The sequence below is a fragment of the Streptococcus mitis SK564 genome (assembly GCF_000148525.1).
GTDB lineage: Bacteria > Bacillota > Bacilli > Lactobacillales > Streptococcaceae > Streptococcus > Streptococcus mitis_H.
In genome coordinates this window covers 114,416-172,086 of sequence record NZ_AEDU01000006.1, presented here as the reverse complement: position 1 = coordinate 172,086, position 57,671 = coordinate 114,416, and the positions used below count along the sequence as shown (strand labels likewise).

At 37.9% G+C, this 57,671-nt stretch carries 61 protein-coding genes and 2 pseudogenes (2 of these 63 running past the window's edge); 12 read left to right on the top strand and 51 right to left on the bottom strand.

Annotated elements, in window-relative coordinates:
* A protein-coding gene (gene parE, locus SMSK564_RS04520; protein WP_000037264.1) for a DNA topoisomerase IV subunit B crosses the window boundary here: on the bottom strand, positions 1-1,449 show its 5' portion. The gene continues 495 nt to the left of window position 1, outside the view; the window shows 1,449 of its 1,944 coding nt (coding positions 1-1,449); it begins with the start codon at positions 1,447-1,449; the stop codon falls past the left edge of the window.
* Between the two features lie 135 nt (positions 1,450-1,584).
* Here parE and plsY point away from each other — a divergent pair, with 135 nt between their 5' ends.
* Positions 1,585-2,226, top strand: coding sequence for a glycerol-3-phosphate 1-O-acyltransferase PlsY (gene plsY / locus SMSK564_RS04515; protein ID WP_000628797.1), 642 nt, complete (start codon positions 1,585-1,587; stop codon positions 2,224-2,226).
* Positions 2,227-2,264: 38 nt separating this feature from the next.
* On the opposite strand, the gene SMSK564_RS04510 is transcribed toward plsY, so the two are convergent.
* The 9 genes from SMSK564_RS04510 to SMSK564_RS04470 all read right to left on the bottom strand — a co-directional run bounded on the left by SMSK564_RS04510 (position 2,265) and on the right by SMSK564_RS04470 (position 10,627).
* Positions 2,265-3,221 carry an ABC transporter permease gene (locus tag SMSK564_RS04510; protein ID WP_000029119.1) on the bottom strand — a complete coding sequence of 319 codons (957 nt, stop codon included), beginning with the start codon at positions 3,219-3,221 and terminating at the stop codon, positions 2,265-2,267.
* Positions 3,222-3,223: 2 nt separating this feature from the next.
* A complete protein-coding gene (locus SMSK564_RS04505; RefSeq protein ID WP_000038679.1) occupies positions 3,224-4,282 on the bottom strand; it encodes an ABC transporter permease in 1,059 nt (352 codons plus the stop codon).
* Positions 4,275-5,810, bottom strand: coding sequence for an ABC transporter ATP-binding protein (locus tag SMSK564_RS04500; RefSeq protein WP_000929820.1), 1,536 nt, complete (start codon positions 5,808-5,810; stop codon positions 4,275-4,277). Before SMSK564_RS04500 ends, SMSK564_RS04505 begins: the two co-directional genes overlap by 8 nt.
* Before the next feature lie 142 nt (positions 5,811-5,952).
* Complete coding sequence (locus SMSK564_RS04495; RefSeq protein WP_001036138.1) at positions 5,953-7,005, bottom strand: BMP family lipoprotein; 1,053 nt, start codon at positions 7,003-7,005, stop codon at positions 5,953-5,955.
* Positions 7,006-7,094: 89 nt separating this feature from the next.
* The gene (locus tag SMSK564_RS04490; RefSeq protein ID WP_000246094.1) at positions 7,095-7,484 is read right to left on the bottom strand and encodes a cytidine deaminase; all 390 of its coding nucleotides are present in this window, start codon (positions 7,482-7,484) and stop codon (positions 7,095-7,097) included.
* Positions 7,471-8,133 carry a deoxyribose-phosphate aldolase gene (gene deoC, locus SMSK564_RS04485; RefSeq protein ID WP_000773712.1) on the bottom strand — a complete coding sequence of 221 codons (663 nt, stop codon included), beginning with the start codon at positions 8,131-8,133 and terminating at the stop codon, positions 7,471-7,473. Before deoC ends, SMSK564_RS04490 begins: the two co-directional genes overlap by 14 nt.
* Positions 8,134-8,152: 19 nt before the next feature.
* Complete coding sequence (locus SMSK564_RS04480) at positions 8,153-9,430, bottom strand: pyrimidine-nucleoside phosphorylase (RefSeq protein WP_001202942.1); 1,278 nt, start codon at positions 9,428-9,430, stop codon at positions 8,153-8,155.
* On the bottom strand, positions 9,427-10,017 hold the full coding sequence (locus SMSK564_RS04475; protein ID WP_080554088.1) for a class I SAM-dependent methyltransferase: 591 nt from the start codon (positions 10,015-10,017) through the stop codon (positions 9,427-9,429). The genes SMSK564_RS04480 and SMSK564_RS04475 overlap by 4 nt, the downstream gene beginning before the upstream one ends.
* 205 nt (positions 10,018-10,222) lie before the next feature.
* Positions 10,223-10,627: a hypothetical protein gene (locus SMSK564_RS04470; protein WP_000698106.1), complete on the bottom strand. Its 405-nt coding sequence runs from the start codon at positions 10,625-10,627 to the stop codon at positions 10,223-10,225.
* Positions 10,628-10,817: 190 nt separating this feature from the next.
* Between SMSK564_RS04470 and coaA the strand changes: the two genes are divergently transcribed.
* From coaA to SMSK564_RS04455, 3 genes are all read left to right on the top strand, one after another.
* Complete coding sequence (coaA, locus tag SMSK564_RS04465) at positions 10,818-11,738, top strand: type I pantothenate kinase (RefSeq protein WP_000180510.1); 921 nt, start codon at positions 10,818-10,820, stop codon at positions 11,736-11,738.
* Positions 11,739-11,805: 67 nt separating this feature from the next.
* Positions 11,806-12,042: a 30S ribosomal protein S20 gene (rpsT, locus tag SMSK564_RS04460; protein ID WP_001274000.1), complete on the top strand. Its 237-nt coding sequence runs from the start codon at positions 11,806-11,808 to the stop codon at positions 12,040-12,042.
* A 52-nt stretch (positions 12,043-12,094) separates the two neighbouring features.
* Positions 12,095-12,619, top strand: coding sequence for a DNA topology modulation protein (locus SMSK564_RS04455; protein WP_000684195.1), 525 nt, complete (start codon positions 12,095-12,097; stop codon positions 12,617-12,619).
* Between the two features lie 25 nt (positions 12,620-12,644).
* On the opposite strand, the gene deoD is transcribed toward SMSK564_RS04455, so the two are convergent.
* From deoD to rpiA, 6 genes and pseudogenes are all read right to left on the bottom strand, one after another.
* Positions 12,645-13,355 carry a purine-nucleoside phosphorylase gene (deoD, locus tag SMSK564_RS04450; protein ID WP_000022091.1) on the bottom strand — a complete coding sequence of 237 codons (711 nt, stop codon included), beginning with the start codon at positions 13,353-13,355 and terminating at the stop codon, positions 12,645-12,647.
* 658 nt (positions 13,356-14,013) lie between these two features.
* Positions 14,014-16,761, bottom strand: a complete 2,748-nt coding sequence (locus tag SMSK564_RS13920) for a galactose-binding domain-containing protein (RefSeq protein WP_000690148.1) — start codon at positions 16,759-16,761, stop codon at positions 14,014-14,016.
* Positions 16,762-17,068: 307 nt separating this feature from the next.
* Complete coding sequence (locus SMSK564_RS04440; RefSeq protein WP_000143367.1) at positions 17,069-17,878, bottom strand: purine-nucleoside phosphorylase; 810 nt, start codon at positions 17,876-17,878, stop codon at positions 17,069-17,071.
* Positions 17,875-18,436 (bottom strand): annotated as a pseudogene (locus SMSK564_RS04435) (DUF1697 domain-containing protein). The gene SMSK564_RS04440 and the pseudogene SMSK564_RS04435 overlap by 4 nt, the downstream one beginning before the upstream one ends.
* Position 18,437: 1 nt before the next feature.
* A complete protein-coding gene (locus SMSK564_RS04430) occupies positions 18,438-19,649 on the bottom strand; it encodes a phosphopentomutase (protein WP_000033091.1) in 1,212 nt (403 codons plus the stop codon).
* Between the two features lie 23 nt (positions 19,650-19,672).
* On the bottom strand, positions 19,673-20,356 hold the full coding sequence (gene rpiA / locus SMSK564_RS04425) for a ribose-5-phosphate isomerase RpiA (RefSeq protein ID WP_000429263.1): 684 nt from the start codon (positions 20,354-20,356) through the stop codon (positions 19,673-19,675).
* 225 nt (positions 20,357-20,581) lie between these two features.
* On the opposite strand from rpiA, the gene SMSK564_RS04420 reads away from it, so the two are divergent.
* Entirely contained in the window at positions 20,582-20,767 is a 186-nt protein-coding gene (locus SMSK564_RS04420) for a hypothetical protein (RefSeq protein ID WP_001068559.1), read from the top strand.
* A 112-nt stretch (positions 20,768-20,879) separates the two neighbouring features.
* Here SMSK564_RS04420 and trxB read toward each other — a convergent pair whose 3' ends face one another.
* The 7 genes from trxB to SMSK564_RS04385 form a co-directional block, all read right to left on the bottom strand.
* Positions 20,880-21,791, bottom strand: coding sequence for a thioredoxin-disulfide reductase (gene trxB / locus SMSK564_RS04415; RefSeq protein ID WP_000272288.1), 912 nt, complete (start codon positions 21,789-21,791; stop codon positions 20,880-20,882).
* Positions 21,792-21,856: 65 nt separating this feature from the next.
* Positions 21,857-22,081 (bottom strand): DUF4059 family protein, encoded by a 225-nt coding sequence (locus tag SMSK564_RS04410; protein ID WP_000926599.1) that lies wholly within the window; start codon positions 22,079-22,081, stop codon positions 21,857-21,859.
* Positions 22,082-22,158: 77 nt separating this feature from the next.
* The gene (locus SMSK564_RS04405) at positions 22,159-22,902 is read right to left on the bottom strand and encodes an amino acid ABC transporter ATP-binding protein (RefSeq protein ID WP_000590965.1); all 744 of its coding nucleotides are present in this window, start codon (positions 22,900-22,902) and stop codon (positions 22,159-22,161) included.
* Positions 22,902-23,702, bottom strand: coding sequence for an amino acid ABC transporter permease (locus SMSK564_RS04400; RefSeq protein WP_001103447.1), 801 nt, complete (start codon positions 23,700-23,702; stop codon positions 22,902-22,904). Before SMSK564_RS04400 ends, SMSK564_RS04405 begins: the two co-directional genes overlap by 1 nt.
* A gap of 157 nt (positions 23,703-23,859) precedes the next feature.
* Entirely contained in the window at positions 23,860-24,216 is a 357-nt protein-coding gene (locus SMSK564_RS04395; RefSeq protein ID WP_000889092.1) for an arsenate reductase family protein, read from the bottom strand.
* A gap of 12 nt (positions 24,217-24,228) precedes the next feature.
* Positions 24,229-24,738, bottom strand: coding sequence for a methylated-DNA--[protein]-cysteine S-methyltransferase (locus SMSK564_RS04390; RefSeq protein WP_001170337.1), 510 nt, complete (start codon positions 24,736-24,738; stop codon positions 24,229-24,231).
* Positions 24,738-25,232, bottom strand: coding sequence for a GNAT family N-acetyltransferase (locus tag SMSK564_RS04385; RefSeq protein WP_000405835.1), 495 nt, complete (start codon positions 25,230-25,232; stop codon positions 24,738-24,740). Before SMSK564_RS04385 ends, SMSK564_RS04390 begins: the two co-directional genes overlap by 1 nt.
* Before the next feature lie 134 nt (positions 25,233-25,366).
* Between SMSK564_RS04385 and SMSK564_RS04380 the strand changes: the two genes are divergently transcribed.
* Positions 25,367-25,813, top strand: coding sequence for a DUF1836 domain-containing protein (locus SMSK564_RS04380; protein WP_000858718.1), 447 nt, complete (start codon positions 25,367-25,369; stop codon positions 25,811-25,813).
* Positions 25,810-26,457 (top strand): PAQR family membrane homeostasis protein TrhA, encoded by a 648-nt coding sequence (gene trhA / locus SMSK564_RS04375; RefSeq protein WP_001097981.1) that lies wholly within the window; start codon positions 25,810-25,812, stop codon positions 26,455-26,457. Before SMSK564_RS04380 ends, trhA begins: the two co-directional genes overlap by 4 nt.
* Positions 26,458-27,025: 568 nt before the next feature.
* Here the strand turns inward: trhA and SMSK564_RS04370 are convergent.
* From SMSK564_RS04370 to SMSK564_RS04335, 8 genes are all read right to left on the bottom strand, one after another.
* Positions 27,026-27,952 (bottom strand): aldo/keto reductase, encoded by a 927-nt coding sequence (locus SMSK564_RS04370; RefSeq protein WP_001269456.1) that lies wholly within the window; start codon positions 27,950-27,952, stop codon positions 27,026-27,028.
* 74 nt (positions 27,953-28,026) lie between these two features.
* Positions 28,027-28,842, bottom strand: a complete 816-nt coding sequence (locus tag SMSK564_RS04365) for a hypothetical protein (RefSeq protein WP_000738388.1) — start codon at positions 28,840-28,842, stop codon at positions 28,027-28,029.
* Positions 28,843-28,845: 3 nt separating this feature from the next.
* Positions 28,846-29,166: a PadR family transcriptional regulator gene (locus SMSK564_RS04360; RefSeq protein ID WP_000665422.1), complete on the bottom strand. Its 321-nt coding sequence runs from the start codon at positions 29,164-29,166 to the stop codon at positions 28,846-28,848.
* An 89-nt stretch (positions 29,167-29,255) separates the two neighbouring features.
* Positions 29,256-29,537 (bottom strand): hypothetical protein, encoded by a 282-nt coding sequence (locus SMSK564_RS13570; RefSeq protein WP_004236138.1) that lies wholly within the window; start codon positions 29,535-29,537, stop codon positions 29,256-29,258.
* 49 nt (positions 29,538-29,586) lie between these two features.
* Positions 29,587-31,584, bottom strand: a complete 1,998-nt coding sequence (gene metG / locus SMSK564_RS04350; RefSeq protein WP_001291395.1) for a methionine--tRNA ligase — start codon at positions 31,582-31,584, stop codon at positions 29,587-29,589.
* 123 nt (positions 31,585-31,707) lie between these two features.
* Positions 31,708-32,967, bottom strand: a complete 1,260-nt coding sequence (locus tag SMSK564_RS04345; protein ID WP_001180433.1) for an ABC transporter permease — start codon at positions 32,965-32,967, stop codon at positions 31,708-31,710.
* A 1-nt stretch (position 32,968) separates the two neighbouring features.
* Positions 32,969-33,670, bottom strand: coding sequence for an ABC transporter ATP-binding protein (locus SMSK564_RS04340; protein ID WP_000811470.1), 702 nt, complete (start codon positions 33,668-33,670; stop codon positions 32,969-32,971).
* The gene (locus SMSK564_RS04335; RefSeq protein WP_025170888.1) at positions 33,654-34,862 is read right to left on the bottom strand and encodes an efflux RND transporter periplasmic adaptor subunit; all 1,209 of its coding nucleotides are present in this window, start codon (positions 34,860-34,862) and stop codon (positions 33,654-33,656) included. Before SMSK564_RS04335 ends, SMSK564_RS04340 begins: the two co-directional genes overlap by 17 nt.
* A 288-nt stretch (positions 34,863-35,150) precedes the next feature.
* On the opposite strand from SMSK564_RS04335, the gene gor reads away from it, so the two are divergent.
* On the top strand, positions 35,151-36,497 hold the full coding sequence (gene gor / locus SMSK564_RS04330; protein WP_001209582.1) for a glutathione-disulfide reductase: 1,347 nt from the start codon (positions 35,151-35,153) through the stop codon (positions 36,495-36,497).
* A gap of 165 nt (positions 36,498-36,662) precedes the next feature.
* Here gor and SMSK564_RS04325 read toward each other — a convergent pair whose 3' ends face one another.
* From SMSK564_RS04325 to SMSK564_RS04310, 4 genes are all read right to left on the bottom strand, one after another.
* Entirely contained in the window at positions 36,663-37,163 is a 501-nt protein-coding gene (locus tag SMSK564_RS04325) for a hypothetical protein (RefSeq protein ID WP_000721121.1), read from the bottom strand.
* On the bottom strand, positions 37,160-37,783 hold the full coding sequence (locus SMSK564_RS04320) for an ATP-binding cassette domain-containing protein (protein WP_000151032.1): 624 nt from the start codon (positions 37,781-37,783) through the stop codon (positions 37,160-37,162). Before SMSK564_RS04320 ends, SMSK564_RS04325 begins: the two co-directional genes overlap by 4 nt.
* On the bottom strand, positions 37,780-39,762 hold the full coding sequence (locus SMSK564_RS04315; protein ID WP_000768907.1) for an ABC transporter permease: 1,983 nt from the start codon (positions 39,760-39,762) through the stop codon (positions 37,780-37,782). The genes SMSK564_RS04320 and SMSK564_RS04315 overlap by 4 nt, the downstream gene beginning before the upstream one ends.
* 65 nt (positions 39,763-39,827) lie before the next feature.
* The gene (locus SMSK564_RS04310) at positions 39,828-40,166 is read right to left on the bottom strand and encodes a hypothetical protein (RefSeq protein ID WP_000746106.1); all 339 of its coding nucleotides are present in this window, start codon (positions 40,164-40,166) and stop codon (positions 39,828-39,830) included.
* 432 nt (positions 40,167-40,598) lie between these two features.
* Between SMSK564_RS04310 and SMSK564_RS04305 the strand changes: the two genes are divergently transcribed.
* Entirely contained in the window at positions 40,599-41,135 is a 537-nt protein-coding gene (locus SMSK564_RS04305; protein ID WP_000709048.1) for a biotin transporter BioY, read from the top strand.
* A 53-nt stretch (positions 41,136-41,188) separates the two neighbouring features.
* On the opposite strand, the gene SMSK564_RS04300 is transcribed toward SMSK564_RS04305, so the two are convergent.
* A complete protein-coding gene (locus SMSK564_RS04300; RefSeq protein WP_000807422.1) occupies positions 41,189-41,404 on the bottom strand; it encodes a YdbC family protein in 216 nt (71 codons plus the stop codon).
* A gap of 98 nt (positions 41,405-41,502) precedes the next feature.
* Here SMSK564_RS04300 and SMSK564_RS04295 point away from each other — a divergent pair, with 98 nt between their 5' ends.
* The gene (locus SMSK564_RS04295) at positions 41,503-41,823 is read left to right on the top strand and encodes a hypothetical protein (protein ID WP_001216105.1); all 321 of its coding nucleotides are present in this window, start codon (positions 41,503-41,505) and stop codon (positions 41,821-41,823) included.
* Between the two features lie 30 nt (positions 41,824-41,853).
* Here SMSK564_RS04295 and SMSK564_RS04290 read toward each other — a convergent pair whose 3' ends face one another.
* From SMSK564_RS04290 to SMSK564_RS04270, 5 genes are all read right to left on the bottom strand, one after another.
* Positions 41,854-42,192 (bottom strand): ATP cone domain-containing protein, encoded by a 339-nt coding sequence (locus SMSK564_RS04290; protein WP_001196039.1) that lies wholly within the window; start codon positions 42,190-42,192, stop codon positions 41,854-41,856.
* A gap of 11 nt (positions 42,193-42,203) precedes the next feature.
* Positions 42,204-42,923 carry a tRNA (guanosine(37)-N1)-methyltransferase TrmD gene (trmD, locus tag SMSK564_RS04285; RefSeq protein ID WP_000686916.1) on the bottom strand — a complete coding sequence of 240 codons (720 nt, stop codon included), beginning with the start codon at positions 42,921-42,923 and terminating at the stop codon, positions 42,204-42,206.
* Positions 42,913-43,431 (bottom strand): ribosome maturation factor RimM, encoded by a 519-nt coding sequence (gene rimM, locus SMSK564_RS04280; protein ID WP_001105893.1) that lies wholly within the window; start codon positions 43,429-43,431, stop codon positions 42,913-42,915. The genes trmD and rimM overlap by 11 nt, the downstream gene beginning before the upstream one ends.
* A gap of 76 nt (positions 43,432-43,507) precedes the next feature.
* A complete protein-coding gene (locus SMSK564_RS04275) occupies positions 43,508-44,365 on the bottom strand; it encodes an alpha/beta fold hydrolase (RefSeq protein WP_000812222.1) in 858 nt (285 codons plus the stop codon).
* A 149-nt stretch (positions 44,366-44,514) separates the two neighbouring features.
* Complete coding sequence (locus SMSK564_RS04270) at positions 44,515-45,399, bottom strand: DMT family transporter (protein ID WP_029690289.1); 885 nt, start codon at positions 45,397-45,399, stop codon at positions 44,515-44,517.
* 86 nt (positions 45,400-45,485) lie between these two features.
* On the opposite strand from SMSK564_RS04270, the gene SMSK564_RS04265 reads away from it, so the two are divergent.
* Positions 45,486-46,775, top strand: coding sequence for an IS4 family transposase (locus tag SMSK564_RS04265; RefSeq protein WP_000595216.1), 1,290 nt, complete (start codon positions 45,486-45,488; stop codon positions 46,773-46,775).
* Positions 46,776-47,278: 503 nt separating this feature from the next.
* Here SMSK564_RS04265 and SMSK564_RS04260 read toward each other — a convergent pair.
* From SMSK564_RS04260 to rpsP, 3 genes are read right to left on the bottom strand one after another with little or no spacing between them, the layout of a single operon-like run.
* Complete coding sequence (locus tag SMSK564_RS04260) at positions 47,279-47,608, bottom strand: MazG nucleotide pyrophosphohydrolase domain-containing protein (RefSeq protein WP_004236133.1); 330 nt, start codon at positions 47,606-47,608, stop codon at positions 47,279-47,281.
* 44 nt (positions 47,609-47,652) lie between these two features.
* Positions 47,653-47,892 carry an RNA-binding protein KphA gene (kphA, locus tag SMSK564_RS04255; RefSeq protein ID WP_000379617.1) on the bottom strand — a complete coding sequence of 80 codons (240 nt, stop codon included), beginning with the start codon at positions 47,890-47,892 and terminating at the stop codon, positions 47,653-47,655.
* Between the two features lie 19 nt (positions 47,893-47,911).
* Positions 47,912-48,184: a 30S ribosomal protein S16 gene (rpsP, locus tag SMSK564_RS04250; RefSeq protein ID WP_000268760.1), complete on the bottom strand. Its 273-nt coding sequence runs from the start codon at positions 48,182-48,184 to the stop codon at positions 47,912-47,914.
* A 175-nt stretch (positions 48,185-48,359) separates the two neighbouring features.
* On the opposite strand from rpsP, the pseudogene SMSK564_RS04245 reads away from it, so the two are divergent.
* Positions 48,360-48,567: pseudogene (locus tag SMSK564_RS04245) on the top strand (hypothetical protein).
* Positions 48,568-48,910: 343 nt separating this feature from the next.
* Here SMSK564_RS04245 and SMSK564_RS04240 read toward each other — a convergent pair.
* From SMSK564_RS04240 to SMSK564_RS04210, 7 genes are all read right to left on the bottom strand, one after another.
* A complete protein-coding gene (locus tag SMSK564_RS04240; protein ID WP_303659979.1) occupies positions 48,911-50,692 on the bottom strand; it encodes an AAA family ATPase in 1,782 nt (593 codons plus the stop codon).
* Positions 50,668-51,282, bottom strand: coding sequence for an AAA family ATPase (locus tag SMSK564_RS04235; protein WP_004236131.1), 615 nt, complete (start codon positions 51,280-51,282; stop codon positions 50,668-50,670). The genes SMSK564_RS04240 and SMSK564_RS04235 overlap by 25 nt, the downstream gene beginning before the upstream one ends.
* 203 nt (positions 51,283-51,485) lie before the next feature.
* On the bottom strand, positions 51,486-52,544 hold the full coding sequence (mcrC, locus tag SMSK564_RS04230; protein ID WP_000612302.1) for a 5-methylcytosine-specific restriction endonuclease system specificity protein McrC: 1,059 nt from the start codon (positions 52,542-52,544) through the stop codon (positions 51,486-51,488).
* A complete protein-coding gene (locus SMSK564_RS04225) occupies positions 52,541-54,697 on the bottom strand; it encodes an AAA family ATPase (protein ID WP_001025587.1) in 2,157 nt (718 codons plus the stop codon). Before SMSK564_RS04225 ends, mcrC begins: the two co-directional genes overlap by 4 nt.
* Before the next feature lie 247 nt (positions 54,698-54,944).
* Positions 54,945-55,223, bottom strand: a complete 279-nt coding sequence (locus SMSK564_RS04220) for an Ltp family lipoprotein (RefSeq protein WP_000733987.1) — start codon at positions 55,221-55,223, stop codon at positions 54,945-54,947.
* 306 nt (positions 55,224-55,529) lie between these two features.
* Positions 55,530-56,495, bottom strand: coding sequence for an HNH endonuclease (locus tag SMSK564_RS04215; protein WP_000591049.1), 966 nt, complete (start codon positions 56,493-56,495; stop codon positions 55,530-55,532).
* Positions 56,470-57,671 carry the 3' portion of an AAA family ATPase gene (locus tag SMSK564_RS04210; RefSeq protein ID WP_001269568.1) on the bottom strand. 448 nt of this gene lie beyond the right edge of the window, so only the last 1,202 of its 1,650 coding nucleotides appear in the window; the start codon falls outside the window, past its right edge; it ends in the stop codon at positions 56,470-56,472. Before SMSK564_RS04210 ends, SMSK564_RS04215 begins: the two co-directional genes overlap by 26 nt.

Below are 57,671 nucleotides of genomic sequence, written 5' to 3'. Positions count from 1 at the left end.
GATGGTATAAATCATGGTGTTAATTTCTTCATTTTTGAGGATATCCGCCATCTTGGCCTTAGCTGTATTGATAACCTTACCACGAAGAGGTAGAATAGCCTGGAACTTGCGGTCACGGCCTTGTTTGGCAGAACCACCGGCAGAATCTCCCTCGACTAGATAGAGTTCATTCTTAGCTGGATTCTTAGACTGGGCTGGGGTTAATTTCCCAGACAACAAGCCCTTGTCTTTTTTATTTTTCTTCCCATTTCGGCTCTCATCACGCGCCTTACGTGCCGCTTCACGAGCGTCACGGGCCTTGATAGCCTTGCGGATGAGGTTAGAAGCCAATTCCCCATTTTCCATAAGGAAGAAGGTCAACTTATCCGCCACAATGCCATCCACAACTGGGCGAGCTAATGGACTTCCTAGTTTGTCCTTGGTCTGTCCTTCAAACTGGAGGTGTTCTTCAGGAACCAAGATAGAAAGAACGGCCGCTAGTCCCTCACGATAGTCTGAACCTTCAAGGTTTTTATCTTTTTCCTTGAGAAGCCCCGTCTTACGCGCATAGTCATTCATGACCTTAGTGATAGCAGACTTGAGTCCTGTCTCATGCGTTCCGCCGTCCTTGGTACGAACGTTATTGACAAAGGACAAAATATTATCTGAAAATCCATCATTGTACTGGAGGGCAACTTCTACTTGGAAACCATTATCTTCCCCCTCAAAGTAGAGAACTGGCGTCAAGGTCTCCTTGTCTTCGTTCAGATAAGAAACAAAGTCTTGTACCCCATTTTCATAGTGAAACTCAACAGACTCATCTGTGCGTTTATCCGTTAGAGACAAGGTCACATTTTTTAAAAGAAAGGCTGACTCATTAAGGCGCTCTGAGATGGTATTATACTTGAAATCTGTCGTAGAAAAGATAGTCGCATCAGGCATAAAAGTAACCTTGGTACCTGTCTTAGACTTGGGTGCTGTACCAATTTTCTTCAAGGTCGTAACAGGTTTTCCACCATTTTCAAAACGTTGCTTGTAGATTGCCCCATCACGGGTGATTTCAACCTCCAGCCAACTTGAAAGAGCGTTAACAACGGAAGAACCAACCCCGTGGAGACCACCAGATGTCTTGTAGCCCCCTTGACCGAATTTCCCTCCGGCGTGAAGAATGGTGAAGATAACCTCAACCGTTGGAATCCCCATAGCGTGCATTCCAGTCGGCATCCCACGACCATGGTCCTGGACAGTCAAACTCCCGTCTTTATTGATGGTAACATCAATACGGTCACCAAATCCAGACAAGGCTTCATCGACTGCATTGTCGACGATTTCCCAGACGAGGTGATGGAGACCTGCCCCATCAGTCGATCCGATATACATCCCCGGACGTTTACGGACGGCATCCAACCCTTCTAGTACCTGAATGGCATCATCATTATAATTGTTAATATTGATTTCCTTTTTTGACACAAGGAACCTCCTATTCGTTCATCTTTACTATTCTACAGGTTTTCCAAGGATTTTGCAAAATTTTTCTTTCTCCGGTGTGACAATTTCAGAAGAGATTCTCTGCCTTTCTTCTCCATTTCATGATATAATAGGAGTATGATTACAATAGTTTTATTAATCCTAGCCTATTTGCTGGGTTCGATTCCGTCTGGTCTCTGGATTGGACAAGTATTCTTTCAAATCAATCTACGCGAGCACGGTTCTGGTAACACTGGAACGACCAATACCTTCCGCATTTTAGGTAAGAAAGCTGGTATGGCGACCTTTGTCATTGACTTTTTCAAAGGAACACTAGCAACGCTTCTGCCTATTATCTTTCATCTGCAAGGCGTCTCGCCTCTTATCTTTGGACTTTTGGCTGTTATTGGCCATACCTTCCCTATCTTTGCAGGATTTAAGGGTGGTAAGGCTGTCGCAACCAGTGCTGGAGTGATTTTCGGATTTGCGCCTGTCTTCTGTCTCTACCTTGCTGTTGTCTTCTTTGGAACCCTCTATCTAGGCAGTATGATTTCACTTTCCAGTGTCACAGCATCTATCGCAGCTGTCATCGGAGTTCTACTCTTTCCACTTTTGGGTTTTATTCTGAGTAACTATGACCCTCTCTTCATCGCCATTATCCTAGCTCTTGCTAGTTTGATTATCATTCGTCATAAGGATAATATCACACGTATCAAAAATAAAACTGAAAATCTTGTCCCTTGGGGATTAAACTTAACCCATCAAAATCCTAAAAAATAAAACGCCAGTTTAAACAGAACTGACGTTTTTTTGTATGCTTATTTAGATTTGATATAGTTGATACCATCTGCTTTTGGTGCGACTGCTTTTCCAAAGAAGGCAGCCAAGACAAGAATGGTCAAAACATAAGGTGCGATTTGAAGGTAAACCGCAGGCACTCCTTGTAGGAAAGGCAATTGAGAACCGATAACTGCCAAACTTTGTGAAAGCCCAAAGAAAAGACTAGATAGCATGGCTCCGATTGGATTCCATTTCCCGAAAATCATTGCAGCAAGGGCAATAAATCCAGGTCCAACAATAGTTGTCACTGAGAAGTTAACTGAGATGGATTGAGCATAAATCGCTCCACCAATTCCACCTAGGAAACCTGAAATGATAACTCCTAAATATCTCATCTTGTAGACGTTGATTCCCAAGGTATCCGCTGCTTGTGGGTGTTCACCTACAGAACGGAGACGAAGACCAAAGCGGGTCTTGAAGAGGATAAACCAAGCAAGGAATGAGAAGGCAATCGCGATATAACCTAGCAGACTGGTTGATTTGAAGAAAATATCACCAATCACTGGGATATTTGCCAAGACTGGGAAGTCAAAGCGTCCAAAAGTCTGGCTTAAGTTATCTGTTTGTCCTTTATTATAAAGAACTTTCACCAAGAAAACAGCCAAGGCAGGGGCCATCAAGTTCAATACCGTACCGCTGACAACATGGTCTGCACGGAAATGAACTGTTGCCGCTGCGTGGATGATAGAAAAGATTCCCCCTACCAATCCTGCTACAAGCAAAGATAGCCATGGAGTTGCTGCTCCAAATTGTTCTGCAAATTCAAGGTTAAAGACGACTCCAGAAAAGGCACCCATAACCATAATTCCTTCAAGACCGACGTTTACCACACCACCACGTTCAGAGAAAACACCACCGATACTTGTAAAGATGAGGGGTGCTGAGTAGATCAGCATAGAAGACACCAAGAGGGTGAGCAAGGTTGTAATAGACATCTTTACTTACCTCCTTTAACTTGTTTTTTCGGTTTGACAAAGCGTTCGATAAGGTAATGAACACTGACAAAGAAGATAATAGACGCTGTTACAATGCTGACAAGCTCAGACGGTACCTGCGCCGCATTCATACCAGGGGCTCCAACTTGGAGAACGCCAAATAGGAATGCTGCAAAGAGAATACCAATTGGTGAGTTGGCCGCAAGCAGACTAACCGCCATTCCGTTAAATCCGACGGCTAATGATGCCCCTTGAACATAGACATTCTGGAAGGTTCCAAGTCCTTCAACAGCTCCACCAAGACCTGCCAAGGCACCTGAAATAATCATTGAGAGGATAATTGTTCGTTTGGCAGAAATACCAGCGTATTCTGAAGCATGAGGATTAAGACCAACAGCACGGATTTCAAAACCAAGGGTTGTTTTCTTGAGCATGAACCAAATGACTGCAACGGCAATGATGGCAAAGAAAATACCAATATTCATCCGCGAATTACCAGTCAACTCAGACAACCAAGGTGTCTGGTAGGTTGCATTAGCCCCAACACGAATAGTCGAATCTGTACTTTGCATGAAGTCTTTAGGAAAGGCATGGATAAAGGCATTCCCTACATACAAGACGATGTAGTTCATCATAATGGTTACGATAACCTCTGACGTCCCTAGATAGGCCCTCAGAATACCTGGAATCGCTCCGACAATCCCACCAGCAATCAAGGCAATCACGATGGTTGCTAGAATCATCAAGGGACGTGGCATCTCTGGATGCGACAAGGCAAACCAACCACTGAGAATCCAACCTGCCAAAGCCTGACCAGGAAGCCCGACGTTAAAGAAACCTGCACGACTGGCAACGGCAAAACCAAGACCAATCAAGACCAAAGGTCCCATAGCACGGAAGATTTCTCCAATTCCACGCAGACTGCCAAAGGCTGTATAGAACAATTCTTCGTAGCCCCAAATAGCATCATAGCCGAAAATCCACATGACAATGGCTCCGAGTAAAATTCCTAGGAAGACAGAAATCAAGGGAACCGAAATTTGTTGTAATTTTTTAGACATCACTCTTCTCCTTTCCCAAGTTTCCACCAGCCATCAAGACACCAAGTTCTTGTTTATTGGTTGTTTCTGGTGATACAATACCTTGAATCTTACCATCGTGGATAACGGCAATACGGTCTGAGACGTTTAAAATCTCATCTAATTCAAAGCTGACAACAAGGACAGCCTTGCCATTATCACGCTCTTCAATCAAGCGTTTGTGGATATATTCAATGGCACCGACATCCAACCCACGAGTTGGCTGGCTGACGATAAGGAGATCAGGATCACGATCAATTTCACGAGCAATAATTGCTTTTTGTTGATTTCCTCCTGAGAGTGCAGCTGCAGGAACAAATTCGCTGGCAGCACGAACATCAAACTCTTCCATTAGCTTTTTAGCATAAGAAGTAATATTTGAATAGTTCAAAATTCCATTTTTACTATGTGGTTCTTTGTAGTAGGTTTGAAGGGCAATATTTTCAGAAATCATCATTTCCAAAATCAAGCCATCACGGTGACGGTCTTCTGGAACGTGCCCCACGCTTAGTTCTGTAATTTGTCTTGGGTGTAAGCCTACAATTGAATTTCCTTTTAGCTCAATGCTACCAGATTCAACCTTGCGAAGACCTGTGATTGCTTGAATCAGTTCAGACTGACCATTTCCATCAATCCCTGCAATACCAACAATCTCTCCAGCACGAACATCCAAGGACAGATTCTTAACAGCTGGGACACCGCGGTTTTCATTGACCACCAAATCTTTGATTGACAAGACCACTTCTTTCGGTTGAGAGGCTTGCTTCTCTGTCTTAAAGGAAACAGAACGTCCCACCATCATTTCAGCCAAATCGGCATTGGTTGCTCCTGCAATTTCTACAGTTTCAATTGATTTCCCACGACGGATAACTGTAACGCGGTCAGAAACTGCGCGAATCTCGTCTAACTTGTGGGTGATCAAGATAATTGATTTTCCTTCTTTGACAAGATTTTTCATAATAGCCATCAACTCATCAATTTCTGATGGAGTCAAAACAGCCGTTGGTTCGTCAAAGATAAGGATATCAGCCCCCCGATAAAGGGTTTTTAAAATTTCTACACGTTGTTGGGCTCCAACTGAGATATCTGCTACCTTGGCAGAAGGGTCAACAGCTAAGCCATAACGTTCAGAAAGAGCCTTGATTTCTTTGCTAGCTCCAGCGATATCTAGCACACCATTTTTAGTCAATTCACTACCTAAAATGATGTTTTCAGCCACTGTGAAGGCTTCTACCAACATAAAGTGCTGGTGAACCATTCCGATTCCCAAGCTAGCTGCTTTAGATGGTGAGTCAAGGTTGACAACTTGATCGTTGACCACAATTTCACCACTGGTTGGTTCAAGAAGCCCTGCTAACATGTTCATGAGCGTGGACTTTCCAGCCCCATTTTCTCCTAAAAGTGCATGAATTTCACCTTTTCGTAGGTGCAGGTTGATTTTGTCGTTGGCAACAAATTCACCAAACACCTTGGTAATATCACGCATCTCAATGACATTTTCGTGTGCCATGTGCTCTTCCTTTCAGAGTCTTATTTTATTTCAATAAAACTTGCTAGTTTCTCTAGTAGCAAGCTTTACTGAGACAAAATGGCTTTGTCTCAACTCTTAAAAAGCGGCCGAGGGCCGCTTCCTAAGAAATGACTTCCATCCATTATTTTGCAGGAACTTTTACGCTTCCATCAAGGATTTTAGCTTTAGCATCTTCAACGGCTTTTTTACCTTCTTCAGAAAGGTTAGTTGTTACCAAGTCAACCCCTTTATCTTTCAATGAGTAAACGATCACTTGACCGCCAGGGAATTCACCTTTTTCTGCCTTGTTAGAAATATCTTTTACAGTTGTACCAACTTGTTTCAAAGTAGATACAAGAACAAAGTTTGATTCTTTACCATCTTTAGAAGTGTATTTACCTTCTGCTTCTTGGTCACGGTCAACACCGATAACCCAAACTTTTTCATTTTCAGGACGGCTTTCGTTGAGTGATTTTGCTTCTGCAAAGACACCTGCACCTGTACCACCAGCTACTTGGTAAACAACGTCTGCACCAGCTGCGTATTGTGCTGCTGCAATTGTTTTACCTTTGGCATTATCACCAAATGAACCAGCATAGTCAACTTGTACTTTGATAGATGAATCTACTGAGGCAACACCTGCCTTGAAACCAGCTTCAAAACGAGAGATAACTTCTGACTCAATGCCACCTACAAAACCAACTTGTTTTGTCTTAGTTGTTTTAGCTGCTGCAACACCTGCAAGGTAAGCAGATTCATTATCAGCAAATGTTACGCTCGCAACATTCTTTTGTTCTTTAATCACATCATCAATCAAGACATAGTTCAAATCAGTGTGCTCTGCTGCTGCATCTTTAACTGCATTGTGAAGGGCAAAACCAACACCGAAGATTAGGTTGTAGCTTCCAGCCGCTTGTTGCAAGTTGTTAGCATAGTCAGCTTCACTTGTTGATTGGAAGTAAGTGAAACCTTTATCTTTTGAAAGATTATGTTCTTTACCCCAGTCTTGCAAACCTTCCCAAGCTGATTGGTTGAATGATTTATCATCAACACCACCAGTATCAGTGACGATTGCTGCTTTTGTCTTCACATCAGAAGATGAAGCTGCGTTACGAGAAGAGCGGTTACCACATGCAGCAAGTCCAACTGCTGCCACTGCAACTAGACCAAGGCCTAGCCATTGTTTCTTGTTCATTACTGAACCTCCTAAATAAGATGTGCAACGATGTTGCAAGTATGGATTGGTTGGCCACAAGGACCGTGCCACTCAGAGAGCGACTCAGACTAGTTTAAGTCTGTAAAAGAGTATGGAAGTAATTCCCCGACCGTCATCTCGACCGTCGATTTATCTTTTGCGACTAAGGTCACTTTTAGATCTTGTTCAAAAAATTCGACCATTACTTGGCGACAAGCACCACATGGTGAAATCGGTTTTTCAGTTTGACCATAGACAATCAATTCGGAAAAATCTCTTTGGCCTTCGGAAACTGCTTTAAAAATCGCTGTACGCTCTCCACAGTTGGTCAAAGAATAGCTAGCATTTTCGATATTCACTCCCGTGTAAACACTTCCGTCTTTGGCTACTAAAACTGCTCCGATAGGAAAGTGAGAATAGGGGACATAGGCATGTTTGCTGGTTTCAATTGCCAGTTCAATCAACTCAGTAGTCGCCATCAGCCAATTCTCCTTTTAAAATGGCTACCCCAGCTGATGTTCCAATACGGGTCGCCCCTGCTTCCACAAATGCAAGAGCATCTGCATAAGAACGAGCTCCACCAGCGGCCTTGACCCCCATTTCAGGACCAACTGTTTCACGCATTAATCTAACATCTGCTATCGTAGCACCACCAGTTGAAAAGCCAGTTGAAGTTTTTACGAAGTCAGCCCCCGCTTTTTGGGCCAATTGGCAAGCCAAAACTTTTTCTTGGTCAGTCAGAAGGCATGCTTCAATAATGACTTTCACTAACTTGTCACCACTTGCTTCTACAACCGCACGGATGTCCGATTCAACCAAATCAAGATTACCTGTTTTGAGAGCCCCAACATTGATCACCATATCAATCTCGTCTGCACCATTTTGAATAGCTTCTTTGGTTTCAAAAGCTTTCACAGCTGAAGTTGTTGCTCCCAAGGGGAAACCTACTACTGTGCAGACCTTGACATCTGTGCCTTCAAGCCCTTTTTTGGCATGTTCAACCCAGGTCGGATTAACGCAAACACTGGCAAAATCATACTCCCTAGCCTCAGACAACAAACAATCAATTTGATTTTCTGTTGCATCTTGTTTTAAAAGCGTATGATCGATATATTTATTTAATTTCATATACGGATTCTCCTGTCGTTTATGAGATAATTTCTATAATTTCTCGTAAACTTTGCACCCTATCATTTATTTTAACATATTTTTGAAAATCTGTAACTAGCTGAGGAGAATTTTTTCCATTTGTGTATACTTTTGCAACAATTTCTCCCTTTTGAACGGAATCTCCAACTTTCTTTTCAAAAACAATTCCAGTTTCATAGTCCAAATCATCAGTCTTGACTGCACGACCAGCACCCAGTCTCATGGCATAGAGCCCAAAGTCCATAGCTGGGAGAGCTGAAATGACACCTGTTTCCTGAGCAGGGATTTCCACCACATGGGACACATTGACTGGGCGATAGAGATCTTCCAAGTCTCCACCTTGAGCTTGCACCATCTTCTCAAACTTAGCAAGCGCTTGTCCATTTTCAAGATGTTGGCGAACTTCTTCAACTGTCTTGTTTACATTTGCCAGACCAAGCATAATTTGAGCCAATTCACAGATAAAGTGGGTAATATCCTGACGACCTTGTCCTTGTAAAATCTCCAGTGCTTCAAGGATTTCCAGACGATTTCCAATCGCTCGTCCCAAGGGCTGGCTCATATCCGTAATCACTGCTACCGTCTTCCGACCAACAGCCTTACCAAGATCTACCATGGTTTGAGCCAGTTCTCGCGCCTCATCAACCGTCTTCATGAAAGCACCCTCTCCGACAGTCACGTCTAGCAAAATAGCATCCGCTCCTGCCGCGATTTTCTTGCTCATCACCGAACTCGCAATCAAAGGAATCGTGTCGACAGTTGCGGTCACATCACGGAGAGCGTAGAGAAGCTTATCTGCTTTAACCAGCTGATCTGATTGCCCAATGACAGACACTCCAATGTCCTGCACCTGACGAATGAAATCTTCTTGACTGCGCTCGACTTGATAGCCCTTAATGGACTCCAATTTATCAATTGTTCCACCAGTATGACCGAGACCACGACCACTCATTTTGGCTACAGGCACACCAAAGCTAGCAACAAGAGGAGCTAAAATCAAGGTCACCTTATCACCGACACCACCCGTAGAATGCTTGTCAACCTTAACCCCATCAATAGCTGATAAATCAAACTCTTGCCCAGTCTTAACCATTTTCATGGTCAAATCAGATATTTCTCGAGTCGTCATTCCTTTAAAATAAACAGCCATAGCAAAGGCAGACATCTGATAATCAGGAACAGTTCCTGATACATAGCCTTCTATCAGCCATTCAATTTCACTCGAAGTCAGTTCTTGACCGTCTCGTTTTTTTTGGATTAAATCAACTGCTCTCATTCTTTCACACTTCTAAGGATATAGTATCCCTTATCTTTTTTGACGACTTCACAATTGCCAAACACCTCTTCCATCTTGGACTTGGCACTTGGAGCCCCTTGTTTTTTTTGGATAACGATAGTCAAATCCCCACCAGTTTCCAAGAAATCTTTGCTTTTCTCAATGATTTCATGAACAACTTGCTTGCCCGCACGAATAGGGGGGTTGGAAATGACATGGTCAAATTTTCCTTCAACTTGTTCATAGATATTGGACTGGAAAATCGTCGCTTCTACTTTATTTCGTTCAGCATTTTGTTGCGCCAAATCCAAGGCACGATTATTGATATCGACCATGGTCGCCTGAACTCCAAAAGCCTTAGCCAAGGACAAGCCCAAAGGCCCATAACCACAGCCCACATCAAGGACAGTTTCTCCTTGGTTGACCTCTAGACATTTGAGCAAAAGTTGACTGCCAAAGTCAACCATTTTCTTGCTAAAAACACCCGCATCCGTCAAAAAGGTCATTTTTTCTCCCAACAAGTCCACTCTCAACTCATGAATGTCGTGAGCAGCGTCAGGATTTTCTGCATAATACATTTTACTCATGACACTATTTTACCATAATTTGACTCAAATTGTAAATCGTTTACAAATTGATAATAAAACGAAAAAGACTGAAGAAAGCTAGTGAGTAAAACATTTTCTTCAATCTCTTTCAACACTTATAAATAATAAGCCATTTAGAACTAGAAATATCATAATCAGGATAAAACAACAAATTTATCATCTATAATTAGGCTCATTTTTATGACTATTGCTTAACCTTAAAATACTTTATTATCAACAAAATTCCCAACAAGATGTTTAGATAAAAGCCCAACTGATAAGTTTGTGTCAGGATTTCCAAACTGGTCCAAAGTCGTATCAAATCTTCCAGTGACATGCTGAAGAAATAACCCTCTGTAGCAATCCACAAAATCAAAAATAGATAACTACCAGCAGCAAGCCATTTCGTCCACCGTTTTTTTAGTAAGAAAGCAATCAAGAGCGAACAGATAAAGATAGCTGTTACAATAGCATGTTCCATCAAAAAAGTAAAACCGTAATAGATTTCCACAAAGCGTCTACCATTATCTGCATTCGCCCCTTTTATAAAAGGTAGTGCAAAACTTAAAATAAAACAAAGTTCCAATGTGTAACGTTTTAAGATTTTCATAGTACACCTCCTATAAGTGGTGAACTAAAAAGCCCCCTTTATTAGCTTACAAATCAGTAGAAACTATCTCCTACTTCATCAATAAATTGGTCAACCTCTATTATACGATATTGGCTTACTATCATCAAGAAACCGCTTTATTTTTTTAACTTTTTATGGTATGATAGACAAAATATCTAGGGGAAAACAAATGACCAACGAATTTTTACATTTTGAAAAAATCAGTCGCCAGACTTGGCAATCTTTACATCGAAAGACAACACCTCCGTTAACAGAAGAGGAATTAGAATCCATCAAAAGCTTTAATGACCAGATTAGCTTGCAAGATGTTACCGATGTCTATCTTCCCCTAGCCCATCTCATCCAGATTTACAAGCGTACCAAGGATGATTTGGCCTTTTCAAAAGGAATTTTCCTTCAACGTGAAAGCAAATCCCAGCCTTTTATCATTGGGGTTTCTGGGAGTGTTGCCGTTGGAAAATCCACAACCAGTCGCCTACTGCAAATCCTACTTTCCCGTACGCTTACAGATGCTAGGGTTGAGTTGGTAACGACTGACGGCTTTCTCTACCCCAACCAGACCTTGATTGAACAAGGGATTTTAAATCGCAAGGGATTTCCTGAAAGCTATGATATGGAAGCTCTTCTCAACTTCTTGGACCGTATCAAAAATGGACAAGATGTGGATATTCCTGTCTATTCTCATGAAGTCTACGACATCGTTCCTGGAGCAAAACAACGAGTAAAAGCAGCTGACTTTGTGATTGTCGAGGGGATTAATGTCTTTCAAAATCCACAAAACGAACGTCTCTATATCACTGACTTCTTTGACTTTTCCATCTATGTTGATGCTGCAGTCGATGACATCGAGAGTTGGTATCTGGACCGTTTCTTGAAAATGCTGAGCCTAGCCCAAAATGACCCTAATAGCTACTATTATCGTTTTACACAAATGCCGATTGGGGAAGTGGAGTCCTTTGCCCATCAGGTCTGGACCAGTATCAATCTCACAAATCTACAAAATTATATTGAACCAACCAGAAATCGTGCGGAAGTGATTCTACATAAAAGTAAGAACCATGAAATCGATGAAATTTACTTAAAAAAGTAATTTTCCCTTGTCAAAACGTAAGTTTTCAGATATAATGGTATAGTTAGTAAATATGGAGGTAAGAACATTGGCAAACATTAAATCAGCTATCAAACGCGCTGAATTGAACGTTAAACAAAACGAAAAGAACTCAGCTCAAAAATCAGCTATGCGTACTGCTATCAAAGCTTTCGAAGCAAACCCATCTGAAGAACTTTTCCGTGCTGCTAGCTCAGCTATCGATAAAGCAGAAACTAAAGGTTTGATTCACAAAAACAAAGCAAGCCGCGATAAAGCTCGTCTTTCAGCTAAACTTGCTAAATAAGAAACAGTCCATAGAGGCTGTTTTTTTGTCTCCAAATAGGAAAGGGTAGAAAATGAAAATCGCAATTATCGGATATTCTGGTGCTGGTAAGTCAACGCTAGCAGAAAAGTTGTCTCACTACTACTCCATTCCAAAACTGCACATGGATACACTCCAATTTCAGCCTGGTTGGCAAGACAGTGATCGCGAATGGATGTTAACCGAGATGAAAAACTTTCTCACCAAGCATGAAGCTTGGGTCATCGATGGAAATTATTCTTGGTGTTTCTATAAGGAAAGAATGCAGGAGGCTGACCAAATCATCTTTCTCAATTTTTCGCCATTGACCTGTCTCTTTCGAGCCTTTAAGCGGTATCTCACATACCGAGGCAAGGTCAGAGAAAGTATGGCAGCTGGTTGTCAAGAACAATTTAATTGGGAGTTTATCAGATGGATTCTCTGGGAGGGGCGGGCTAAAACTCAAAAAGAAAATTACCAAAAACTTTGCCAAGAATACTCACATAAAATCACTATTCTTCGAAATCAGAGAGAGTTAGATAAATTTCTGGATAAGAAAAGGAAGTCCTCCAATTCATAAAGAAGGGCTTCCTTTTTGGCTATAATTATTCTGCAATCAAGGTTTCTAATCCAACCTTCATCATATCGGTGAAGGTATTTTGGCGTTCTTCTGCAGTCGTGTCTTCATCTGGATTGACCAAACTATCAGAAATAGTCATGATAGCAAGCGCGTCAACATGGTGTTGGGCAGCAAGATAGTAAAGAGCTGCTGCTTCCATTTCCACAGCCTTGACTCCCCATTTACCAAGCTCAATGTTCTTTTCAAAGTAGTTTGAATAAAAGACATCAGAAGACAAAACATTCCCAACGTGAGTTGTCATACCAAGTTCTTTGGCGATATGGTAGGCCTTGTCCAGCAAATCAAAGCTAGCGATTTGTGGGAAATCGTACTGTGGCCAGTCATTGCGGATGATGTTAGAGTTGGTTGCAGCCGCCTGCGCCAAAACCAATTCACGAACGTGGACATCTTCATTCAATGAACCTGCTGTTCCCACACGGATCAATTTTTTCACACCGTAGTCAACAATCAACTCACGCGCATAAATCGAAATTGAGGGCATTCCCATCCCAGTTCCCATAACAGATACACGGTGACCCTTGTAAGTACCAGTATAACCAAACATGTTACGCACTTCGTTAAAACAAACAGCATCTTCAAGGAAATTCTCCGCAATAAACTTAGCACGAAGAGGATCTCCAGGAAGAAGAATTTTATCAGCAATTTCACCCTGCTGAGCAGCAATATGGATAGACATAATTTATGATACAAAGAGCGAGAAGAAAACGACTGAAAATTAGGAATCTGACGAGAAATCCTGATTTCTCAGTCAGATTATCTATTTTCCAAGTTTTCCGCTCGTGTTCAAATCAAAACACACGCTCTACCTTTCTTTTTTGTATATTTAGGATAACGATAGAGAACAAAGTAAAAATAGGAAACTGACGACGCATCGCAGATGCTAGACAGTTTATCTTTTTTACACAGTTCTCCGCCCGTATTCAGTTCAATGAATACAGTTAACCCATCCTTTCTTTCTTAGTTTTGATAATATTGAGAAGATTAGATCGGATTCAATTCAAACCCGAAGTCCCCTTCTCTTCTAAGTTTTTAGAAAAGTTTTCCGCTCGTGTTCAAATTAGAACACGCGCTCTACCTTTCTGTTTATACTCTTCGAAAATCTCTTCAAACCACGTCAACGTCGCCTTGCCGTATATATGTTACTGACTTCGTCAGTTCTATCTACAACCTAAAAGCAGTGCTTTTAGCAACCTGCGGCTAGCTTCCTAGTTTGCTTTTTGATTTTCATTGAGTATTAATTTTGTTCTTTCACAGAGAGCTACCTGAGTTCCATGCAAACCCAGGTAGTTCTTCTCTTATAGACTAAACCATCTAACTGTCATTGTATCATCAGATTACAAGACATCGTCATCAGAAATCTTAGAATTTAATGTTGTTCCCCAATGGGTAATTTTACGGTGGGGTTGAGCTAAAATTGGTCTGTTTTCATAAATTGTTTGCCATCTATTCCATAGTAGACCTGTCTTTTTCTCAATCTTAATTCGCAGATTTCTCATATTTTCTTTGATTGGGAGGTTGAGGACAAAACCTGCAGTCTGGTTGCGACCGTTTCCTTCCCAAGAACGACTACGAACAACTTGGTTTCCATCTTTGTCTACTGTAACTTCTTCCCAAGTTATAGAGTAGCGAGCAATGTAAGCTCCACTATGTTGAATTGTCAATGTTTTATCTTTCACAGGCGTCTGACTGATTGGTTGAACTGGCTTAGAAACTTGTGTCGCTGTCTCACCATTCGTAGCGATAAAGCGGAAAACTTCTACTTCTGCAAGACTGAGGGCTTGATTGTTCTTACGTAGTTGCACACGAACACGGCGTCCTAATTTCCCATTTAATTGAACATCCAAGCTCGTTCCGTCAAGTTTAGAAACATACTGTCTAGCAACTTCTTTCCCTTTTTCATCATATAAAATCACATCAAAGTCTGACAGACGTTTAGAAAGCTCGCCATCCCCACGGTTATGAAGGCGAACAAGTCCTATCTGTTCTGTACGACCTAAATCAACTTCCCACCAAGGCTGGTTTTCAAATTTTGTATGGGTAATTGATTGCTGGCTATAACTACTATTGGTATTGCCATCCAAGGCACGACTAGCATCTCCTCCAAAATCAGTAGAACTTTGCTTAGCTTGTTTTTTCCAAGCGATATTCTCAGCACGATATACTTGGACTTCTGCAAGACTGAGGGCATTATAGCCTTCTAGCTCAATCCGAACATAGCGCGCTTTTTTATGGTTAATCGCAATTTGTGCCGACACATCTTTAAGAGATGTTATGCGTTTTCTCTCAATTTCTTTACCAAAACTATCTAAAAGAATGACATCAAAGTTTGCCAATCTATCCTGGGCAGTGTCTGTGCGGTTGTAAATATTGATTTGGCGAATGGTTTCTTCTTTAGCCAAATCTACTTGCCACCAAGGCTTGGATTGGAAGTTGGTATGAGTGACAGAATTGTGACCATAGTTACCATCAACTTTGCCATCCACAGCTCTTCTAGCATCTCCTCCGAAAGCTGTCGAACTTTGAGTAACCTGTTTTCCTAAGGCAATATTTTCCATTGGTTCAGCGCTTGGTTGACTAGAAGATTGAGGCAGAACCTGTTTCTTAAAGAATCGCACTTTATCCAATTTCGGATCACGATAACCATGTTTATCCAAGGTAGCTCGTTTACCAATATTAAAGTTAGGAATATCATTCATTCGACTTTCAAAATAGCCACGAGAACGGTGTTTAAAGCGTGAATTACCTGTAAATGTAACAATATCACGATCATTATGAATCAAGGGAGTCACAACATTGTCATTATCAACCACATAATGCTTAATTTTCCCACTAACAGCTAATTTACGGCTTTCCAAACCAACATCCCAGAAACCATTCTTAGCATTCCAAACAGTTCTGGAAGTAATCACTTTAGGAGCACTGAAAGTCGTCACTTTCCGCAATACATGGTTATAAAAATCAGGATATTTTTGGTAAGCTTCCACCGCTGCAATCTGAGCTAGGTAGCCTCCAAGAGAATGACCTGTCATATACAACTTGGTAATACTTGTATCCTTGGCTAATTCCCCAACAACCTTACGGATATCATCCGCTTGAGCTGGTTTATTTCCACCAAATAAAACCAAATCTGCACTTAAATCCTTGGCGTCATTAACTCGCGTTCCACGAATAGCCAACATATGCACCGTTCCATCTTTGAGATAAGGAAGGTCGCTCTTGGTCTCAAATAAGAAAGCATCCAGACCACTATCTGTATGGTAGGCTTTTTTCATTTTCCAGAAAGGAGCCAATTCATTGTGCATGAGTTTGTATTCTTGACGGTCAAGGTAGAGACTCGGGAAAGGATTCTTATGATCTAAAATTTTCTCAATATAATCATCGTCTCGATAGGCTAACTCCATAAAGAGAAGAGAATCACGGTCTGTGACATACCATTCTTTCTTATTGTCATCTTCTCCATCTGCCAAACCATCCCCATCACTGTCTGCTAGCAAGGGATGACTGTTATATCCTAGATAATCCTTACCATCTTTGTTGTACACATAAAGTTCATCTTTGTTTTTGATGCCATCTTGGTCATCATCCCCTTCCAAATCAAGAACTTTTTCACCATAGAGAGATTCATCAATCAAATCATTTTCTAAATGCAATTCCCCTTTGGAAATCTTCACCAAATCTTCTGCTGTTAAAGAACGAGTATTTGTTGGTTTTTCTGTCACAACTTCTTCTTTAGTTTCTTCTACAGGAGCATGAATAGGTGAGTCTTGAGCTGGCTCTGTTATCTCTACTTTTGACTCTTCCCTTTTGTTTTCAAGAACTTCACTTGCTTCTGGAAGCGTTTGAGGAGCTAGTTTTGGCTCCTCTCTAAGAGGAGTTTCTAGTTTTGGAGCAACATTTTCCGGCTCTCTCAATTCCTCCTTAGAATCTAGCACTCTTGTTGCCACTTCAGATGTTACATCTTGCTTTACTTCATTGGCTGAAATTCCAGCTGGAGCTAGAAATGCGAAGCCGACTGCAACAGATACAACTCCGATACTTAATTTTTTTATGCCAAAGCGCATAATTCGTTGACCAATTTTCATTATTCTTTATCTTTCTTTTCGTTTATTTGTAAGCAGACTCAAACTAAATCTCCTTGTCCCCTATCTAGGACAAGACTGAGAAATTCAGAAAGTAAACTCATTCTTATCTTTCCTTATCATCCTAGTCTGCTTGGCTAGGAAGCTAATTCCAGCATCCTAGATTCTTGTCTTTCACAATGCTAACTATCAGACTCTTTCAGGTACAAGAGTAGGAAGAAATCCATAGTCTACCTATGTTTCTTCTTTGTTCCAAATAGTCAGTCAATCATGAAAAGGTAGAGATATTCCCCTTTTTAAATCTTTTTTCTTACAATTCTGCAAGAATCGCTTTAAGCAAGCCTTTGAAATCACCTTTGACACGTTCGGTTACTTCTACAACTTCTTCGTGGTTAAGTTCTTCTTGGAAACCAGCCGCAAAGTTAGTAATACATGAAATTCCCAGAACTTTCAAGCCAGAGTGGGCTGCCACGATCACTTCAGGAACAGTAGACATACCAACCGCATCTGCTCCAAGCGTCTTATAAGCACGGATTTCTGCTGGTGTTTCATAAGTTGGACCAGTAACACCGATATAGACACCTTCATCAAGCTTGATATTAAGTTTTTTAGCCACTTCATGGGCAGTAGCACGGTATTCTGGTGTGTAGGCCTTAGACATATCTGGGAAACGAGGACCAAAGTCATCCAAGTTTTCACCCATCAATGGGTTCTGCCCCGTCATATTGATATGGTCTGAGATAGCCATCAAGGTACCAGGACCAAATCCAATACCGCCAGCTGCATTGGTTACAATGACACCTTCACATCCGAGAATTTTCATGACACGAACTGGGAATGTCACCACTTCCAGAGGATTTCCTTCGTAGAAATGGAAACGCCCTTGAAGAGCCAAGACCTTGCGACCTGCAAGTTCCCCATATACTAATTTACCAGCGTGACCAACTACTGTAGAGCGGCCCCAGTTTGGAATCTCAGCATAGTCTACTACAACTGGATTTTCGATTTCTTCTGCCAGTTCTCCCAGTCCTGATCCAAGGATTAAACCGAACTCAGGCGCTTGGATTCCCTTGCCCTCCAGAAAAGCTGCTGTCTCATTGATTTTATCTAAAAATGTCATTGTGTGTCCCCTTTATTATTTTTTAGCATTTGACCGATTTTGTCAAAGGTTTTTGCATTGCGAATGGTAATGTGGCGGTAGAAAGGCATCTTGAGCAAGTACTTGTGATAGGCAGTTGCATAGTAGGATTCCTCAGAGAATTTCCCCCAGAAAATCCCAAGTCTTCCAAAATGAACGACTTCATCTTTCAATTCCAAACTTTCAACTTTCTCAATGACTTGAGTTACATCCAAACCCTCTGTGTAAAAGAGAACGTCTTTTCGTGCCAAATCTTTGGTCCACCAATCTGGCAGATTCTTCAGCTCTGCTTCATAGTCTTCCTGACTTAGCAAGGAAAAGCTCTGAATAAATGGATAATGGACTGCAAAGAAAGCCTCTAACTTTTCAACCAATTGGGCCTTGGGATCTGTCGAAGTCAAGAAAATATTGCCACTGTTTGATGTAGGTTTCAACTTTTTCCAGTCCCAACTCTGTCAATTCTTGACGAAGTTGCGCCATGACGACCTTATTCTTCCCACCGACATTAATGCCCCTAACCAGTAAAGCGTAGCGCGTCATCTTACACCAATTTATCTAAGAAACTTTCCCCAATCATAGCAGTTTCCACACCAAAGTTATCTGCAACAGTCGCTGAGATATCTGCGAAATGACCTACTGGAATGACACCATTTCCTTTAAAGGCAGGGCTGTAAGCCAACAATGGAATATATTCACGAGTGTGGTCTGTTCCTGCGTAAGTTGGGTCATTTCCATGGTCCGCAGTAATCAAGAGAAGGTCATTCTCTCTCATAGCTGCGATAATTTCAGGTAAGCGTTCATCAAACTCATGCAAGCAATCACGGTAACCGTGAGCATTACGACGGTGGCCGTAAAGGGCATCAAAGTCAACCAAGTTTGTGAAAGAGAATCCTTTTTCAAACTCAGCAAGTCCCATAGTCTTCAATAGTGTATCAATTCCGTGGCTGTTTGACTTATTGTGTCCCATGTCATGGTTGATACCAGCACCGTTAAAGATATCGTTGATTTTACCAACAGCGTAAGTATCGATACCTGCTTCGTTCAATTTATCCAAAACAGTTGGTGCAAATGGAGAAACGGCCAAGTCACGACGATTTGCCGTACGAGTGAAGTTACCTGGTTCACCAACATATGGACGGGCAATGATACGACCTAGAAGAGCAGGGCGCTCAAGGGTAATCGAACGAGCATATTCACAAATACGGTACAATTCGTCCAAAGGAATAATATCTTCGTGGGCAGCAATTTGCAAAACAGGGTCAGCTGAAGTATAGATAATCAACTCTCCAGTTTCCATCTGACGTGGTCCAAAATCATCGATAACAGCTGTACCTGAGTAAGGTTTGTTGGCTTCACGAATGACCTTACGCCCTGAGAATTCTTCAATTTTTGTCAAGATTTCTTCTGGGAATCCATTCCAGAAAGTATCGAAAGGCTCAGTAATGTTAAGGCCCATGATTTCCCAGTGCCCAGTCATAGTATCCTTACCAAGAGATACTTCTTCCAATTTTGTTGCATATCCTGTTGGATTGCTTTCAGCTGGAACAGTCTTAAGAGGAGTTTCTCGAGGAATATTTCCAAGACCAATTTTAGCCATGTTTGGGACATTCAAACCAACTGCTTTTGAAATGTGTCCTAATGTGTCAGAAGCTCCATCTGGAACTCCTGCATTGACAAAGTTATTGGCATCTGGTGCAGCACCGATTCCCACAGAATCAAGTACAACCAAGTGAATACGATTAAATTTTGACATAGTGTATCTCCTTATTATTTTGATTATTTTGCTTTTGTTGAAGTTAAAATCTGAACTCCATCTCGTCCAGCAACGATGACCTTATCCACCATTTGGTTGAATAAGCCGTGTTCCACGACGCCAACCACATGGTCCAATTCTTGTCCGAAAATAATTGGATCTTCAATGACATCCAAGGCAAGGTCAATGATAAAATTCTGCATATCAGTCACAAAACGTTGGCCGTCTTTTTCACGGAAACTTGGTTTGTAGCCAGCTCGCTCAAAACGACGAAAGACCTGTTCTGCGCCATACTGAACCACTTCTACTGGCAATTTAAAAGCACCTAGTTTTTCGACCAGCTTGCTTTCATCCACCACCCAAATATATTCTTTTGAGGGCGTTGCGACAACCTTCTCCATCAGAAGGGCACCACCACCACCTTTGATTCCATTAAACTGATTATCCACTTCATCCGCCCCGTCGACTGTCACATCGACAAAGTCTACTTGGTCAATAGACTTGAGTGGGATATTAAACCCTTCAGCCTGTTTACTAGTCACACTAGAAGTCGTTACAGCTGTAATCTGCAATCCTTCTTCCTTGATACGACGACCGATTTCTTCTACGAAATAATAGGCAGTAGACCCCGTTCCAAGTCCGACTACCATGCCATCCTTGACAAACTCAGCAGCCTTGATACCTGCCATTTTCTTCAGATTTTCCACTCAAACACCTCCATTAAAGAGCTACCTCTATTATACCATGTATCCGTTTTTATTTCATGGATACACTAGAAAAACCCGAACATTTTTATGTCCACCTTGTTTTGGTAGTTAGAATCTTAGTTATGAGAACTTGTAGATAAAAACAGGTCCTAGCCAAAAGCAGCAACAGTTGATTTTTTATCATAAAGATGGTTAAATAATTAAGTACAGAAAAGGAGAAATAAGATGAACCCATTAGATTTGTTTAATCAAGTAAAAGAGTTAATCGAAACAAAAGATTTCGAAGCTGCTAAGACATTCGTTGCAGAAAATCAAGAACAACTTGGAGAATACTTCTCTCAAGCTCAGCAGTTGATTTCTGGTTCAGAAGGTCTAGATGGCCTAGTTAGCAAGATTAAAGGATTTTTCTAAAAATATAAGAGGCTGGCAAAACTCAATTTCAGTAGAAAATGAAATTAATTTTCCCACAATAAAACGCATAGTGTCAAATTTTTTGTAAATCTGATACTATGCGTTTTCATAATTAACTATGTTCGGTGATAAACTTGTAAGCTTCTTGACCAGCGATAGCTCCATCTCCAACTGCTGTTGTTACTTGGCGAAGGTCTTTCAAGCGAACATCTCCAACTGCAAAGATACCGTCAACTGCAGTTTTCATGTGGTTATCTGTCACAACCCAACCTGCCTGATCTTGGATATTCAATTCTTTAACAAAATCGCTAAGAGGGTCCAATCCAACATAGATAAAGACACCACCAAAGGCTTGCTCTGTCACTTGACCTGTTTTCACATTTTCAAATACGACAGATTCTACTCTGTTTTCACCCTTGATTTCCTTCACTACAGAATCCCAGATAAAGTTGACTTTCTCATTCGCAAAGGCACGATCTTGTAAAACCTTTTGAGCACGAAGTTGGTCACGACGGTGAACAATGGTAACAGTCTTAGCAAAACGAGTCAAGAAGAGGGCTTCTTCAACAGCCGAATCTCCACCACCAACTACCAGCAAATCTTGGTCACGGAAGAAAGCACCATCACACACGGCACAGTAAGAAACACCTCGACTGTTCAGTTCTTCTTCTCCAGGCACTCCCAAAGGACGGTGTTTAGAACCAGTTGCTACGATAACTGTACGAGTTTCATATGTTTGGTCATCAGTAATCACTTTCTTAAAATCACCATGGTCTTCGACATTTTCAACATAACCATAAATGTGCTCAACACCAAGATTTTCAAGCGGTTCAAACATTTTTTCTGCCAATTCTGGCCCACTAATATTAGCGTATCCAGGGTAATTTTCAATATCAGATGTATTATTCATCTGACCACCTGGCAGACCACCTTCAATCAAGGCTACTTTCAGATTGCTTCGAGCAGCATACAAGGCTGCAGTCATTCCTGCAGGTCCAGCACCGATAATAATAGTATCGTACATATAGTTTCCTTCTTTCTTGTTGTAACTATCTTTATTCTAACTCTTTCTTGTCAATCATGCAAGGATTATGCCTTGAAAACAAGAATTAAACTCATAACCGCAAAGGATAATACTGGAACAACCAAGACTCCAATCATAATCATATCATAGAGATGGGCTTGGCGAGCCTTGGCTGTCTTATCCACTCCCGACATGGCTCTCAGTCCAATCCAAATCCCTAAAAAAATCAGGACGAGGATGGTGGTCAAGATCAAACTCTCGAAATATAAAGAAAATAGTTGCAGTAGCATGATTTCTCTCATTTCTATCTTTTTTAAAGAGTAAACTCAGCTAGTCCAGCTAACTGAGTTTTTCTTTATCTATTATATCAAATATAAGTCCGTTTGTAACTAGCGAAGAATTCTTTTGTCCGCTCTTCTTTAGGATGGTGGATAATCTCATCTGGTGTTCCAGACTCGATAATTTTCCCCTTATCTAAGAAGAGAATCTTATCAGCCACTTGGGCTACAAAGGACATGTCATGACTGACCAAAATCATGGTTTGACCTGACTTAGCAGCGTCTGCAATAGACTTCTCTACTTCACCGACCAATTCTGGGTCAAGAGCTGAAGTTGGTTCGTCTAAGAGCAAGACATCTGGTTTCATGGCAAGAGCACGCGCTAGAGCAACCCGTTGCTTCTGTCCACCTGATAAATGGCGAGGGTAATGGTTTTCACGGTCAGAAAGCCCAACCTTAGCCAACTCTTCCTTGGCAATCTTAGTTGCTTCTTGGTCAGATAATTTCTTAACAACAACCAAGCCTTCTTTTACATTATCAAGTGCTGTTCGGCGTTCAAACAAATTAAACTGTTGGAAAACCATAGACAGCTTACGGCGTAGGGCAAGGATTTCTTCTTGAGTGATTTTAGAAAAATCAACTGAGAAATCATCAATCTGAATAGAGCCACTGTCAGGTGTTTCAAGATAATTGAGACTACGAAGGAAGGTTGATTTTCCAGCTCCCGAAGAACCAATCAAGGCTACGACTTCCCCTTTTTGAATATCCAAGTCCAGATGATCCAAGACAGTCTGTCCTGAAAAGGATTTGCTTAAATTCGAAATCTTAATCATTAACGAAGGTCTCCTTTCACATCTGTTTGCACTGTATCAGGTGCAGAAATAGCCATTTTTCTCTCTATGAAACGACCAAGACTTTCAATACCGATATTGACTACCCAATAAACAAGGGCAACGGAAATAAAGCGTTCAAAATAGCGGTAATCGGCACCACCCAAAATCTGAGCTTGGGCAAAGACTTCGACAACACCCGCACTAAAGGCTAGGGAAGTTCCCTTGGTCAATCCGATTAGGGAATTGATTAAGGTTGGAGTCGCCACAACTGCCGCATTTGGAATAATCACTCGACGATAAACTTGCGCTCGGGTCATCCCCAGACTGCGTGCTGCCTCAATCTCACCAGGATTGACTGAGAGAATGGCTGCACGAATGGTTTCACTAGCATAAGCTGCCTCATTAAAGGCAAAGGCTACAATCGCAAAAACAGCCGCTGGAATCGCATTGATATTGAAACCAGTACCCCATTGCTGATTGAGAGCTTTCAAAGCCAAAGGGATTCCGTAGTAGGTCAACATGAGTTGCACCAAAATCGGTGTCCCTTTTAAGAAACTAACAAAGAAGGCCTGCAAGGGATATAAAATCTTGACACGATTGATCTTCACAATGGCAAAAAGAAGCGCCAAAACCAAGCCAAAAAGGGCACCACCAATTGTCAACATAATCGTTGTTGGAAGTTGTTGAACAATTCTCGGAATCCCATCAAAGACCGAACGCAGGCTAAACAGCTTGCCATCCGGAATCAATTGCATCAAGTTTTGGTACCAATCTGATGCTAAAATCGTTGTAACATTCATAAAAACATCCTCTCCTGATAATGATTCATTCTACCATACTTCTGCCGTCAATGAAATTATTTGCTACGGTCAGATACAGACTTTGTCTACCTACTAGTTTATCATACTTTGAAACAGGGAGGTTATATATTTTATCTATCAAAGAGATAGATAAAAACTATTTCAATCCCAATTCTTCATAAGGTTTTCGATAACCGATTTGCTTAACAGTTCCATTTTCTACTAAAATGGGGCGTTTTAACAACATGCCGTCACTTGCTAGCAACTCAGCCGCTTCTTGGTTTGACAGGCTTCCTACCTTATCTTTCAGCCCCAATTCACGGTATTTGATTCCACTGGTGTTAAAAAATTGCTTCAACTCGAAACCTGAGGTTTCTAGCCAGTTTAAAATGACTTCTTGGCTAGGTGTTTCTTCGACGATATGAACGGCTTTATAGTCCACACCTAATTGATTTAATTCTTGTTTTGCTTTTTTACAAGTTGAACATTTTGGGTATTCGATAAATTCTAACATGTGTTTCACTTTCTAATTTATATCTTTAAAATCTGCTCCTTCATGCTCCAAGAGCCAAGCTTTCTTTTCCACTCCTGCAGCATAACCTGTCAGACGCTTACCTACTCCCAGCACCCGATGACAAGGTACTAGGATAGACCAAGGATTGCGTCCCACTGCTCCACCAATTGCTTGAGCAGAAGGCACTTGCAAATCTTGGGCTATTTGTCCATAGGTCACTGTCTGACCATAAGGAATTCCCTGTAAATAGGACCAAACTCGCTTTTCAAAATCCGTTCCGATTGGAGCCAAGGGCAAGTCGGATAAATCCCGAGACTTGCCTTTAAAGTAAGCATCTAAGCAAGCAATAACTGAGTCTAAAATGGGATGACTAACAACTGCTTCTATCGTGTCATCTCCTATCCCTCTCTCAAAATGCTTCTGCTCCTGCACCCAAATGCCATACAAATACTGGTCATCAGCTACGAGAGAAAGGGAGCCAATTGGCGAAGAATAGAGCATTTTTGCGTACTTCTTTTGCATTATTTCTTCAATTTTTGATAGGCTAAGCGTTCGCCATCAACTGGAACCTTACCAACCTGTTTAAAACTGAGTTTTTCAAAGATATGCTGCATGGCCTTGTTTGTAACATGCGTATCTGAGCGAAAATCTAGATAGTCAAAACCTTCAATCAAGCCCTCTAAAAAGGTTTGAGCAACTCCTTGTCCCTGCACATCTGCTGCCACAGCAATACGGTGAAAGACTAGATATTCTGACTCTCCAGCTTGCCAGTTTCCCTCATAAATATCTTCATAGGCCTCCTCTGGACTCTTAGTCACAGCAGCATAGGCTAATAGTTCTCCATCCTCCAAGGCTACGTAGGCTTGGCCTGAGATAATATCCTCAATAATAACATCTACATTTGGATAACCATTTTGCCACTGGTCACTACCAGCATCCGCTAAACATTTTTTAGCATCCTCCATCACTTGCATGATGGCATCTACTTCATTTGGAAAAGCTAAACGAATCTCCATCTTTTCTCCTCATTTCTGACTAGTTTCTCCCATCATAGCATAATTTAAGTCTTTCTACAAGCAGTTAAAACTTGACTTTCTGTTTTTATTATTTTATAATCTAGTTATTAAAACCAGATAAAAAGGAGTTGAAAATGAAAACTACCTTTTCCTACCCAAAATGGGCAGAAATTCCAAACATTGACCTCTATCTGGACCAAGTTTTGCTCTATGTCAATCAGGTCTGCGCCCCTATTTCTCCTGATAAAGACAAGGGCCTAACAGCATCCATGATCAATAACTATGTCAAACATGGTTACCTGACAAAGCCTGACAAGAAAAAATACCAACGCCAACAGATTGCCCGTCTGATTGCTATCACAACCCTCAAGTCTGTATTTTCGATTCAAGAAATCGCTCAGACACTGAATACTCTCCAAAGTCAAGCCAGTTCAGATCAACTCTACGATGCTTTTGTAAACTACATGAATCAAGGAATTGATCCAGCTAACCCCATTATCCAAACCAGCTGCCAAACCGTTAAACTCTATCATCAAACTCTAGCCTTAATCTATCATACTGAAGAGGAGGTAATCCGATGAACACTAGTCTTAAACTCAGCAAACAACTCAGTTTTGGAGAGGAGATTGCTAATAGTGTGACCCATGCTGTGGGTGCAATCATCATGCTCATCTTACTGCCTATTTCATCCACCTATAGTTATGAGACACACGGATTTTTATCCTCTATCGGCGTTTCCATTTTCGTTATTAGTCTCTTTCTCATGTTTTTATCATCCACCATTTATCACTCTATGGCCTATGGTTCGACCCATAAATATGTCTTGAGAATCATCGACCATTCGATGATTTATGTGGCTATCGCAGGCTCTTATACACCAGTCGTCTTAACCTTAATGAATAACTGGTTTGGCTATCTGATTATTGCCATCCAATGGGGAACAACTATCTTTGGTATTCTCTATAAAATCTTTTCTAAAAAAGTCAATGAGAAATTTAGCCTTGCTCTTTACCTGATTATGGGCTGGTTGGTTCTAGCTATCATTCCTGCCATTATCAGTCAAACGACGCCAATTTTCTGGAGTCTCATGGTAACTGGCGGACTCTGTTATACAGTCGGAGCTGGATTTTACGCCAAGAAAAAACCTTATTTCCACATGATTTGGCATCTCTTTATCCTAGCTGCGTCCGCACTCCAATACATCGCCATTGTTTATTACATGTAAAAATGGAGTCTTGGACAAAAGTCTAACCTTAAATATAAAAAACGAACAAAACGAGTCATCTGACACTCAGAATTCTGTTTTGTTCGCTTTTTTGTCTAATCTATCGATTTTAAAATGTCATAATAAAGAATTCCTAAAATCAAAATCTTTTTGTCCCAGCCTCTCATTTTTTTATTCTCTATGATGTTTTATACTCAATCAAAATCCAAAAATCACTCCAGTCCATTTTATAGTACCTACTAGCGTGCCGTCAATTATGGGATACTGCTTCCCTGATAGTATGTAAATCAGAATAGTTATACTCTTCGAAAATCTCTTCAAACCACGTCAGCGTCGCCTTACCGTATATATGTGACTGACTTCGTCAGTCTTATCTACAACCTCAAAACAGTGTTTTGAGCAGCTTGCGGCTAACTTCCTAGTTTGCTTTTCGATTTTCATTGAGTATTAAATCAGAATCATCCATCAATGAACCGTACCTAACGAATCAAGACAGACAAATGGTCACATAACAAAAAAACGTTTTGCAACGTTTTTTTGACTGTGATTTCTTTAAATGCATTTTCTCCTAGGGCAAATTATTCCCTGCAGCAAGATAAATTTCATACCATTCTTTTCTTGTTAAGCTAAAGTTTGCCGCTTGGCTAACTTCTCTCAAGTGCTTAGGATTTGTTGTACCTACGACTGCCTGCATTTTTGCTGGATAACGCAATATCCAAGAAATGGCAATAGTTGAAGAGGTTACTCCATATTTAATAGCTAAACGATCAAGTACTTGATTTAAAGCTTGAAATTTCTCATTTCCAACAAAATTCCCTTTAAAATACCCAAATTGTAAGACAGACCATGCTTGAATGACCACATCGTGTAATTTGCAATATTCAAAAATGCTGCCATCTCGCATAGCTGCTTGACTATCTTCCATATTAACATGAAAACCTGATTCGAATCCTGGAGTAAAAGCCGCACTTAATTGTAGCTGATTAACAGCTAACGGCTGCTTGACATCTTTTTTAAGTAACTCCATCATCATAGGATTTTGATTAGAAACTCCAAAATTTAGAACCTTACCTTGTTTATAAAGGAGATCAAAGGCTTCTGCTACTTGGTCAGATTCCATCAAAGCATCTGGTCGATGAAGAAGCAAGCTATCTAAATGATCAATCTTCAATCTTTGCAAAATTCCGTCAACTGATTTTATAATATAGTCCTTAGAAAAATCAAAATAGGTAAATTCTTCAATGCGAATGCCACATTTGGACTGAATCCACATCTTTTCTCTTAAATCTGGACGATTTTTTAGGACAAGACCTAACAGTTCTTCACAACGACCACGACCATATATATCAGCCAAGTCAAAAGCATTGATTCCAACAGAAAGTGCTGTTTCTACAAGCTCTTCAACTTCTTTTACAGACTTATCTTTTATTCTCATCATTCCGAGAACAATTTCTGATAATTCTTTGTCATCTTGACCAAGAGTTATGTATCTCATCAAATTTTTCTCCTTAAATTTCTAACATTCTTCCCTTCATTATAACAAAAAACCGTTTTGCAACGGCTTTTTGACTATATTTCACTCCATTTTATCTTCTTAAACCCACGGAACAAGAGAAAAATACCAATAAAGAGAACAGCTAAAGGAATGATTTTTGTGAGGAAAGCATTTGAAATTCCCATCCAATCATAGTAACGGAGCAGAGAGCCTACAACAAGATGGGCAATAATCATACTGACAAAGGGACGAAAGACCGCTTCTTTCCAATTCCAAATACTGATGACTAGAGAAAGCGTAAAGACAAGGAAACTATCCCAGGGAGCAGGAAGATAAAAGGCCCCTTCTTGTATGAAACTTCCCATTCCTACATATCCTAGAACGACTAGCAGAACAAGAATTCCAACAACAATATAGGTGCCAATTTTCATTTTAGGAGAATCTTGGACTAAACTCCATCGTAAGATTGTGGCCACAAGTCCAAATCCAATCAGAAAAAGAAGAAGTTGCCCTAAAAAAGTGAGCAAATTGACTGTTAAGAGAGGACCTTTAGAAAAATCACTTAGTAGTTGATAATAACGTAATACCGCTAGGACCAGAATTGGTGTCAAAAGGGACTCCTTGATAGAACTACATGGCGCTTCCTTGAGCATCTCTTTCATTATTGTTTTAGGATTCTTACCTAGATAATCCTCTGCACTCATGCCATCTCGTTCTGCTTCTGAGAAATCTAGCATCATCAAATAGATCTGCTCTCTGAGATAGTCCTCATCATAGAGAAATCCAGCAAGATTAAAACTATCCCACAGCTCCTCAAAATACTTTTGATTCTCCTCAGAAAACTCATGCAGCAAAGCGCTTGTTTCTTCGTAATACTTCATTTTCTTCATGGTTTACCCCCCATTCTTAATCCCTTCAACTTTTTGACTTAAATCGTCCCATTGTTGCCAAAAGACCGAGACACGCTCTTCTCCTTCTTTAGTTAACGAAAAATACTTCCGATCTGGACCATCTGGCGACGGGCGCATGTCGCCTCTTATCCATTGATTTTTTTCTAACTTTTGCAACAAAGGATAAATAGTTCCTGGAACGATAGTATCAAATCCAGCCTCTCGCAAAGTCTGAACCAACTCATAACCATATCGCTCTTTTTGACCAATCATATCCAAGACACAACCCTCAAGAACACCTTTTAATAGTTGAGTTTCCTTCATCCCTTCTCCCTTCTAATCTATTTTGTAATACCTACTAGTAGCTTCACCAATAATATACCACTTTCACACTAGTTTGTAAAGCATAATAGTTAATACTCTTCGAAAATCTCTTCAAACCACGTCAGCGTCGCCTTGCCGTAGGTATGGTTACTGACTTCGTCAGTTTCATCTACAACCTCAAAACCATGTTTTGAGCTGACTTCGTCAGTTTCATCTACAACCTCAAAACCATGTTTTGAGCTGACTTCGTCAGTTTCATCTACAACCTCAAAGCAGTGCTTTGAGCTGACTTCGTCAGTCTTATCTACTACCTCAAAACGGTGTTTTGAGCAACCTGCGGCTAGCTTCCTAGTTTGCTCTTTGATTTTCATTGAGTATAAATAAAAAAACAGAACTAGCATGAACTAGTCCTGTCTATTTTTACCCAATCACACTTCCATTTGGTACAGCTGGATCAACTGTAAGAAGGGTTAATTGTCCATCATGTTCAGCTGAGAGAATCATCCCTTGGCTGACATATTTCTTCATCATTTTACGAGGTTTAAGGTTAGCAACGATTTGAACTTTCTGGCCGACCAATTCTTGTTCATTTGGATAGTATTTTGCAATCCCTGAGAGGATTTGACGATCTTCACCATCACCAGCATCTAAGCGGAATTGAAGCAACTTATCAGAACCTTCTACTTTAGAAACTTCTTTGACTTCTGCGACACGGATTTCGACCTTGTCAAAGTCTTCAAACTTGATTTCATCCTTGTTTAGTTTGAGTTCAACTTCGTCTGGGTTCCACTCTTTTTCGACTGCTGGTTTGTTGCCTTCCATTTGTTCCTTGATATAGGCGATTTCTTCTTCCATATCGAGGCGTGGAAAGATTGGTGTTCCTTTGGCAACAACAGTCACACCAGCAGGGAAATCTGCCAGGCTCAAGTTTTCAAGGCTAGAAACTTCTGCTAGACCAAGTTGAGTCAAGACTGCACGACTAGTTTCCATCATAAATGGTTCAATCAAGTGAGCTACGACACGAAGGCTAGCTGCCAAGTGACTCATGACACTTGCCAATTGGTCACGAAGAGCTTCATCCTTAGCCAAGACCCATGGAGCTGTCTCGTCGATGTATTTGTTAGTACGAGAGATAAGAGTCCAGACTGCTTCTAAAGCACGTGGGTAGTCAACTGCTTCCATGTGTGTATGGTAGTCAGCAATTGATTGTTCTGCTACTTGAGCAAGAGCATTGTCAAACTCTGTTACACCCTCTACATAGGCAGGGATTTGACCATCAAAATACTTGTTAATCATGGAAACAGTACGGTTGAGAAGGTTTCCAAGGTCATTGGCCAATTCATAGTTGATACGACCTACATAGTCCTCAGGAGTGAAGGTTCCGTCTGAACCAACCGGAAGGCTGCGCATGAGGTAGTAACGAAGTGGATCTAATCCATAACGCTCTACCAACATCTCAGGGTAAACGACATTCCCTTTAGACTTAGACATCTTGCCGTCTTTCATGACGAACCAACCGTGGGCAATCAAACGATCTGGCAATTTGATATCGAGCATCATGAGAAGAATTGGCCAGTAGATTGAGTGGAAACGAAGGATGTCTTTTCCTACCATGTGGAAGACTGTTCCATTCCAGAACTTGTCAAAGTTACCATGTTCGTCTTGACCGTAGCCAAGAGCTGTCGCATAGTTAAGAAGAGCATCAATCCAAACATAGACAACGTGTTTTGGATTTGATGGGACAGGCACTCCCCATGTAAAGGTTGTACGAGAAACTGCCAAATCCTCCAAACCTGGCTCGATGAAGTTGCGAAGCATTTCATTCAGACGACCATCTGGAGTGATAAATTCAGGATGGGACTTGAAAAATTCGACCAAACGATCTTGGTATTTGCTGAGACGAAGGAAGTATGATTCTTCAGAAACCCATTCCACCTCGTGACCTGATGGAGCGATTCCACCAGTCACATTTCCAGCTTCGTCACGGAAAACTTCCGCAAGCTGACTTTCTGTAAAGAATTCTTCATCTGAGACTGAATACCAGCCAGAGTATTCACCCAAATAGATGTCATCTTGAGCAAGCAAGCGCTCAAAGACCTGTGCGACAACTTTTTCATGGTAGTCATCAGTTGTACGGATAAATTTATCATATGAGATATCTAGTAATTGCCAGAGTTCTTTAACTCCAACTGCCATTCCATCAACATAAGCTTGAGGTGTGATGCCAGCTTCTTCAGCTTTCTGCTGGATTTTCTGACCATGCTCATCAAGACCTGTCAAATAAAAGACATCGTAGCCCATCAGGCGTTTGTAACGTGCTAGGACATCACAGGCGATGGTTGTGTAGGCAGAACCGATATGAAGTTTACCAGATGGATAGTAAATCGGCGTTGTAATATAAAAATTCTTTTCAGACATAATTTTTCCTTTCCAGGCAAATGAAACCTGTTTTTCTAACACTTCATTATATCACATTTTTAGTGATTTTCGATAGGGAAATCCATACAAAAACAAGATAGACGAGTGTCCATCTTGTTGATCTTATTCATAACGAAGGGCTTCGATTGGATCAAGTTTCGATGCCTTATTGGCTGGCAAGACCCCAAAAACTATACCCACGCTAGCCGAAACCGCAAGACTAAATAGGGCAACTGGGATTGATACTCCAACTTCTATACCCGCAATCAAACCTTGCAATAGCAAACCTGCTAAGGCAGTTAAACCACTTGCAATTGTCAATCCAATCAAGCCACCTAACAAGGTCAAAATCATGGATTCAATCAAAAACTGGATTAAAATATTAGCACGTGTCGCACCCAAAGCCTTACGGAGACCAATCTCACGGGTACGCTCCGTCACCGAAACCAGCATAATGTTCATAACGCCAGTTCCTCCAACAAAGAGAGAAATCCCTGCAATGGCACTAATAATCGTCGTCATAAAACTAAACGATTGTTGAACTTCTGCAAATGTAGCTGACTCATCTGCTACTTGATATTCTCCCTGTTGCAAGCCAGCAAGCTCTGTCATTTTTCGTGCTAATTCTGGCCCCAGAGTTTGAGTCAAACTTGTGTCATTCACTCGAAAGACAATATTAGCTATTTCATCTACATTAAAATTCGCAGCAAGAGAGATATTTGTGGTAATGGGCAAGCCGCCAAGACCATATATTTTTGAATTTTTAGATTCTGGGCTAGTATAAACACCAATGACTCGATAACTAAAACCATTGACTTCTACAACCTTGTTAATAGCTTCTTGAGGAGAGCCAAATAGACTAATAGATAATTCTTCATCAAGCAAAATAACACTTGCAAATTCTTTGAAATCTTGTTCTCTCAGACTACGACCTGCAAGAATTTCATTGTTAACAGCCTCCATATAGGTTCTGTTACCACCTGTCAAATTGGCATTTTCAACCTTTTTATCTTTATAAGTCAAGATGGCGTTCGTTGAGTTGGTTACATAGTAATTATCCACTCCCTTGAGCTTAGCAGCTTCCTTGACCCAAGATTCTTGCGGTTTTGGTGGTTCAACATGAACTTCCTCTTCTTTTCCAGAAACCGTAAAAGCTGATTGTTTCTGAGTAAAAGACCCATCTTTGCTTTTTTTAGAAGAGAAAAAGACACTGATATTTTTCTGAGATCTGGTCATGTTTTTATTGAGATATCGAGACATGGAATCACCCAGAGCCATAATCACAACAACTGATGAAACACCGATAATAATCCCAATCATGGTAAGCAAAGAACGCATCTTGTGAGCCATGATAGATGAAAAGGCAAATTTCAGATTCTGCATCTTAGTTTTCCTCCTTTTCTAACTGAGCACTATCAGACGAAATGACTCCATCTCGAATGACAATCTGGCGTTTGGCATAAGCAGCGATTTCAGGCTCATGCGTTACCATGATAATGGTTTTTCCTTCTTTGTTCAAGTCAACCAATAGTTGCATAATTTGATTCCCTGTTTTGGTATCCAAGGCACCTGTCGGTTCGTCCGCTAGGATAATAGAAGGATTGTTTACCAAGGCACGCGCAATAGCTACACGTTGCTTTTGACCACCAGATAATTCTGAAGGCAAATGGTGACTACGTTCAGTCAATTCAACCTTATCTAAATATTCCTCGGCTAACTTGCGACGTTTTGAAGATGAAACTCCTGCGTAAATCAAGGGCAATTCTACGTTTTGCAGAGCATTGAGTTTAGATAGAAGAAAGAACTGCTGAAAGACAAAACCGATTTGTTGGTTGCGGACCTTGGCTAGTTGTTTTTCACCTAGTCCAGCTACTTCTTGGCCTTCAAGATAATATTCTCCACTGCTTGGTGTATCCAACATCCCAATCGTATTCATGAGAGTAGACTTACCAGAACCAGATGGTCCCATGATGGCAACAAACTCACCCTCATTCACTTCTAGGTTGATGTTTTTGAGAACCTGCAGTTCTTGGTCACCGTTACGGTAACTTCTACAGATATTTTTTAGACTAATTAGTTGCTTCATCAGCCTTCACCTCTTTTCCTTCCTCTAGAGAAGACGTTGGGTTACTGATGACCTTGACTCCATTTGTCAGACCTGAAGTGATTTCTTGGTTGTCTGCATCAGCATTGCCCAAACCAACTTCCACTTTCTTGGCCTTTTTCTGCTCGTCAAGCACCCAGACATAGTTCTTATCATTTTCAGTCACAACACTTGTTAGAGGAACCAAAATGGCTTTACTCTTATTCTTGACCTCAACGCTTACTGAAAATCCTTGTTTCAAATCACCAATTTCACTTGTAACATCGATGGTATATGGATATTTAGAGCCAGAATTGCCAGCTGCTGCGGCAGCCGCTGTACTCGCTGCTTCGCCATTGTTTTTAGGGTAGTCAGAGATATAGCTAATTTTACCTGTCCAGCTCTTATCTTGGTAAACTTTAGAAGTAAAGGTTACTTCTTGGCCTACAGATAAGTTGGCAAGGTTATATTCAGATAGTTCACCCTTAACTTGCAAGTTTTCATTGCTTACGACATGAACTACCACTTGGCTAGCTCCTGTTGGAGATTTGGAAACGTTACGATTGACTTCGACCACAGTTCCTTCTAGGGTACTGAGAACCGTCATTGCATCCAACTGACTTTGAGCCTTGCTTAATTGTGCCGCTGCATCTGCACGGGCATCACGGGCATCACCCAATTGAGCATCAATAGAGGATACTGAATTTCCTGCGACTGGAGCTGGAGTTTGGGCTGCTACACCTTCGCCTCCTGCTGGCGCAGGTAACTGTGGAGCTGGAGCTGAAGCGGCTTCATTTCGTGCTTGGTTGAGTTCGTTGATATGACGATCTGCCTTCGCAACTGCTCGACTCGCTGAATCGTAGGCTGCCTGTGCTTCTGAACTACTGTACTTAACTAAAGCCTGTCCTTCGCTGACCTTATCCCCCACAGAAACAAGGATTTCATCTAAATCTCCCTTACTAGCATCAAAATAAACATATTGTTCATTTTTTGCCGTTACTGTCCCTGATAATAAAACAGAGGATGCCACACTTCCTTCCTTAGCAACAACCAGATGAGTAGCCTCATCTTTTACAGCGGTTTGAGAAGGTTGTCTAAAGAGCAAAATGCCCCCAGCGCCCAATACAACAACACTTGCAGCACCGATTGCTGCATACAATTGCCACTTTTTAGCCTTACGATTCTTTTTCATAATGAAACTCCTTTTTGATTTAAAGTCCTTAACAATATTATACAAAAATTATCAATTTGAAACAATAACATTTCAGAACGAAATAATGACATTTCAGGATTTAATTATTGTTCGGAATTTTCGTTTAATTATTGTACTAGATATATAATACACTTTATTTTCCCTTTTTGCAAGCCTTTTCTTTAATTTTTTTGAACGTAGCAGATTTTTGCAATCACATCAAAAAAAAGATAGAATATGACTATCAAAAAATGACACTCTACTATTTAAAAGAGTACAAAGGAGTTTTCAATGAGAGAATATGATATCATTGCTATCGGTGGAGGTAGCGGAGGAATTGCTACTATGAACCGTGCTGGTGAACACGGAGCCAAAGCGGCCGTTATTGAGGAAAAGAAATTAGGTGGAACCTGTGTCAACGTCGGTTGTGTTCCTAAGAAAATCATGTGGTACGGCGCGCAAATCGCTGAAACTTTCCATCAATTTGGAGAAGACTACGGTTTTAAAACTACTGATCTTAACTTTGACTTTGCAACCCTACGTCGCAATCGTGAAGCCTACATCGATCGCGCTCGTTCTTCTTATGATGGCAGTTTTAAACGCAACGGTGTAGACTTGATTGAAGGCCATGCTGAATTTGTAGATTCTCATACTGTCAGCGTAAATGGTGAACTCATTCGTGCCAAACATATCGTGATTGCGACTGGTGCCCATCCAAGTATTCCGAATATTCCTGGTGCAGAACTAGGTGGCTCTTCTGATGATGTATTTGCTTGGGAAGAATTGCCAGAGTCAGTTGCTATTCTAGGCGCGGGTTATATTGCCGTTGAATTGGCTGGCGTACTCCACACTTTTGGTGTCAAGACAGACCTCTTTGTTCGTCGCGATCGTCCTTTACGTGGTTTTGATTCTTACATCGTTGAAGGTTTGGTCAAGGAAATGGAAAGAACAAACTTGCCACTTTATACTCACAAAGTCCCTGTCAAGTTAGAAAAAACTGCTGAAGGAATTACTATTCATTTCGAAGATGGTACTAGTCACACAGCTAGTCAAGTTATCTGGGCTACAGGTCGCCGTCCAAACGTTAAGGACTTGCAACTTGAAAAAGCTGGAGTGACTCTAAACGAACGTGGCTTTATCCAAGTGGATGAATACCAAAATACTGTTGTTGAGGGAATCTATGCTCTAGGTGATGTAACGGGTGAGAAAGAATTGACTCCAGTTGCTATCAAGGCTGGACGTACCCTATCTGAACGCCTCTTTAACGGCAAAACAACTGCAAAAATGGACTATTCAACTATTCCAACTGTTGTCTTTTCACACCCTGCTATCGGAACTGTTGGGTTGACAGAAGATCAAGCTATTAAAGAATACGGTCAAGACCAAATCAAGGTTTACAAATCAAGCTTTACGTCTATGTACTCTGCTTGCACTTGCAACCGTCAAGAAACACGTTTCAAATTGATCACAGCTGGTTCAGAAGAAAAAGTTGTCGGACTTCATGGAATTGGCTATGGTGTTGATGAAATGATTCAAGGATTTGCCGTTGCTATCAAAATGGGAGCAACCAAGGCTGACTTTGACGCAACTGTGGCGATTCACCCAACTGCATCTGAAGAATTTGTAACTATGCGTTAATCGAAACAAAAGAAGCAGAGCAAAAAACACTTCTAAATATCAAAAAGCGAGTATTTCCGTAGTTGGAGATACTCGTTTTCTTATGTTTTATTTTATAGTATGTTGAAATAAGATATGCAAAAATCAATTAACAAACCATAGCAAAATACAAGGATTATAATACAATCATTTATTCTTTTCTTTAAAAGATTCATATATTTTTTTATATAACTCTTTTATATCTTTTTTCTGAGAATTCAACTCTTCTTTACCATAGTCAAAATTTGCTACTACAAATCCCTCGTCAGCATCAGAAAAAGTAAAAAACTCTATTTCAATTAGTTTATTATGCTTAGAGTCCTCTATAGTGTCTCCTAAACCATTATTGAATTTCTTCACTTCTTCTTCACGAACTCCGAACCCAAAAGCAGCACCATTTGCAATAAGGTTTGAAAATACTTCTTCTGAAGACTCTACTTCTTTCACAGTTATGAAGTATATAGCCTCTTCCGTTTCTACTTGTCTCACTTTATTCCATTTTTCTGTATCACTAGAAGAAAGCGTATAGACTGTTAACTCCACCGTTGGTTTAATGGTATTTTCTTTTGTAATCATTTGTTTTCCAAAAAAGAAGAAGGCAAGTAACCCAGCTACAAAGATCAAAGCAATATAAATTATCTTTTTCATACATTATACCCTATATCTTTCATGTCAATTATCACATCAACTTCGTTATAGACAGCTGGATCATGCGTCGCTATTATAACATATTTGTCTTCATCTTTTTCATTTAATAACAAACGAATGATTTCTTTTCCAATCTCACCATCTAAAGCTCCTGTGGGCTCATCTGCTAAAATAATTTTACGTGGTTTCATTAACATTCTGGCAATAGCTACACGTTGAGCCTGCCCACCAGACAATTCGTATATTTTTTGATGTAAATAGTCACTTGACAGTCCTACTTTTTCAAGTACGTCAGTTATTGTTTTTTTGTCTTTAGTGATAAGGCTCAGATTATCATATACTGTTTTGTTATCTATTAAAGAATAATTCTGAAATACATATCCAACAGTATTTTTAAAAAAAGTTCTTTCTTTTATCTTCCAAATATCTTGTTTATCAACTGAAACATTCCCACTGTCAATTTTTTCTAATCTTCCTATAATATTAAGAAGGGTACTTTTACCGGAGCCAGAACCTCCAATCAATGCATAGCTTTTTCCAGATTCAAATATTAAATTTAAGTCTGTAAAGATCTTCTTTGAGCCGAAACTCTTTGAAACGTTCAAAAGGTCAATTGTCATGTTTCATCTCCTTTTAAAATTTTAGTATAGCTTTCAGATAATTTTCTAAAACTCATGATTATTGACAACATCAAAACGAGCAGAGAAGCGAGACCAATATATAGCAACTCTATTTGACCTGTCATAAGAAATGTAAATAGGATAACTATTGTAATAGTCATCATAAAATACTTGAGACTTGAAATTGCTATATATGTTTTTGACAGACCCAAAATGATTTTTTTCACATATTCATTCTGTTTTAGGGCAATATAAAGTTGGACATATTGATAAATAAGTATAAAGACAATACTGTAAATTATCTTCTGCAAAATTTGTGAAAGTAGAATTTGGTGCTCTAAGGACTGGATCTTTAATTTCACAATTTGGTAAACATCTACTGGATTCATTGAAACATTCAACTGGGTAGCCATTTCATTTATTTTATTTACCGCCTCAGGACTAAAAAGAGACTTAGTTGTTATATTACTAGCCAAAGAAAACTTGTTGTTTTCAATCATTTTGTCCGTATCTAACACAACAACAATGTTATCTGTGCTATCTGCTACACTTGCCATTGGTAAAAGCTCTTTCATTTTATGATTATCATCAGCATCTTCATTGAAATAAAAAATTTTATCACCATCAGGAATTATTTGTACTGCAATTTCTTCTTTTGTATAGTTTGTTCCAATAAATTGTTCTGCTACAACTGTATTCTCAATAGATTTCTGATTTTCTTTCCATTTCTCAGGAATATAAATGGTTGCTATCTTATTATCTAAAAGATGATAGTTTGTTCCATTCACTTTATTTTGTAGGTTAGCACCTGTTTGATTGATATAAATCAACTCTTTATTTATTTCTGGATTCGTTATTCCGTCATTTTCTAATTGTTTAGAAAAATTTTCCATAACATGTGAAGTTTTCATGAAATCTGGAACATATGCTGAGGATCGATCTATATATAAATAATCTAAGTTTTTTAAGGAAGCAGCTATCTGTAGATACTGACCATCCGAATCATTAACTTCTCCATTTTTAGTAGAGTTACTTTCAATTCCAAGGAACTCAATCCTTCTCCAGTCTTTTACTGTGTCCCATGGCACTAAATTCTGTATCTGAATGTTAATACTGGATTGACTACTCTTTGTTTCTTGTAAAAAAACTCCTGAGATAAGGATAATAATCGAAATAATGGCAAGCCATACGACAAAAATAAGTTTATTTTTTGCCTTGTTTTTAATAATTTCAATAGGCTTTTCAACCTGAATCGTCAACCAAAATAAAACAAAGGTGATGAGATCAATGATTTGAAATAGTATAAAATTCGTTAAAATCAGAGAGAAAAATAACTTAGAACTATAGGTGAAGAAACCATTTCCCAAAAAAGAACTGTAAGAAATCATCAATAAAGCCATCATAATCAGTTCAAAAATAAGAGAAATACCATAATCTCTTCTTAGATCGTATACAGGCAATCCCAAAGAACGTCGTATCACTCCTTCTTTAATCTGCTTCGTTCTAACAACAAATAACACAACTAATAAAGTTAAGTAAATTGAACCCATTAACAGTATTCTTAAAGTTCCAGTAAATTGTAAGATTCCTCCTATATACCAAGGATAAGCCATATATACTGTTTGCAACCCCGTCATCGTAAGTGGTTTCAAACTATCTATATCCATTTTCCCAAGGGTGTAATACATCCCTATTATTGGTGTTGACTTTAATTGTTCATTATTTACATCATCAAAATTTACATACCTCAACTGACCCGAACTCTGAACGATGGGCTTGTAAATGGTAACCTTTTCCGATTTTGATAAATCACGAACCATTTCGTATATTTCGTTATTTGAAAGATTGCTTTTTCCTTGAATAGAAAAAGCACCATCAATTGGTAAAGGTATGGGCATTTCTGTATCGCTAATAGTGACCCAACCAATTGCAGCAATCAAACAGAAGAAGAATCCAATGATACATAATTTTAATTTCATAAGCAATTACCATATTACAAGAGACCCTATTTTATAATTGGGTCTCTTGTTTTCATAAATTATTTTTAAAATCTATAATAATCCCAATATGCATTTAATCGAACATCGCTCCAAGATTTTGTAGCACTTGAATATGCCCATCCATAATCTTGTTTATCCTGAGCTTTAACTGTTCCCCAAAAATTCGTTACTGAAGATTTTGAACCAATATTATCTGGAGAACTAACAAAGTAATTCGAATAACCAGAGTTATCATTTACACCATATTCCCATACATCAATAATGGGACTTGGAGCAGGGTGTGCTGTAGTTGCACTAACAATACTAGCTACAGTAGCAAAGCTAAAACTTAAAACACTTGCGACTAGAAAAACAGATGCTTTCTTGTTAATTCTTTTTTTCATTTTACTTCTCCTTTAATTAAAATATTTGATGAAGAATAAGCAACAGTCCCCTTTTTAGTCCATCCATATTACTTTAATATGAATTGATTATATTTAGGTTTTTAATCACCGTTATGGTATCTAGAGTCGTTAAAATATCTCATAACTACCCCTCCTTTTAAAATTGAACACATATAAATGTATCCGTTTACATTTATTAATGTAGCACTTATTTTTTAGTTTGTCAAGTATTTATAGTATATTTTTTATGTATAAAATGGGATTATCTATATATAAAACTGATTTACAAATCGATAAAAAACAATTATCAAATTTCTCTTGTCAATCAAATCGGCCGTTACAGTTTTTGTTACCCATGTTACTTAAACAGGTTGACAATAGTGTTGATTTAAGTATAATAGTTACTATATATCAGAAAAGAGGTTAACTATTTTGAAAAAAGCTCACGTTTATGCCATCCCTGCTATTGGGGCTGCTCTCATTGCTGTATTGGCACAAATCACCCTTCCAATTGGACCTGTTCCCTTCACTCTGCAAAACTTTGCAATCGGCTTGATTGCTACTGTCTTTAGACCGAGAGAGGCTGTACTTTCTGTCGGACTCTATCTTCTTCTAGGTGCTATCGGTCTTCCTGTCTTTGCAGGAGGTGGAGCTGGATTGCAGGTGTTGGTTGGTCCTACTGCAGGTTATCTTTGGTTTTATCTTGTCTACTCTGGACTTACTTCTTCCCTAACTAACAGCAAGAGTGGTGTTGTCAAGATTTTTCTTGCAAACCTCTTGGGTGATACCCTTGTCTTTGTTGGCGGGATTCTCAGCTTACATTTTCTTGCTGGAATGGCATTTGAAAAAGCTCTTGTTGTGGGAGTTCTTCCCTTTATTATCCCAGACCTTGGTAAACTTCTAGCTATTAGTTTTATTAGCCGTCCACTACTTCAACGCCTTAAAAATCAGGCTTACTTTGCTAACTAAAAAAGGATATCGAGTTGTCATAACTCAGTATCCTTTTCTTTTATTTTGATAACTTAGTTACCTTTAAAAGCATCCACCATTGTTTGAAATTCTTCATTGGAAAGAGTAATCCCTTTGCCCATTTTAGTATGATCTGGACTCCAAGCACGAATATCAAACTTTGCAGGGGCACCATTAAAGCTCACACGGTTGATTTCCTTGGTCCAACCTTTTTCGTTTTCAGAAAGAGTCAACAAGTGCTCTTCAATTTCAAATGTAAATTCTGCCATTTTCTTCTCCTTTTTTAGCTTTCATTTGATTATTCGTAAAATCTTGTAGATTTTAGGAAAATTTTATATAATATTGATATAAAAGAAGGGAGGCCACTATGAGACATAAATTCCAGCAAGTTCTAGATAAAATACATGAATTTTTAAATGGACATGACCAACCTGACCAGACTGAAAGCAACTCCCTTACAGCTACTATTGAAGAGGCTATCCAGAAACAAACCGCTGTTCACCTTATCTTGTCTGAGACAAGCTTTACAGGTGACATCATCAAATACGATCAGCAACGCCAGCAAATTATCGTGAAAAATTTTGCCAAAAATGTGACCCGTATTATCCGTATAAGCGATATTCAACGCCTGCGATTTGTCCCTTCAACCGTCCAAACAGCCCAAAAAAATAGATTTAAGAAAGAGTGAGATGTAGTTGCTTCATCCCACTCTTTTTTCTTAGCGAACTTGTTCAAAATGCAAATGAACCGCAATATGATCTCCATAACCACTTCTTTCCAAGTCACGTTGTAGACGATAGGAAATATAGTGTTCTGCGATGGTAATGTAACCCGCACCCAGTAAACGATGCTCAACCAAAGACTGAATCATGCTGATGGTAGCACGTTCCACCTTGGCTTCTTCCAAGTCCAAAACCACTTTCTTAGTGACTTGTGCAAGATTTTGACGCAAATCATCTGTCAATACATAGACAGTCTGGGCTGCCTTTAAGATAGCTTGGTAAATCTTATCTGGATTAAATTCAGCAATTTCTCCATCACGTTTGATTACTTGCATAGTTTTCTCCTTCATTCTTTGTTTTCTTTGATTTCTGCCAGCATTTTTTCTTCTTCAGCTGTCAGTTGATAATTTTCTAACAAATCCGGTCTGCGCTCGTAGGTTTTCTTTAAACTCTCATACAATCGCCACTGACGAATCTTTTCATGGTGCCCGCTCATCAATACATCTGGCACGACCATCCCTCGATAATCATAGGGGCGTGTGTACTGAGGATATTCGAGAAGGCCTGAAGAAAAACTATCATCTTGGTGGCTAGATTCCTTGCCAATCACTTCTGGAATCAGGCGTACCGTAGCATCAATCATAGTCATGGCCGCCAATTCACCACCAGTCAGGACATAGTCCCCCAAGGAAATCTCATCTGTTACCAAGGTCTTAATACGCTCATCATACCCTTCGTAGTGACCACAGATAAAGATTAGCTCTTCCTCTTGAGCTAAATCTTCAGCATAGGCCTGATCGAACTGTTTCCCTGCAGGATCGAGAAGAATGACGCGAGGATTTTTCTTTTCAATAGCATCAAAGGCATCGAAAATAGGTTGTGCTCGTAGCAACATCCCCTGACCACCTCCGTAGGGTTCGTCATCTACATGGCGGGCCTTTTCAGCATTTTCTCGAAAATTATGATACTGGATATCTAAGAGCCCTTTTTCTCGAGCCTTTCCAACGATTGAATGCTCCAGTGGAGAGAACATCTCTGGAAAGAGGGTTAAAATATCAATTTTCATCGTCTAGCCCTTCTAAGATTTCCACATCGACCCGTTTATTTGGAATATCAACATTGAGAACCACTGGTGGGATATAAGGTAAAAGCAAATCACGCTTGCCTTTTCGCTTGACCACCCAGACATCGTTGGCACCTGGTTGCAAGATTTCCTTGATGGTTCCAATCAGGTTCTCTCCCTCATAGACTTCCAAACCGATAATCTCGTGATAGTAGAATTCACCATCGTCTAGGTCATTCAAATCCTCCTCAGCGACCTTGAGACTGTATCCCTTGTACTTTTCGATAGCATTGATATGGTACATATCTTTGAATTTAATAATGTCAAAGTTCTTCTGTTTACGGTGGCTAGCGATAGTCACTGTTTGGACAAACTGATCTTTTTCATCAAACAAGGCCAGCTCAGCCCCTTTTTTAAAGCGTTCTTCTGCAAAATCCGTCACAGACAAGACTCGCATCTCACCCTGCAACCCCTGCGTATTGACGATTTTCCCAACATTAAAGTAGTTCATCTTGTCTCCTGTACTCTATTTCTATCCTTTATTTTAACACGTTCCAAGGATTTTCTCAAGTTGGATAAGTCTCATCTTACAGAGCTACTACTTCTTCAAAGAATTCACCAATTATCTGATTAAACTCTTCAGGATGGTCATTCATCGGTTGGTGTTTGCTATCTGAAATCGTTACTTGACGTGCATTGGGATTTAAGGCAATGATACCATCGTAGATCATTTTTAGGTGTTTAGGAAAATCATTTTCGCCTCTTACTAAGAGCATAGGAGGATTGCCATGATAACCTTCTATCTCGTGGACAGCCATAAAACCTGTGATTCCAAGGTTCAAGAAAACATCTCTTCCAGTTTCTATAATGGCCGTCTTGATTAATTCTCTTGTGATAGGATTATCTGTACACATTTTTGAGTTCTTATCTGCAATCACCTTCCAAGGAATCGCTTTATACATAAGAGAACTATATTTGATTCGACCTCTTTCTTTCTCTGATAGGTATCGATGCTGTCCCCAACTATCTATCATGACCAAGGCTAGGATTCTTTCTGGATGACGATAGGTGTACTCTTGAAGCGGATTTCCTCCCCAAGAATGACCAACCAATATCACCTTATCCAACTGGAAATAGGACAAAATAGCATCTACATCTTGAACAGCGCCTTCCAAGTCAGGTAAACCAACTTTCATAGGTGATTCACCCTGTCCTCTAACATTGACAAAGTAGAGGTCAAATCCTTCAAAGGTATCATACTGGTGGGCCCACATCTGACTACGGCCACAAGCTCCATGATAAAAAATAATGTGTCCTTTACTTGAGCTTCCAGGACGATGATAAACAACCAAATCACAATCTACGACTGGTATAATGTGACGTACCAGAGTCTCAGGTTTTCTGTTATAAAAAGCAATAGCTTCAGCTATATCATTTTGCTTCATTATTACACTTTCTCCTCTTTATCCTAATATCATTCTTTTTATCTATTTTATCATGCTATATTAAAATCATCGTTTTCCAAACTTGATTACATTAAAATTTTTGAATTTTCTGCACAACTTTGATAAAGAAAAAGACTGCTAAGCAATCTTTACTTTTTTCTCATCAGATTCATGCCTAAAATTCCAGCAATAATCATAGTGGCTCCGATCAAATGGTAGCTATAAATTGGTTCGTGGAGTATAAGGGCTCCGGCTAGAATGGTCAAAACTGTTCCAAGATTGCCAAAGACACTGACGGTTGATGCTCCAAGTCGAACAATAGCATAGATAGAGAGACTACCAGTAACGATAGAGGCTAAAATTCCCAAATAAAAAATTGAAAGCAAATAAGACACCTGTCCAAGTGGCGCAAAGTAAGCTAATATGTTCCCCTCTAGATAGTGAGAGGTCAGACTCAGTGTATTAAAGGTGACGAAGCCAACAAATATCACAACAGCTGTCATATCCATGGCCCGATAGCGACCTCCTGTGGACTTGCTGAGAATATTGTTTATCGCATTTGCGAGAACAGATCCCAACATCAAAAGAAAGCCAAAGCTAGCAGTCTCAGTACCAAAGTTAGCTCCTTTACTAAGGAAGATGAAAACTACTCCTGCTACGGATAAAAATAAAAAGAACTTTTGAAGCAAGCTTGTCTTTTCCTTGAGAAAGACCGATGCTAAAAGGAGCGTAAAAATCGGGACAAGAGCCTGTAAAATTCCAGCTTCAGAAGACGATATATACTTTAAAGCAAAGGATTGAAAAATAAAAAAGAGAAGAGGATAGAAAAAACTCATAGGAAGAATAGAAAGAATATCTTTTCTACTTAAACTCACTTTGATAAGTTTGGTTTGATGAAGAACGACCATTACTAAAGCTGCGATTGTATAGCGATGCGCTAAGTTTGTGAGAGGACTAGCATAACCTAAAGCAATCTTAGTAAATAAAAAAGAAAATCCAATGATTGCTGAAAAGGATAAGGCTGCTAGGTCAATGTCATTAAGTTAAGAAATTCAAATACAATTCTGTATTTGGGTTTCTTTTTTTATGTGATAAACTTATAGTTAAGGAGGGATTTCCCATGATAAAACAGATAAAATCCCACTTGAATAATAGTATTCAGAGTATCATTGGTCAAAAAGTTGAGTTCGTCAAACAAGATGAACAGGCCTTTACTCGTAAAAGAAGTTTATCACTAGAAACTATGATTCGTACCATTCTGGGAATGGGAGGAAAATCCTTGTCAAAAGAATTACTAGTTGCCAGACTGACAGTTTCAAATTCAGCCTTTGTTCAAAGACGCTATCAGATAAAACCTGAAGCGTTCTATGCCCTATTTAAAGAATTTACAGTACCTATTCCACTTAATACTGATTTTCCAATATTCGCTGCAGATGGGAGTGATATCTGTATTCCTCGAAATCCCATGGATACAGAAACCTCTATCCAAACCCAAAAGGATGTTAAATCCTATAATCTCATGCATATAAATGCCCTATACGACTTGACGACTGGAGTGTATAGAGATGTTTTTATTCAAGACCAACATGCACAACATGAGCGCTTAGCTCTGATTCAGATGATGGAGGCTCTCCCTTTCGATAAAGCTCTTGTTATCATGGATAGAGGCTATGAAAGTTACAATCTTATGGCTCATTTTCAAGAAAAAGGTTGGCTTTATATCATCCGTATTCGAGATGGAAAACAATCCATGCGTTCCTCCTTCAACTTGCCAAATACGGAGTGTTTTGATCAAACATTTTCTCTAACATTATCACGAAAGCAAACCAATCAGCTCAAAAAACTTTATCGTGATTTTCCCAATGACTATCATTTTATTCCACACAATTCTACTTTTGATTTTCTTCCAGAAACAAGTCAAAAACAGGATCCTGTAGTACTCTATGAGCTTCCTTTTCGTATGGTGCGTTTAGAAGTGGACGAAGGAAAATACGAAACTTTAGTGACAAATACAGACTATTCAATCCAAGAATTAAAAAATCTCTACGCCAGCAGATGGGGCATAGAGACTAGTTTTCGTGACCTGAAATACAGTGTTGGCTTGGTCAATTTTCATGCAAAAAAGAAGGAAGGGATTCTCCAAGAAATCTTTGCTCGCTTTACAAATTTTAACTTTTGTCGTTGGGTAATCTCGCAAGTTGCCATCGACAGTAGTCGTAAAAAACAAAGATATAAAGTGTGTTTCTCAGATGCGGCTTATGCCTGCCGTTTGTTTTTTAACTGTTCCCTTTCTTCTCTCCAGTTGAAAAACTACCTCAAGAAACAGTTATCTATTATTCGACCGAATCGAAAATATCCAAGAAAGATAAAGGCCCAATCGGTAGTTGATTTCATCTATAGAGTAACATAAATCTCAAAAAATAGGGTAAAAAAACCTTTATTTGTTATGCAAAAAAATAGAAGATAGGATAGAGAATCACTTTGATGATCTCAATCACACCTCCTATTCAAGTAGTTAGATCACTAACTTAATGACATTGGGCTGCTAGGTAAGCTTTTGTTTTCTCGTTCATAGACTGTTACTCCTTTTAAAAATAGCTATTCTCAAGATAGATCAACTAGAATTCTTTGAGACTATCTTTCCATTGTAGCATAGTAAAATGCTAGATGCTATTTCTAGGATTAGTATTTTATAACTTCTATCACTCTTTCAAGCTGATAAATTCTTTCTCGTTGCCTATAAAGGAGGCAGCTAGGCTGATCTGCTTTTCTCGTTCTTGTCTCACAAGTTATAGCTTGTCTACCTCTTGGAGATTCCTTACTTTGATAGTATAATCCACTATTTTCCTTGCTTTATCTTTCTTATATTTACTAATACCTTCTTTATTAGTAAAAAATTGATTTCTTATCGTCTTAGATGTTCCCCTTCAAAAACCCTTCCAAATCTCGTTCACGCTGATATTTGATAGCCACCTTTTTATCTTTTTCAAAAATGGTCTTGATAAGATCAATATGGTTGATGGCCGCAATTGCGACAGTGTAGTGAATAATATCAGCCAGTTCTTTTGCTAGTTCCTCGTTCGAATCTTGAACTCCTTCTTTTCGACCAGAGCGTCCATTTAAAACCTCAGCAACTTCTCCGACTTCCTCCACTAACTTGATAAAGAGACCTTCCTCAGTCCGAGACTGCTGGTAATGTTCCAGTAGGTAGTCTTGTAATTGTCTAAACGTTAAATCCTTCATATCCTGCTCCTTGCAAAAAAAGCGAGACATTCGTCCCGCCCTTCTTATTTTTCATCAATAACGATTCTTACTTTTTTGTCTTCAGTTGGGACAGAGTAGACAATCGTTCTTATCGCAGAAATAGTGCGACCCTTACGACCGATTACACGACCCACATCACTTTGATCAAGATCCAAATGATATTCCAAAAACTCTGGTGTATCTTCAATCTTGATAGTTAAGGCATCTGGTTGTGAAATCAAGGGTTTCACAATCGCAATAATGAGATTTTCAATCGTATCCATCTGTCAACCTACTTTAAACTTATTTTGAGAATTTAGAATCGTGGAATTTTTTCAATACGCCTTCTTTTGAAAGGATGTTGCGAACTGTATCTGAAGGTTGAGCTCCATCAGCCAACCATGCAAGAACGCGGTCTTCTTTCAAAGTTACTTGGTTTTCAGCAACAAGTGGGTTGTAAGTTCCAACTGTTTCGATGAAACGTCCGTCACGTGGTGAACGTGAATCTGCTACGTTGATACGGTAGAAAGGTTTTTTCTTAGAACCCATACGAGTCAAACGGATTTTAACTGCCATTTTTAAAGTCTCTTTTCTTATTTTTTATTTCGGTGAAATAGCTAAGCTATTTAGCACATGTTCTATTATATCAGATTTCTTGCAGGTGTCAAGAAAAAAACTTGACAGACTATAAAATTCTTAAACCTTTTAGAAATTTGTTATTTTTTTAAAGAAACATCAGAAAGAGAATGTCATGAATGCTATTGTAGAAACACTTTATAAAGACCACCAAATCAAGCCCCTCATCTCTCCTGAACGTGATTTGGATGCTTGACTCCTAAATCCAAAGCCTGTTCCCAAAAAGAAATATGGAATTATTAGCAGATGATTTGCTGGCAGGTAATATCATTCTACTATGGAGAATCCAGTTTGGCACTTTTACCACCGAAACCTGGTTTTAAAAACTCCCATTCAAATATGATTCAAAATTCGCTTAAAATCAATGTTTTCCCACTTCTTCAAAAAACAAATTGTCATCTAATTTAAATAACTTTCAATTAAATGGTGTGAACCATGAAGTGTTGTAAATGCTGTATTGTAGCTAGTTCTTAACGTTTAGAGAACTGGCTAGCTTTACGAGCTTTTTTCAAGCCTGGTTTGATAGATAAGGCTTTTACTACATTTCAAAATACCTCTATGGAAGAAATTTGTAGAATTGCTATACCTAAAATTTTTTAAAAACTGTACTATATTTGATTAAAAAGGGGAAACTTTTCACATATTTTAAGACAAGTAGTAGTATTTTTATTTTTTTCTACATAGAAGGTCCGATTTCCAACTTTCTATTATTGTCTGATCAAAATTATCAATTTGATATTTAAGATGAATTGAATTGAGACTATATAAAAGGACTAATACAAATCTAGCCGTTTGAATCTTTTGTTTAATGGTATGCAACGCTTCTCTTTCTCTTTCAGTTATACCATAAATTTTATCTGAATAGTGACTTTCGCCATTCAAAAGCAATCTATACATATGAGATTTTAGAATTTCAATCTCCTCTTTATTGTCAATCGACTCGCTCAATAGTACTTCATTTGAGCTTAAGTCTGAGATACCTTTTTGATAATTAAATGTAGAAAAAGCTTCCAACACTCGTCTCATAACGTTACCAATATACGGAGAAAAATTTTTTGCGAAACTACATGCCTCATCCTCAATACAAGCAAATTCATATATTTTTGTTAGTTGCATAGAATAGAAGTTTTCCTCTTTCTCAGCTGTCTCTATACCAGTTACAGAATTCAATTGTTTTAGTTTAATCTGATTATCTTTAAAAACTCTCTTCCCATCAATGTCTAAGATATCTTCAAATATTTTAAAACAATTATAATAGACATCACTATCATGAGTTAATATCAGTATTTTACTTTTATCATTACCAATACCAATTTTCTCAATTTCTCCTCGCAGTAGACTATATATTCCTAATTTAATCTCATGATCAAAACTAGATACCGGATCATCAAGAACTAATAAAATTGGTAAATTATATTGATTATCAACATTTTGATTTTGATTAATTATAGAAAAAAAGTAACACAATCCAATAGCATTTCTTTCTCCAGTAGATAAACTACTTAAAATTGTCCTTTTCCCCCTAGATAAAACGTAATAGAATCCATCCTCCTGTTCTAATTTTAGGCGTTCAGTTTCATAAAACACTCTAGATAACTGCTTATTAATATTATCAAGGGCTAATTTAGTATTTTTTACTGACTGTTCATCTGCAATAATTTTTTTATTTAATTCATTAATTTCTTTATTAGCTTTATTTACATTTTTTTTATTATTAATTGCCTTTTTACAAAAACTCTCTGTTTCTTTATAAGCTAATTTGTCATTAAGTTTATTTGCTACTTTAATGTTGTCATCCAGTTCATTAAATCTCACATTATACTTGTCACAAGCTTTATTGTATTCTAACAATGATTTCTCATATACATCATAATCATTGAAAAGTGTTTCACTACTAAAATCAAGAACCATATGAAGATTATTCTTCTTGATCTTTAGCTCATTAATCATTAGATTAAGATTGGATTTTAAAGATTCTATTGATCTATTCAAACTAACTCTTACATCTTCTGCAATTCTTTTATCTAGATTTACAGAACTTAATTTTGTATTTAAAATCTCAAATGTTTCAATAATTTTATCTATATATTCATTCTTTATAGATAACTCATTACTTAATAATTGTTTTTCCACAACTGATTTTAATTGAGCTAGTGTATCTCGCCTATAATCCTCGCTGATTTTCTGAAAACATGTTGGACAATTTAATAAATTTTCCTCTAAAACACTTTGTGTCTTTACTATACTACTATCACTATTATTTCTTAATATTTCAATAATCTGATTCTCTCTATCTGTTAACTCTATCATATTAACCGGCTCAGAAATTGTTTTTAACTTTTCTTTTACTTCATTAACATTAATTTCCACCTTAAAACATCTTTTAATCTCTTTTTCATTCCTAGCAGATTTTATTTTTTTCATTATGACACTAAGATCGTTTTCCAATTCTCGCAATGATTTTGAAGATTCAGATTTATAGATTCTTTTTTTAAAATTATCATTAAAATAAGGATTTTTTTATTTAATATAATTGATACTGTCTTCCACTCTGATTTTGTAGAATCTACAAGTATCTTCTTTATACTTTCTTCAGCATCCAAAATTGATTTTTTATAATTAGCAAGTTCAAATTTTAATTTTGCTAGTTTATTTTTATTTAATTCTATTTTCGACATTAAATCTTTTTGATCATCTATTAGAACAATAGCTTCAAATTTTTCATTTTCAGTAAAACTTACCCTATCTCTTTGAAAGTCTTCATTATATACAAATACCGTTTCTTTATCACTACCAGTAATATTTATCACGTTACTCAATTTATTTTTTTCATTAAAAAGAGTAATATCCTCACTTATACCACTTAAACTAGAAATAGATTTAGAAATAGTACTTTTCCCTGTACCATTTCTTCCAAATATAATCATACTTCTCAGTATTTCAGTATCCGTATTATCTTCTTTCTTCAACCAGTTTAGTTCTATTTTCTTATAAGGTAAATAGTCTTTCTCAATAACTATCTTAGTAAATTCCTGCATATATTACCCCTTCATTCTCCATTGTTTCTCAATTTATTCAACGCAACATCTTATTCGACATATACTTACTAGTATATTTATTAGTTACATCGTTAAACTCTTTAAAAATTAACTACTATTACTATTACGATTAAAATTATGATAACAGTTTTTATTAGTATTCCCTAAAAGATTAGAGATTGAAATAACTTTCAAAATTTTATTTAAATATCATACAATATTTTCAACTGCTCATTGAATTGAGATAATACAATCAAGTCTAGCTGCTCTTCTATTTCTTTAAACGATAAATTCAAATCCAACGTACGAACACTAATCTGATTTCCATGAAACTGATAAATATTATCAGGCTGAATTTCCTCATTAGTTTTTGCATACAACAACATACCTGATACTATACATTTATTTTCTCCAAATTGATACTGGCGGTTTTTCACATATGTAAATATCTGATACAGATTATTAGAATGGATTGTGTACTTATCGAAACGTGCTTGAGTAGTACTTGAATAGTATTTAGCATCAATAATCAAAATATTGTTCTCTTTTTGAAGTTGAATGTCACTTTGCATTATCGGTAACATGTCACCAATACCGTCATCTAAAGCCCAAGGTATCTGGGAAGCATTCGGCTTTAACTGTGGATAATGCTTTTTGTAATATTCAAGAATAAACTTTTCATATAAACGATTCATTTGTTGCTCATCTAAAAAATCCATGAGTTTCATCTGGCCATCTGAGGTCGTTTGCAACAACCCCTTTACAACCAAATAACAAATAGAAATAATCATTCTATAGGATTGATTATTTCTATTATATTGAAACTTCCAATTTACTTTATTTAAATCAATAATATCAATTTCATTGAAAAATACCAATATCTTCCGTAATTCTTTTTTCCGTTTTTTGGGAATATCTGATTTCAATAAAAGATGTAAAGTAGATTTTATAATACGATTCATTGTATTGTCTACTGAAAATTCCTCATATGAACAAATCACCCTTTTTCTAAAAGAACTTTGACTCTTTAATGATTCACCTATCTCAATTTTTCCTCTCAACGTTGAAAGTTCTTCGGTTTTAGAGATATACTTTTTCTCTAATCCTCTCTTAAGTTGAATTACCATGGCCTTAACTAGAATAGCACTCATGAGATCCGCAGTATTTTGGAATTCTTCAGTAGAAAGTTTCTTATATCCTTGACCTTTTAAGACACTGAACGCATAAGTTAGCATATAATAGACATTCTTTATTGGTATCACTTAATTGCACTCCTTAAGCTTTCGCTCCATTCTATTACCAGATTTGGTTCATCAAACCAATATTCTTTTAACAACGGTACAAGTTCATATTCAACAATATTAGAAATCACTTGGTCATCCACACTCTCAGGTTTCAAGTTACAAAAATAACTATGGCCAATACAGAATCCTTCACCCAAAGTCTCATCTGAAACAATAGCATAATTTAGATTTTTAATACAGGTAATTAGGTTATTTAACTTACTATTATTTATAGTTAATTGATAGGATTTAAACCCATCAGTTTCAAACCCTGGTTTTAATTCGAAAAATGCAAACCGTCTTCTCAAAGCATAATCTAACATAGCTAAACTTCTGTCTGCTGTATTCATCATACCAATGATATAAAGATTATCTGGAATAGCGAACTTTTCATCCGAATAAACGAGTTGTAAAGATGCCCCTCTTTTATCATTCTCAAGTAGCATAAATAGTTCGCCAAATATCTTACTTAAATTTCCACGATTAATTTCATCAATTATAAAGAAATAATCATTAACAGCATCTAGTTCTGCTCGTTTACAGAAATTATAAAATGTACCTTTTCTTAATTCAAACCCAATATCAGAAGGTCTAAACCCCATGATAAAATCTTCATATGAATAGCTTTGATGAAATTGAACTATCTTGACTCTATCAATATTTTTTTCTCCTATAAAAGAATAAGCTAAGCGTTTTGCAGTATATGTTTTACCTACACCCGGGGCCCCTTGTAAGATAATATTCTTTTTAAAAACAAGAACAGACCTCAATCTTTCATACTCTTCTTCCGACATAAATACATCATTTAGAAAATCCTCCTTTGTATATGAAGAATATGATTTTTCAACTTCTTCAACATCTTCAGATGTATCATCATCAAAAATATTTTTTAGTTTCTCTACAACATCAATATAGGGAGTTACATCGGTTAAAGTTTTCATAGCTGCTTTACCTGGATAATGCCATTCTCCATGATGAGTCCAATTCACTATTCTTATATGATTATACTCCTCAGCTTCAGAGTCATAGAAATAGTCAGAGGTAACAATCCCACGCCCAATAAGTTGACTTCTACCTTTTTTTACAAAAATAATATCTCCAACTTTCATTTCATTGGCAAATTGCCAAGTAGCATGTGTTGCATTCTGGTATGATAAGTTAGGACCATAAATTTTTTTCATTGCCTCTTTGATCTCTGATTTATTTTTAAATAAACTAAGATCTCCAATTTCATTCCATCCTATAGCCATTACTCCACGCTTGTAAAAGTCCTCCCACATATAAGAACCTTCCCCTGGAGCATATACCCAATACCTTATTGTTTCATTCTCATCATCCATCAAAGCTGAAGATTCTGCCACCATCTTGAGTTCTCGACTTTTTTTATTCACTACTTCAGAATACTTCCATGCTTCAAAAGATAATTCTTTAAAATTCTTAAACTTGGCTTCTGTACTATTGAAATAGGAATTTATTGTTTCAGCTATTTGAAAATATTTTGCAGCAGTTATCTTTGAATCTATACCTGGTAAACTACTTGAAATTTCTGTTGGAAATTTACCAGATTCAAAAATATACCACCGATTTCGACTATCTAAATTCAAAAAAGAATCCGGAGCAATCCAATACAAACCTATGGTAGTTTTGCTATTACCATTCCCTTTTTTATTGTTTACAATATCAAAGTAGTGTGAAACTTTTTCCTTATTATCAGTAGTTTTTTTCTTATCATATTCTAATGCCGAGAGAAATAGTGACCATAGTTCTTCAATATCTTCATCACTTCTTTCATCAATAAAACGATAATAGGTAGCATTTTGAGGATTGAGAACTGGTATACCATCAAAAGAATTCGGAACTTTACTTTCTAAATCAAATAATTTTACTATTGCATCTAAAATTTTAATCTTGTTTTCAACTCTCAGGTTCTTATTAAACAATCCAAATACAGTAAAAGGATCAATATCTACCAAATTATTATCTTTCTCCAATGTTGGCATTGACATACCTGAAAGTTTATAAATGTCTTTAACTTTGCCTACAAGTTCCTGCCTATTATTTTTATAAACTACCAGTTTTTGTGCAAACTCATGGTAAAAACTAGTCCAATCAAATTGTTTCTGAATATTCATCTGTTTTCATCCTCTATTCTTATTGTTTTTATACTATACAGATACAATTATTATACCACAAAAACGCTTTCATATCTATATGATATAACAATAGAAGCTTCTAAAAAAATCTATTATTTATTCAACTAATTACATTCTATTTATAAATTTTTCAAAAAGATTTAATCAATGGATTAACTTGGAATTCCTTGTTGCTATTCTTAGGTAAAAATTAAAAGTAGGAATAAATCCTACTTAAACGTAAAACCTATTTCAAATGATTTACAGCATATTGAGCCAATTCTTCTGTAAATTTTTCCTGCTCAACAATAAGAGACTTGAGCTTTGCTTTTGAAGAATGGAAGCTCTCCAAAGTTTGTTTTGCTTTCTCGAGAGCAGCCTTATCCTCAGCAGTTGGTTCTGCTTTGCTTGAAGAAGATGTTGTTTTTTCAACCTTAGCTTCTGAAGAATTTGAACCTTTACTATTATCAGAGTTCGAAGTGCAAGCTGCTAATACAACAGCAGTAATTGTTATTAGCTTTTTCATTGTTAACCTCTCTTCTCAGATTTTAATGTGATTCAATTTTACACATTTTATTATTATATCAACTTTAACAAAATAGGATTGAAAAAGCAATACTAGTTATGATAAAAAGGACTAACAACAATGAGGAGGTTATAATTTCTAGTATCTATAAAGAGTCTTCTATCAATCTTATATCTCTTTCCATGTAATTGTGTAAATTCTTTCATTAGTTTTTTCTTTCGATTGTCATATTTTCTACTCTCTTTATCATCCATCATACTATATCTTTAAATATTCAGATATATTTAAAGACTTAATTTGACACGGTCACACTTCTCCCTTTCTTAATTCAACAATATAATCATAAGTATCCTTTTTTAATTTTGATAGTGAATGATTTAGATAATCATCAAAACCATCATTAGCAATCTCTCCAAATATCATGCTATCGAAAAATTCTTCAGAAAACTCATTATCTACTTTACCATTACCACTTAGACGATTAATTAAATCTTCTCGATACTCTTTACAATAGATCTCCTCTCTTCTAAACATCTCTGAAACATCTTTCTCATGAATTTCATAAGCAGTTTCTAATTGTAAAAGATTATCTGATTGAGAATCCCTATCAAAAAAAAGGGCTATTGAGGATTTTTTACTTGGTGGAGAAACTATAAATTTACCATTCTCTTTCCAGTCAGGGGCAAAAGGATAAAAATCATAATCTTTTTCCCCTTTTATCCTATTACAAGTACTGCACGATGGGATTAAATTCGAAAGTGTCAATGCAAAAAAAGGGAACTTATCTTTGTTAAAATAATGGTCAAACTCACATCCTAATTTATCGTGCCTAGAATTAATGTAATTCCTATTACAATATGGACAGACACTGATTCCTAAATCTTTAATAAGGCTAATATTATTTTTAATTTTGATTTTCCTATCATTACTTGTAAAAAATCTTGTATAATAGCTTTTATAAAGATTTAGCAATTCTTGATTACTTTCATCATTATATAATTGTAAATAAGCTGAATCTTCTGTTTTAAGGGAACTATGAAATTTCTTCAATTTTGAAGAACTCATTGTAATCAACTCTTTAAAATCTGATATTTCTTCTGTATCGTTTCGAGGTAATTTATTTAAAAATTCAACAATCTTAATCCCGACTTCGTTTATTTTTCTATCAGATATCCAGGTATCTCCTGACTTTTTCTTCGGTTTTTTAGCAATTAAAAATTGATAATATCTTTCTATTTCTTCTTCACTATAAAAATTGGTTATCTTTATCATTTTTGTTCTTTTTCTTTTTGAGTTCTTCTATCTGCTTTTTGAGTTCATCTATTTCTTTCTCATAGTCTAGACTATCATTCGACTCATTAATCCATCTAGCTTTCTTTATCTGCTTTTTCAAGTGATTTCGAATAATATCTTCACCAATCATATCCACCAATTCGTCAAAAAACTCTCGAATCGTATCATCTGGCACTCCACTCAATCCATATTTCTTAATAAATCCTTTATAAGCACCACTCTCTTGAATCGTTTTTTCATTTGAGGAACTTCTAAATATATTCAATAAGTCTTCAATAACTTGTTCTGAAAATGCTCCTTTAGGGGCTTCTAAGAAAAATGAATCTTTGAATAGAGTATAAATATTCTGTCCAAAAGTTCTAGATTTTTCTGTAGAATCATCTATTGGTAAATATATTATATCTTTTTTCATAAAATCCGATAAGATTATAGGCGAGTGAGTGGTTACAACAACACGGACGGAACCATTTTGAGATTTCATAATTTTACCAATAATAGGTAAAATATTTTTTACCCATTTTCTTTGCCATTCAGGATGTAAACCTAAGTCAACTTCATCGAGCAATAAAACCATGTTTTTTCTAACTTCATTTTTAATACTGTTCAAGCGTCCAAATAGATTGATTAGAGCTAGCTCACCTGAACTTAGACCACTCCATTCAAATTCTAGAACGGAGAATACTTCTCGAGAAATACTATTATCTGATCCTTCATTTTTTAGACTTTTTAAAATCACATTTAATGTTTCTCTATCAGTTTCTACAGTAAAATCAAGCTCTCTCCCAATATTGCTAACAATTTTGCTTATATCTTCAAAAAAATTTGTTAATTGAGTAATTTTCCCTTCCATATCCTGGTCTATATTATGATTTTTTAAAAATTTTTCTAAATCTTCATAAAATTTTCCTCTTGGCTGTATCGCTCTAAAATCTATATTTTCTAATAAACTAATAAGCGCTTGTCTATTATTTTCATTTGTCCTATTTTGGTTATCTTTCTTAAAATATTCAAATAGAGGTACAATCTCAGTGGCGAATATAGCAAAAAATTTTCTCATTAAAACTTTTAGTACTTTATTTTTATATCCATGCGTTGGTATCTCAGTGATCTTATCCTCGAATTCTTTTAAAAAGCCAGTTCCTTTTAAATAAGTTT

Excerpts from the sequence above, each read along its gene's own strand:
- plsY (WP_000628797.1), top strand. The coding sequence starts at position 1,585 with ATGATTACAATAGTTTTATTAATCCTAGCCTATTTGCTGGGTTCGATT.
- SMSK564_RS04510 (WP_000029119.1), bottom strand. The coding sequence starts at position 3,221 with ATGTCTATTACAACCTTGCTCACCCTCTTGGTGTCTTCTATGCTGATC.
- SMSK564_RS04505 (WP_000038679.1), bottom strand. The coding sequence starts at position 4,282 with ATGTCTAAAAAATTACAACAAATTTCGGTTCCCTTGATTTCTGTCTTC.
- SMSK564_RS04500 (WP_000929820.1), bottom strand. The coding sequence starts at position 5,810 with ATGGCACACGAAAATGTCATTGAGATGCGTGATATTACCAAGGTGTTT.
- SMSK564_RS04495 (WP_001036138.1), bottom strand. The coding sequence starts at position 7,005 with ATGAACAAGAAACAATGGCTAGGCCTTGGTCTAGTTGCAGTGGCAGCA.
- SMSK564_RS04490 (WP_000246094.1), bottom strand. The coding sequence starts at position 7,484 with ATGGCGACTACTGAGTTGATTGAACTGGCAATTGAAACCAGCAAACAT.
- deoC (WP_000773712.1), bottom strand. The coding sequence starts at position 8,133 with ATGAAATTAAATAAATATATCGATCATACGCTTTTAAAACAAGATGCA.
- SMSK564_RS04480 (WP_001202942.1), bottom strand. The coding sequence starts at position 9,430 with ATGAGAGCAGTTGATTTAATCCAAAAAAAACGAGACGGTCAAGAACTG.
- SMSK564_RS04475 (WP_080554088.1), bottom strand. The coding sequence starts at position 10,017 with ATGAGTAAAATGTATTATGCAGAAAATCCTGACGCTGCTCACGACATT.
- SMSK564_RS04470 (WP_000698106.1), bottom strand. The coding sequence starts at position 10,627 with ATGAAAATCTTAAAACGTTACACATTGGAACTTTGTTTTATTTTAAGT.
- coaA (WP_000180510.1), top strand. The coding sequence starts at position 10,818 with ATGACCAACGAATTTTTACATTTTGAAAAAATCAGTCGCCAGACTTGG.
- SMSK564_RS04455 (WP_000684195.1), top strand. The coding sequence starts at position 12,095 with ATGAAAATCGCAATTATCGGATATTCTGGTGCTGGTAAGTCAACGCTA.
- deoD (WP_000022091.1), bottom strand. The coding sequence starts at position 13,355 with ATGTCTATCCATATTGCTGCTCAGCAGGGTGAAATTGCTGATAAAATT.
- SMSK564_RS13920 (WP_000690148.1), bottom strand. The coding sequence starts at position 16,761 with ATGAAAATTGGTCAACGAATTATGCGCTTTGGCATAAAAAAATTAAGT.
- SMSK564_RS04440 (WP_000143367.1), bottom strand. The coding sequence starts at position 17,878 with ATGACATTTTTAGATAAAATCAATGAGACAGCAGCTTTTCTGGAGGGC.
- SMSK564_RS04430 (WP_000033091.1), bottom strand. The coding sequence starts at position 19,649 with ATGTCAAAATTTAATCGTATTCACTTGGTTGTACTTGATTCTGTGGGA.
- SMSK564_RS04420 (WP_001068559.1), top strand. The coding sequence starts at position 20,582 with ATGAACCCATTAGATTTGTTTAATCAAGTAAAAGAGTTAATCGAAACA.
- trxB (WP_000272288.1), bottom strand. The coding sequence starts at position 21,791 with ATGTACGATACTATTATTATCGGTGCTGGACCTGCAGGAATGACTGCA.
- SMSK564_RS04410 (WP_000926599.1), bottom strand. The coding sequence starts at position 22,081 with ATGCTACTGCAACTATTTTCTTTATATTTCGAGAGTTTGATCTTGACC.
- SMSK564_RS04405 (WP_000590965.1), bottom strand. The coding sequence starts at position 22,902 with ATGATTAAGATTTCGAATTTAAGCAAATCCTTTTCAGGACAGACTGTC.
- SMSK564_RS04400 (WP_001103447.1), bottom strand. The coding sequence starts at position 23,702 with ATGAATGTTACAACGATTTTAGCATCAGATTGGTACCAAAACTTGATG.
- SMSK564_RS04395 (WP_000889092.1), bottom strand. The coding sequence starts at position 24,216 with ATGTTAGAATTTATCGAATACCCAAAATGTTCAACTTGTAAAAAAGCA.
- SMSK564_RS04390 (WP_001170337.1), bottom strand. The coding sequence starts at position 24,738 with ATGCAAAAGAAGTACGCAAAAATGCTCTATTCTTCGCCAATTGGCTCC.
- SMSK564_RS04385 (WP_000405835.1), bottom strand. The coding sequence starts at position 25,232 with ATGGAGATTCGTTTAGCTTTTCCAAATGAAGTAGATGCCATCATGCAA.
- SMSK564_RS04380 (WP_000858718.1), top strand. The coding sequence starts at position 25,367 with ATGAAAACTACCTTTTCCTACCCAAAATGGGCAGAAATTCCAAACATT.
- trhA (WP_001097981.1), top strand. The coding sequence starts at position 25,810 with ATGAACACTAGTCTTAAACTCAGCAAACAACTCAGTTTTGGAGAGGAG.
- SMSK564_RS04370 (WP_001269456.1), bottom strand. The coding sequence starts at position 27,952 with ATGAGATACATAACTCTTGGTCAAGATGACAAAGAATTATCAGAAATT.
- SMSK564_RS04365 (WP_000738388.1), bottom strand. The coding sequence starts at position 28,842 with ATGAAGAAAATGAAGTATTACGAAGAAACAAGCGCTTTGCTGCATGAG.
- SMSK564_RS04360 (WP_000665422.1), bottom strand. The coding sequence starts at position 29,166 with ATGAAGGAAACTCAACTATTAAAAGGTGTTCTTGAGGGTTGTGTCTTG.
- SMSK564_RS13570 (WP_004236138.1), bottom strand. The coding sequence starts at position 29,537 with ATGAAAATCAAAGAGCAAACTAGGAAGCTAGCCGCAGGTTGCTCAAAA.
- metG (WP_001291395.1), bottom strand. The coding sequence starts at position 31,584 with ATGTCTGAAAAGAATTTTTATATTACAACGCCGATTTACTATCCATCT.
- SMSK564_RS04345 (WP_001180433.1), bottom strand. The coding sequence starts at position 32,967 with ATGCAGAATCTGAAATTTGCCTTTTCATCTATCATGGCTCACAAGATG.
- SMSK564_RS04340 (WP_000811470.1), bottom strand. The coding sequence starts at position 33,670 with ATGAAGCAACTAATTAGTCTAAAAAATATCTGTAGAAGTTACCGTAAC.
- gor (WP_001209582.1), top strand. The coding sequence starts at position 35,151 with ATGAGAGAATATGATATCATTGCTATCGGTGGAGGTAGCGGAGGAATT.
- SMSK564_RS04325 (WP_000721121.1), bottom strand. The coding sequence starts at position 37,163 with ATGAAAAAGATAATTTATATTGCTTTGATCTTTGTAGCTGGGTTACTT.
- SMSK564_RS04320 (WP_000151032.1), bottom strand. The coding sequence starts at position 37,783 with ATGACAATTGACCTTTTGAACGTTTCAAAGAGTTTCGGCTCAAAGAAG.
- SMSK564_RS04315 (WP_000768907.1), bottom strand. The coding sequence starts at position 39,762 with ATGAAATTAAAATTATGTATCATTGGATTCTTCTTCTGTTTGATTGCT.
- SMSK564_RS04310 (WP_000746106.1), bottom strand. The coding sequence starts at position 40,166 with ATGAAAAAAAGAATTAACAAGAAAGCATCTGTTTTTCTAGTCGCAAGT.
- SMSK564_RS04300 (WP_000807422.1), bottom strand. The coding sequence starts at position 41,404 with ATGGCAGAATTTACATTTGAAATTGAAGAGCACTTGTTGACTCTTTCT.
- SMSK564_RS04295 (WP_001216105.1), top strand. The coding sequence starts at position 41,503 with ATGAGACATAAATTCCAGCAAGTTCTAGATAAAATACATGAATTTTTA.
- SMSK564_RS04290 (WP_001196039.1), bottom strand. The coding sequence starts at position 42,192 with ATGCAAGTAATCAAACGTGATGGAGAAATTGCTGAATTTAATCCAGAT.
- trmD (WP_000686916.1), bottom strand. The coding sequence starts at position 42,923 with ATGAAAATTGATATTTTAACCCTCTTTCCAGAGATGTTCTCTCCACTG.
- rimM (WP_001105893.1), bottom strand. The coding sequence starts at position 43,431 with ATGAACTACTTTAATGTTGGGAAAATCGTCAATACGCAGGGGTTGCAG.
- SMSK564_RS04275 (WP_000812222.1), bottom strand. The coding sequence starts at position 44,365 with ATGAAGCAAAATGATATAGCTGAAGCTATTGCTTTTTATAACAGAAAA.
- SMSK564_RS04265 (WP_000595216.1), top strand. The coding sequence starts at position 45,486 with ATGATAAAACAGATAAAATCCCACTTGAATAATAGTATTCAGAGTATC.
- SMSK564_RS04260 (WP_004236133.1), bottom strand. The coding sequence starts at position 47,608 with ATGAAGGATTTAACGTTTAGACAATTACAAGACTACCTACTGGAACAT.
- kphA (WP_000379617.1), bottom strand. The coding sequence starts at position 47,892 with ATGGATACGATTGAAAATCTCATTATTGCGATTGTGAAACCCTTGATT.
- rpsP (WP_000268760.1), bottom strand. The coding sequence starts at position 48,184 with ATGGCAGTTAAAATCCGTTTGACTCGTATGGGTTCTAAGAAAAAACCT.
- SMSK564_RS04235 (WP_004236131.1), bottom strand. The coding sequence starts at position 51,282 with ATGCAGGAATTTACTAAGATAGTTATTGAGAAAGACTATTTACCTTAT.
- SMSK564_RS04225 (WP_001025587.1), bottom strand. The coding sequence starts at position 54,697 with ATGAATATTCAGAAACAATTTGATTGGACTAGTTTTTACCATGAGTTT.
- SMSK564_RS04220 (WP_000733987.1), bottom strand. The coding sequence starts at position 55,223 with ATGAAAAAGCTAATAACAATTACTGCTGTTGTATTAGCAGCTTGCACT.
- SMSK564_RS04215 (WP_000591049.1), bottom strand. The coding sequence starts at position 56,495 with ATGATAAAGATAACCAATTTTTATAGTGAAGAAGAAATAGAAAGATAT.